The 41,764-nt window shown below is 33.9% G+C and carries 40 protein-coding genes and 2 tRNA genes (1 of these 42 only partly in view); 26 read left to right on the forward strand and 16 right to left on the reverse strand.

What is annotated here, in order from left to right; translation table 11 throughout:
- Positions 1-491 carry the end of a class 1 fructose-bisphosphatase gene (gene fbp / locus AAGV28_RS12100; RefSeq protein WP_373407105.1) on the forward strand. Its footprint begins 520 nt before the window's first position, so only the last 491 of its 1,011 coding nucleotides appear in the window; its start codon lies beyond the left edge, outside the window; its stop codon occupies positions 489-491.
- 78 nt (positions 492-569) lie between these two features.
- On the opposite strand, the gene AAGV28_RS12105 is transcribed toward fbp, so the two are convergent.
- Positions 570-1,001 (reverse strand): TerB family tellurite resistance protein, encoded by a 432-nt coding sequence (locus tag AAGV28_RS12105; RefSeq protein ID WP_373407070.1) that lies wholly within the window; start codon positions 999-1,001, stop codon positions 570-572.
- A gap of 225 nt (positions 1,002-1,226) precedes the next feature.
- On the opposite strand from AAGV28_RS12105, the gene AAGV28_RS12110 reads away from it, so the two are divergent.
- Genes AAGV28_RS12110 through AAGV28_RS12120 form a run of 3 tightly spaced genes read left to right on the forward strand, consistent with a single transcriptional unit; the run spans position 1,227 to position 3,831 of the window.
- Complete coding sequence (locus AAGV28_RS12110; RefSeq protein ID WP_373407106.1) at positions 1,227-1,820, forward strand: HupE/UreJ family protein; 594 nt, start codon at positions 1,227-1,229, stop codon at positions 1,818-1,820.
- Positions 1,821-1,823: 3 nt separating this feature from the next.
- Positions 1,824-2,273 (forward strand): deoxycytidylate deaminase, encoded by a 450-nt coding sequence (locus AAGV28_RS12115; RefSeq protein WP_373390659.1) that lies wholly within the window; start codon positions 1,824-1,826, stop codon positions 2,271-2,273.
- Positions 2,257-3,831 carry a S41 family peptidase gene (locus AAGV28_RS12120; protein WP_373407071.1) on the forward strand — a complete coding sequence of 525 codons (1,575 nt, stop codon included), beginning with the start codon at positions 2,257-2,259 and terminating at the stop codon, positions 3,829-3,831. Before AAGV28_RS12115 ends, AAGV28_RS12120 begins: the two co-directional genes overlap by 17 nt.
- Positions 3,832-3,896: 65 nt before the next feature.
- Here AAGV28_RS12120 and AAGV28_RS12125 read toward each other — a convergent pair whose 3' ends face one another.
- Both AAGV28_RS12125 and AAGV28_RS12130 read right to left on the reverse strand, forming a co-directional pair.
- Positions 3,897-4,502, reverse strand: a complete 606-nt coding sequence (locus AAGV28_RS12125; RefSeq protein WP_373407072.1) for an FAD-dependent oxidoreductase — start codon at positions 4,500-4,502, stop codon at positions 3,897-3,899.
- A gap of 3 nt (positions 4,503-4,505) precedes the next feature.
- Entirely contained in the window at positions 4,506-4,709 is a 204-nt protein-coding gene (locus tag AAGV28_RS12130; RefSeq protein WP_373407073.1) for a hypothetical protein, read from the reverse strand.
- A gap of 363 nt (positions 4,710-5,072) precedes the next feature.
- On the opposite strand from AAGV28_RS12130, the gene AAGV28_RS12135 reads away from it, so the two are divergent.
- The 8 genes from AAGV28_RS12135 to AAGV28_RS12170 all read left to right on the forward strand — a co-directional run bounded on the left by AAGV28_RS12135 (position 5,073) and on the right by AAGV28_RS12170 (position 11,414).
- Positions 5,073-5,651: a DUF3109 family protein gene (locus AAGV28_RS12135; protein WP_373407074.1), complete on the forward strand. Its 579-nt coding sequence runs from the start codon at positions 5,073-5,075 to the stop codon at positions 5,649-5,651.
- Positions 5,652-5,903: 252 nt separating this feature from the next.
- Complete coding sequence (locus AAGV28_RS12140; RefSeq protein ID WP_373407075.1) at positions 5,904-6,881, forward strand: ribonucleotide-diphosphate reductase subunit beta; 978 nt, start codon at positions 5,904-5,906, stop codon at positions 6,879-6,881.
- Positions 6,882-7,124: 243 nt separating this feature from the next.
- Entirely contained in the window at positions 7,125-9,512 is a 2,388-nt protein-coding gene (locus AAGV28_RS12145) for a ribonucleoside-diphosphate reductase subunit alpha (RefSeq protein ID WP_373407107.1), read from the forward strand.
- Between the two features lie 156 nt (positions 9,513-9,668).
- Entirely contained in the window at positions 9,669-9,875 is a 207-nt protein-coding gene (locus AAGV28_RS12150; RefSeq protein WP_373407076.1) for an addiction module protein, read from the forward strand.
- Complete coding sequence (locus tag AAGV28_RS12155) at positions 9,875-10,174, forward strand: type II toxin-antitoxin system RelE/ParE family toxin (protein WP_373407077.1); 300 nt, start codon at positions 9,875-9,877, stop codon at positions 10,172-10,174. The genes AAGV28_RS12150 and AAGV28_RS12155 overlap by 1 nt, the downstream gene beginning before the upstream one ends.
- Before the next feature lie 182 nt (positions 10,175-10,356).
- The gene (locus AAGV28_RS12160) at positions 10,357-10,854 is read left to right on the forward strand and encodes an RDD family protein (protein WP_373407078.1); all 498 of its coding nucleotides are present in this window, start codon (positions 10,357-10,359) and stop codon (positions 10,852-10,854) included.
- Positions 10,855-10,914: 60 nt separating this feature from the next.
- Entirely contained in the window at positions 10,915-11,133 is a 219-nt protein-coding gene (locus tag AAGV28_RS12165) for a hypothetical protein (RefSeq protein ID WP_373407079.1), read from the forward strand.
- Complete coding sequence (locus tag AAGV28_RS12170) at positions 11,130-11,414, forward strand: type II toxin-antitoxin system RelE/ParE family toxin (protein WP_373407080.1); 285 nt, start codon at positions 11,130-11,132, stop codon at positions 11,412-11,414. The genes AAGV28_RS12165 and AAGV28_RS12170 overlap by 4 nt, the downstream gene beginning before the upstream one ends.
- Positions 11,415-11,478: 64 nt before the next feature.
- Here AAGV28_RS12170 and metE read toward each other — a convergent pair whose 3' ends face one another.
- Complete coding sequence (metE, locus tag AAGV28_RS12175; RefSeq protein WP_373407081.1) at positions 11,479-13,803, reverse strand: 5-methyltetrahydropteroyltriglutamate--homocysteine S-methyltransferase; 2,325 nt, start codon at positions 13,801-13,803, stop codon at positions 11,479-11,481.
- A 154-nt stretch (positions 13,804-13,957) separates the two neighbouring features.
- Here metE and AAGV28_RS12180 point away from each other — a divergent pair, with 154 nt between their 5' ends.
- Together AAGV28_RS12180 and AAGV28_RS12185 are read left to right on the forward strand one after the other, a co-directional pair.
- Positions 13,958-14,419 carry an Lrp/AsnC family transcriptional regulator gene (locus tag AAGV28_RS12180; RefSeq protein WP_373407082.1) on the forward strand — a complete coding sequence of 154 codons (462 nt, stop codon included), beginning with the start codon at positions 13,958-13,960 and terminating at the stop codon, positions 14,417-14,419.
- Between the two features lie 120 nt (positions 14,420-14,539).
- Positions 14,540-15,886 (forward strand): deoxyguanosinetriphosphate triphosphohydrolase, encoded by a 1,347-nt coding sequence (locus AAGV28_RS12185; RefSeq protein ID WP_373407083.1) that lies wholly within the window; start codon positions 14,540-14,542, stop codon positions 15,884-15,886.
- A 4-nt stretch (positions 15,887-15,890) separates the two neighbouring features.
- Here the strand turns inward: AAGV28_RS12185 and AAGV28_RS12190 are convergent, their stop codons facing one another.
- Positions 15,891-17,060 (reverse strand): DUF3078 domain-containing protein, encoded by a 1,170-nt coding sequence (locus AAGV28_RS12190; protein WP_373407084.1) that lies wholly within the window; start codon positions 17,058-17,060, stop codon positions 15,891-15,893.
- A 31-nt stretch (positions 17,061-17,091) separates the two neighbouring features.
- Positions 17,092-18,879 (reverse strand): 1-deoxy-D-xylulose-5-phosphate synthase, encoded by a 1,788-nt coding sequence (locus tag AAGV28_RS12195; protein WP_373407085.1) that lies wholly within the window; start codon positions 18,877-18,879, stop codon positions 17,092-17,094.
- A gap of 38 nt (positions 18,880-18,917) precedes the next feature.
- Between AAGV28_RS12195 and AAGV28_RS12200 the strand changes: the two genes are divergently transcribed.
- The 7 genes from AAGV28_RS12200 to AAGV28_RS12230 all read left to right on the forward strand — a co-directional run bounded on the left by AAGV28_RS12200 (position 18,918) and on the right by AAGV28_RS12230 (position 24,901).
- Positions 18,918-19,361 carry a nucleoside deaminase gene (locus AAGV28_RS12200; RefSeq protein WP_373407086.1) on the forward strand — a complete coding sequence of 148 codons (444 nt, stop codon included), beginning with the start codon at positions 18,918-18,920 and terminating at the stop codon, positions 19,359-19,361.
- 85 nt (positions 19,362-19,446) lie between these two features.
- Positions 19,447-20,346, forward strand: coding sequence for a helix-turn-helix transcriptional regulator (locus AAGV28_RS12205; RefSeq protein WP_373407087.1), 900 nt, complete (start codon positions 19,447-19,449; stop codon positions 20,344-20,346).
- A 2-nt stretch (positions 20,347-20,348) separates the two neighbouring features.
- Entirely contained in the window at positions 20,349-20,564 is a 216-nt protein-coding gene (locus tag AAGV28_RS12210) for a hypothetical protein (protein WP_373407088.1), read from the forward strand.
- A complete protein-coding gene (locus AAGV28_RS12215) occupies positions 20,561-21,034 on the forward strand; it encodes a 3'-5' exonuclease (RefSeq protein WP_373407089.1) in 474 nt (157 codons plus the stop codon). The genes AAGV28_RS12210 and AAGV28_RS12215 overlap by 4 nt, the downstream gene beginning before the upstream one ends.
- 5 nt (positions 21,035-21,039) lie before the next feature.
- Positions 21,040-23,106, forward strand: coding sequence for a DUF262 domain-containing protein (locus AAGV28_RS12220; protein WP_373407090.1), 2,067 nt, complete (start codon positions 21,040-21,042; stop codon positions 23,104-23,106).
- 228 nt (positions 23,107-23,334) lie between these two features.
- Positions 23,335-23,565 carry a hypothetical protein gene (locus tag AAGV28_RS12225; RefSeq protein WP_373407091.1) on the forward strand — a complete coding sequence of 77 codons (231 nt, stop codon included), beginning with the start codon at positions 23,335-23,337 and terminating at the stop codon, positions 23,563-23,565.
- A gap of 169 nt (positions 23,566-23,734) precedes the next feature.
- Positions 23,735-24,901 carry an MFS transporter gene (locus AAGV28_RS12230; protein ID WP_373407092.1) on the forward strand — a complete coding sequence of 389 codons (1,167 nt, stop codon included), beginning with the start codon at positions 23,735-23,737 and terminating at the stop codon, positions 24,899-24,901.
- Positions 24,902-25,087: 186 nt separating this feature from the next.
- On the opposite strand, the gene AAGV28_RS12235 is transcribed toward AAGV28_RS12230, so the two are convergent.
- Together AAGV28_RS12235 and AAGV28_RS12240 are read right to left on the reverse strand one after the other, a co-directional pair.
- The gene (locus tag AAGV28_RS12235; RefSeq protein ID WP_373407093.1) at positions 25,088-25,564 is read right to left on the reverse strand and encodes a hypothetical protein; all 477 of its coding nucleotides are present in this window, start codon (positions 25,562-25,564) and stop codon (positions 25,088-25,090) included.
- Between the two features lie 42 nt (positions 25,565-25,606).
- On the reverse strand, positions 25,607-26,014 hold the full coding sequence (locus tag AAGV28_RS12240; protein WP_373407094.1) for a hypothetical protein: 408 nt from the start codon (positions 26,012-26,014) through the stop codon (positions 25,607-25,609).
- A gap of 19 nt (positions 26,015-26,033) precedes the next feature.
- Between AAGV28_RS12240 and AAGV28_RS12245 the strand changes: the two genes are divergently transcribed.
- Positions 26,034-26,534 (forward strand): DUF456 domain-containing protein, encoded by a 501-nt coding sequence (locus AAGV28_RS12245; protein WP_373407095.1) that lies wholly within the window; start codon positions 26,034-26,036, stop codon positions 26,532-26,534.
- A 455-nt stretch (positions 26,535-26,989) separates the two neighbouring features.
- Here the strand turns inward: AAGV28_RS12245 and AAGV28_RS12250 are convergent.
- From AAGV28_RS12250 to AAGV28_RS12275, 6 genes are all read right to left on the reverse strand, one after another.
- A tRNA-Asp gene (locus AAGV28_RS12250) sits at positions 26,990-27,063 on the reverse strand.
- 250 nt (positions 27,064-27,313) lie between these two features.
- Positions 27,314-27,387 (reverse strand) — tRNA-Asp (locus AAGV28_RS12255).
- 86 nt (positions 27,388-27,473) lie between these two features.
- Positions 27,474-28,400 (reverse strand): DUF58 domain-containing protein, encoded by a 927-nt coding sequence (locus tag AAGV28_RS12260; RefSeq protein WP_373407096.1) that lies wholly within the window; start codon positions 28,398-28,400, stop codon positions 27,474-27,476.
- A 154-nt stretch (positions 28,401-28,554) separates the two neighbouring features.
- Positions 28,555-28,872: a thioredoxin gene (trxA, locus tag AAGV28_RS12265; RefSeq protein ID WP_373390186.1), complete on the reverse strand. Its 318-nt coding sequence runs from the start codon at positions 28,870-28,872 to the stop codon at positions 28,555-28,557.
- 244 nt (positions 28,873-29,116) lie between these two features.
- Positions 29,117-33,655: a DNA polymerase III subunit alpha gene (dnaE, locus tag AAGV28_RS12270; RefSeq protein WP_373407097.1), complete on the reverse strand. Its 4,539-nt coding sequence runs from the start codon at positions 33,653-33,655 to the stop codon at positions 29,117-29,119.
- Between the two features lie 173 nt (positions 33,656-33,828).
- Complete coding sequence (locus tag AAGV28_RS12275; protein ID WP_373407098.1) at positions 33,829-34,935, reverse strand: hypothetical protein; 1,107 nt, start codon at positions 34,933-34,935, stop codon at positions 33,829-33,831.
- A 754-nt stretch (positions 34,936-35,689) separates the two neighbouring features.
- On the opposite strand from AAGV28_RS12275, the gene leuC reads away from it, so the two are divergent.
- From leuC to leuB, 4 genes are all read left to right on the forward strand, one after another.
- Positions 35,690-37,084: a 3-isopropylmalate dehydratase large subunit gene (leuC, locus tag AAGV28_RS12280; RefSeq protein WP_373407099.1), complete on the forward strand. Its 1,395-nt coding sequence runs from the start codon at positions 35,690-35,692 to the stop codon at positions 37,082-37,084.
- Positions 37,085-37,291: 207 nt separating this feature from the next.
- Entirely contained in the window at positions 37,292-37,888 is a 597-nt protein-coding gene (gene leuD, locus AAGV28_RS12285) for a 3-isopropylmalate dehydratase small subunit (RefSeq protein ID WP_373407100.1), read from the forward strand.
- A 142-nt stretch (positions 37,889-38,030) separates the two neighbouring features.
- Positions 38,031-39,554 (forward strand): alpha-isopropylmalate synthase regulatory domain-containing protein, encoded by a 1,524-nt coding sequence (locus AAGV28_RS12290; RefSeq protein ID WP_373407101.1) that lies wholly within the window; start codon positions 38,031-38,033, stop codon positions 39,552-39,554.
- Positions 39,555-39,589: 35 nt separating this feature from the next.
- A complete protein-coding gene (gene leuB / locus AAGV28_RS12295) occupies positions 39,590-40,645 on the forward strand; it encodes a 3-isopropylmalate dehydrogenase (RefSeq protein WP_373407102.1) in 1,056 nt (351 codons plus the stop codon).
- Positions 40,646-40,752: 107 nt separating this feature from the next.
- Here the strand turns inward: leuB and AAGV28_RS12300 are convergent, their stop codons facing one another.
- Positions 40,753-41,112, reverse strand: a complete 360-nt coding sequence (locus AAGV28_RS12300) for an RNA recognition motif domain-containing protein (protein ID WP_161645032.1) — start codon at positions 41,110-41,112, stop codon at positions 40,753-40,755.
- 148 nt (positions 41,113-41,260) lie between these two features.
- Positions 41,261-41,740 (reverse strand): DUF6252 domain-containing protein, encoded by a 480-nt coding sequence (locus tag AAGV28_RS12305; RefSeq protein ID WP_373407103.1) that lies wholly within the window; start codon positions 41,738-41,740, stop codon positions 41,261-41,263.
- Between the last annotated feature and the right edge of the window lie 24 nt (positions 41,741-41,764).

Below are 41,764 nucleotides of genomic sequence, written 5' to 3' on the forward strand. Positions count from 1 at the left end.
TAGTTTATACAACAGGTCATGGTGTAAATGGTTTTACTTTAAACCCAGCCATAGGTACTTTTTACCTTTCGCATCCTGATATGAAATTTTCTAAAGATGGACATATTTATTCCATCAACGAAGGAAATTACATTCAGTTTCCTCAAGGAGTTAAAGATTACATTAAATATTGCCAATCTGAAGAAGAAGACAGACCCTATACATCAAGATATATTGGTAGTTTAGTTTCGGATATTCATAGAAACATGATAAAAGGTGGAATTTATATTTATCCAACAAGTTCTAAGGCGCCTAAAGGAAAATTGCGATTATTGTACGAATGCAACCCATTGGCATTTATTGCTGAACAAGCAGGAGGAAAAGCATCAGATGGATTTAAAAGAATAATGGAAATTAAACCTACTGAATTGCATGAACGTGTGCCGTTTTTCTGTGGAAGTTACAATATGGTAACTAAAGCAGAAGAATTCATGCTAAAGGCAAGTAAATAGTCTTAAAAATGCTAAAAGTAAAAAGCTCTTGAATTAATATTAATATCAAGAGCTTTTTGTGTTATAATAATAAGTAAATTACTTGTGCATGTTTTGCATTTCGTATGCAAAAGTATCAAAATCTACTTTTTTGTCTACTAGTGATAAGGCTTTTGCAACAATATAATTAACGTTACCTGGTGTAAATCCTAAACCAACTGCAATTTTCTTTAAAAGCACTTCTTGTTTGTCACCTAATTGGTGATCCACGTGAACCATTCTAGCTAAATCATACAAACGCTCGATTCTTTGAGTGTACAAATAAGGAGGATTGATGGGGTGAATCGCTGGATTTTCTAAAATTTCTTCATATTCTGAAGGAGCAATTTCAAGTTTTGTGGCTAATTTGTCCAAGAAACCTTTTTCTTCAGCAGATACAATACCATCAGCTAGAGCAATACGAACAATTGCAGAGAAATGACCTTTATTTCTTTGTTTAAATTCGCTATCAAATAAATCTGAAAATGACATAATTATTGTGTTTTTTTATTCGACAAATATAATTCAATTTTTAAATTATTAATTTTCTTTTGAATTTTATTTAACGAGATATGCTAAATAATACGAATGCTTTTTCGTTTAAGTTCAATAGCTCTGCTATAATTAAAAATTGTTCTAAGGATTTACCAAATTGGATAGAGAGGTTTCAAAATTAATCGTAAGTTTACATTCCTTTATCAATAAAATAGCATAATGATGTCCCAATTTTTAATCTACTTTCAATTAGGATTAAAACATATTTTAAATATCTATTCCTACGACCATATTTTGTTTTTAATTGCACTCGCAATTCCGCTTTCGTTTAAAGACTGGAAACGAATTTTAGTACTGGTCACCACATTTACTCTTGGTCATACTGTGGCTTTGTTATTGTCAATTTACGGTATTATTGCAGTTAAAGTGGCTGTAGTTGAATTGTTAATTCCGTTTACAATTTTAATAGTCGCCTTGTTTCATCTTTTTACAGCAGGGAAATCAGGCAAGAAAGAAAGTGTCAATTTAGTTTTCTTTATTACGCTTTTCTTTGGAATTATTCATGGTTTAGGGTTTTTGAATACTTTTAATTCCATTCACCGCGGAACGTCAATTTCTAAGTTGCTAGCTGTATTAGAATTTGCGTTAGGTATAGAAGTGGGGCAGTTAGTGGTGGTTTTTATTGTTTTAATTATAGCTTATATTGTTCAAACCGTTTTTAGATTTTCTAAAAGAGATTGGACATTGGTTATGTCAGCATTTATTATTGGAGTAGTTTTGCCAATTATTATAGGAAATAAAATTTGGTTACGATAAATTATGGAACAAAGAAAATTAAATAAATACGATAAAGCCTATCTCCGTATCGCTAAGGAATGGGGGCTTTTGTCTTACTGCAAACGCAAACAAGTAGGAGCTATTATTGTAAAAGACAGAATGATTATTTCCGATGGATATAATGGAACGCCTTCTGGCTTTGATAATTGCTGCGAAGACGAGGAAGGTTTAACCAGATGGGATGTTTTGCATGCCGAAGCCAATGCGATTCTTAAAGTAGCAAGATCCACTCAATCCTGTGAAGGAGCAACACTTTATATTACGCTTTCTCCTTGTAAAGAATGTAGCAAATTAATTCATCAATCTGGGATTAAAAGAGTGGTGTATCAAAACGGTTATCGAGACGATTCCGGAATTCAATTTTTAAAAAAAGCAGGTGTAATTGTGGATCATATTCCAGAATTAGAAGAAAAAAGTGAAAATAAATTATAAGTACATACCCATTTATATTAGTGTTATTCTGGTTATAGGAATTTTTATTGGTGGATCGTTGCAGTTTTTTAATCAAAACGATTTTTTGGTAACCAATAGTTCTAAAGCAAAACTCAATCAGCTAATCGATTTTATAGACAATGAATATGTTGATGATTTAGATACAGATTCTATTGTCGATAATACAGTCGATACTATTTTAGCGCAATTAGATCCGCATTCGGTTTATATTCCGCCAAGTGAACAACTAGAAGTTGCTGAAAACATGAAAGGCGATTTTGTGGGCATTGGTGTGCGTTTTTATGTTTTTAAAGATACGGTTGCCATTATTCAATCTATAGAAAATGGCCCTTCGGCAAAAGCGGGAATCAAACCCGGAGACCGAATTTTATATGCCGATGGGACAAAATTATTCGGACGAAAACTACCAACAGATTCGTTATTTACAAAACTGAAAGGAAAAGAAGGTTCTAAAGTAGTTTTGACTGTTTATAGAAAATCTGAAAAGAGAAATATTACATTTACCATAAAACGTGGCGTTGTTCCGCTTAAAAGTGTTGATGTTGGTTTGATGTTAAATTCGACTACAGCTTACATTAAAATCAATCGTTTTGCAGAGACAACCTATAAGGAATTCAAATCTAATTTAACCCAACTTAAAAATCAAGGTGCGAAATCATTAGTGATCGATCTTCGTGATAATGGAGGCGGTTACATGGAAGAAGCCATTGCTATTGCAGACGAATTGTTGTCTGATAAAAATTTGATTGTTTTTACAAAAAATAAAAAAGGAAGAGTCGATAAAACATTTGCTACTAAAAAAGGCGATTTTGAAAGTGGTAGATTATTCATTTTAATCAATGAAAATTCGGCTTCAGCCAGCGAAATTCTTGCAGGTGCTGTTCAGGATAATGACAGAGGAACTATTGTGGGGCGACGTTCGTTTGGAAAAGGATTGGTACAACGCGAAATGGATTTTAACGATGGATCTGCTGTTCGTTTGACTGTAGCTCGCTATTATACGCCAACAGGAAGGTCTATTCAAAAGCCTTATGTTAAAGGAGCCGAGCACTATTTTAAAGAATCCGAATTGCGTTTTAGAAATGGAGAATTGTATGATAAAGACAGTATAAAAATAGCAGATACTTTGAAGTTTAAAACGCCAAAAGGGAGAATTGTCTACGGCGGTGGCGGAATTGTTCCAGATGTTTTTGTGCCAATCGAATTTGAAAATGCCGATGAAGCAACGGCTTATTTAATGGAATCGGGTATTTTAGGAAATTTTGTTTTCGAACAATTGGATAAAAATAGAAATATTTTTAAAGATCTTTCCTTTGAACAATTTTTAAATAAGATGAATGCAACAGATTTGTATTTTAATCTTTTCGAAAAATTTATTTCGAAACATGTTAATGGAATTCGATTAGAACAAAGCAAATCAGTGGTAAAACGATATATCAATGCAGAATTTGCAAAACAATTGTACGATGAAAAAGCGTATTATGATATTGTTTTGAAAGAGGATGTTATGCTTAAAAAGGTGTTGCATAAAAAATAACAAACTTGTTCTTTTTGTCGAATTGTAACAATGTTGTGCTTTGTTTTTTAGAGAAGCTGTTTTGTTTATCGAATGCTATCGTGAGCGTGAGTTTGCGTTCCGTCATTCCATAAAGTAAGTATATCAGTGGCAACAGCAGCACCGCTTCCAGCGGCAATGGCAAGCTGACTTCTCCATCCGGCTAATGTTCCAATAACGTAAATGCCTTCGGCGACCAAGTGGTCGTTGTTTTTTAATTGTATTCTTTGTTTTTCAGGAAGTGCTTTTTGATGCGGAATTACATATTGCATTAATCCTTCGATTGCAAATGTATTTGCTGATCCAATGCCTATTACAATCGCTTTAGTTTTGTAACTATTTTTATTAGTAACTATTGTAAAGTTATCAGCTTCCCCTTCAATACCTAGTACTTTTTCGTTTTGAATTTGTGTAATGTGAGGATACGTTTGATTTAGGTGTTCGATACTTTCGCTAAGTAATTCAGAGCCTAATTTCCCCGCAGGAATTCCGTAAGCATTATTGAATAAGGCGTCTTGTAGAGAGGAAGCTTTTTGATGTGAAAATATCCCGATTTTTTTATCAGACACAAAACTTTTGTTTTTGGCTGAGCCAAGAACTAATGCGCATGACATTCCCGAAACTCCACCACCAATGATTAGAACGTCAAACATAGTTTATTGTTTGTCGTTCATTTTACCTTCTATTTTTTTAGACATTCTAAAAATCACTAGAATTAATATGGCACAACAAGAAGCAGCAATTCCAATAAAAGCTACTGCATTGTCTCCGCCAAATAGATTCTTAAAATCCAATTGAGTGATGTTGAAAATAACAAGAGCTGCTGCTAGAAACACTAAGATGTTAGTAAAGATTTTCATGATATTTATTTTGACTTGTAGTTTTTAAAAAAGGAATCTGTTTCTTGATTCAGGGTGTTGTATAAAAATTCAGATTGTTGCTACAGGCTAAATTATGGGGTAAAATTATGAAAAAATAGTTTAGAGCAATAACCCTTTAACATTAGAGACTTATAATTTAACAGCAAAAGATTAAATCCTTGGCTTAAGATGTTGATTTTTAATTTTTTATAATTTTTTTTGAAGTTTTAATTACCAAGTATAGTTTGGTTTTGTGTTTCTGTTCTCTTACTTTAGTTAAAGTATGATAAAAGCAACTTTGCTTGATAATGGAAGTTTTGGTTTGATTATCTTTGCATTTTATAAATTAGACTAACACAACCCATGTTTCAATTAGGAAAAACTATAGTTTCAGAAGACATTTTAGAAAAAGAATTTGTTTGTAATTTATCGGCTTGTCATGGTGCTTGTTGTGTTGATGGAGATGCTGGAGCGCCTTTGAGTGAAGAAGAAACTAAAATTTTGGAAGAAATATATCCTAAAGTGAAACCTTTTTTACGAAAAGAAGGAATTGCTGCAATTGAAGCTCAGGGTACTTGGGTAAAAGGAACGGATGGTGATCTGGAAACTCCATTAATTGACAATAAGGATTGTGCTTATGTGATTTTTGATGGAAAAACCGCTCTTTGTGGTGTGGAGCAAGCCTACAATCAAGGGATTGTTGAGTGGAAAAAACCAGTTTCTTGTCATTTGTACCCTATTCGAGTAAAAGACTTTACTGAGTTTGCAGCGGTTAATTATGACAAATGGGATATTTGTGATGATGCCTGTTCTTTAGGTAAAGAATTAGAAGTTCCAGTGTATAAATTTGTCAAAGAAGCTTTAGTGAGAAGGTTTGGTGAAGATTGGTATTTAGAGTTGGAACTTGTTGCTCAAGAATGGGGAAAAATAAAGAGAAAATAAAACATTTTTTTTCTTGTTTTCTAGTATTAAAAGTCTATATTTTACGGAGTTTTACAACGTTTTCGAATTTTTAATTAATTGATATTAAGTGAGTTAATTAGTATTCTAAAATGAAGTCTGTTTTTAAAATTTGTTAAAAACTAGAAGCTATTGTGAATAAGTTTGGCTTTTAATTCCCGCAATATTTCACAATCTTTGTAAAGCTTCAAAAAGCAAAAAATATCCTTAAATCTCATTAAAATAAAAATAGCAATGTCGCAAATTGAACCCATTTTACAGGAGAATAAAAACCGTTTCGTAATTTTTCCAATTAAACACCATGATATCTGGGAGTTTTATAAAAGTATGGAGGCTAGTTTTTGGACGGCTGAAGAAATTGATTTATCACAAGATTTAAATGACTGGAATAACAAGTTGAGTGATGACGAAAGATATTTCATCAAACATATTTTGGCTTTTTTCGCAGCTTCAGATGGAATTGTAAATGAAAATTTAGCAGAGAATTTTGTGAATGAAGTTCAGTATGCTGAAGCTAAATTTTTCTATGGTTTCCAAATCATGATGGAAAACATTCATAGCGAAACCTACTCGTTATTGATTGATACCTATGTTAAAGATGAAGTTGAAAAAGATGAATTATTCAATGCATTAGAAGTTTTTCCAGCGATTAAGAAAAAAGCGGATTGGGCTTTAAAATGGATTGATTCTGATTCGTTTGCAGAACGTTTAATTGCTTTTGCAGCAGTAGAAGGGATTTTCTTCTCAGGAGCATTTTGTTCTATTTATTGGTTAAAAAAACGTGGTTTGATGCCAGGATTGACTTTTTCTAACGAATTAATCTCTCGTGACGAAGGAGTACACTGTGATTTTGCAGTGCATTTGCACAACAATCACTTGGTTAATAAAGTGTCTAAAGAAAGAATCAGAACGATTATTGTAGACGCATTGAATATTGAAAGAGAATTTATCACAGAGTCGCTTCCTGTGAGTTTGATAGGAATGAATGCTGTCTTGATGACGCAATATTTAGAGTTTGTTGCCGATAGACTTTTAGTGGAATTAGGTTGCGAAAGAGAATACAATACAGCAAATCCATTTGATTTTATGGATATGATTTCGTTGCAAGGAAAAACGAATTTCTTTGAAAAGAAAGTAGCTGAATACCAAAAATCAGGTGTGATGAATACGGATAATGATGCTCAAAAAATTTCTTTTGACGCTGATTTTTAATTAGAACACTGATTTCCTAGCCCCGATAGCAGTGAAATTGAAAATCATCGAATACAGATGAAAATAAATACCAATGAGATAAATCCTTTTGTTTTTTTTCTTTAAAAAAATAAAAGATTGAAACGGATAGCGGGATTAGCTTCAAATAAAAATTGGAATGCCGGGATTAGTTTCCCAAAACAAATTAACAAATACCCAAAAAATAGAAAAGGGATTTTTTATTTTTTAAAAACAATCGAGCTTATGTATGTAATTAAAAGAGATGGTCACAAAGAACCAGTAATGTTTGACAAAATCACAGATAGAATTAAAAAACTATGCTATGGTTTGAATGATTTGGTAGATGCGGTTAAAGTGGCAATGCGTGTTATTGAAGGACTTTACGACGGAGTTTCGACATCAGAATTAGATAATTTAGCGGCAGAAACAGCTGCGTCAATGACTATTGCGCATCCTGATTATGCTCAATTAGCAGCTCGAATTGCTATTTCTAATTTACATTCGAATACTAAAAAATCGTTTTCTGAAACGATGGACGAAATGTATCATTATGTAAATCCAAGAAATGGACAAAAAGCACCTTTGTTATCCGAAGAAGTACACAGAGTAATACAAGAAAATGCGGCTTTTTTAAATTCGCACATTATATATAACAGAGATTTTAACTACGATTATTTTGGTTTTAAAACATTAGAACGATCGTATTTATTAAAAATAAACGGAAAAATTGTAGAGCGTCCACAACACATGTTGATGCGTGTTGCTGTTGGGATTCACTTAGACGATTTAGATTCCGTGTTAGAAACCTATGACTTGATGTCTAAAAAGTTCTTTACGCATGCAACGCCTACGTTGTTTAACTCAGGAACACCAAAACCTCAGATGTCTTCTTGTTTCCTTTTGGCAATGAAAGATGATAGTATAGATGGAATTTATGATACTTTAAAGAATACAGCCAAAATCTCTCAATCAGCAGGTGGAGTAGGACTTTCTATCCATAACGTTCGTGCTACAGGTTCTTACATTCGTGGCACAAACGGAACTTCAAACGGAATTGTTCCAATGTTAAGAGTGTTTAACGATACGGCACGATATGTAGATCAAGGTGGTGGAAAGCGTAAAGGTAGTTTTGCTATTTATATCGAAACTTGGCATGCTGATATCTTTGAATTCTTAGATTTGAAAAAGAATACCGGAAAAGAAGAAATGCGTGCCAGAGACTTATTCTTTGCCATGTGGACATCGGATTTATTCATGAAGCGTGTACAAGAAAATGGATACTGGACGTTAATGTGTCCTAACGAATGTCCTGGCTTGTATGATGTATATGGTGAAGAATTTGAAGCCTTATATACAAGTTACGAGAAAGCGGGTAAAGGAAGAAAAACCATCAAAGCTCACGAATTATGGGAGAAAATCCTGGAATCACAAATTGAGACTGGAACACCATATATGTTGTACAAAGATGCAGCCAACCGTAAATCGAACCAAAAGAATTTAGGAACGATTCGTTCGTCTAACTTGTGTACCGAGATTATGGAGTACACTTCGGCCGATGAGGTAGCGGTATGTAACTTGGCTTCGCTTTCGTTACCAATGTTTGTGGAAAACGGTGTTTTTGACCATGAAGCTTTATTTAATGTGACTAAACGAGTAACTAGAAACTTAAATAAAGTAATTGATAGAAATTACTATCCTGTAATAGAAGCAGAAAATTCTAACTTACGCCACCGTCCTATTGGTCTTGGTGTTCAAGGTTTAGCAGATGCTTTTATCATGTTGCGTTTGCCTTTTACATCAGATGAGGCTAAGAAATTAAATCAAGAAATTTTTGAAACCTTATACTTTGCTGCCGTAACTGCTTCGATGGAAATGGCAAAAGAAGAAGGTCCTTATTCTACATTTGAAGGTTCGCCAATGTCTCAAGGAGAATTCCAACATAATTTATGGGGAATTCAAGATGAAGAATTATCGGGTCGTTGGGATTGGGCTTCATTGAGAAAAGAAGTAGTGAAAAATGGTGTTCGTAACTCATTGTTAGTAGCGCCAATGCCTACTGCTTCTACTTCGCAAATTTTAGGAAACAACGAAGCATTCGAACCATATACTTCTAATATTTACACAAGACGAGTACTTTCGGGTGAATTTATTGTTGTAAATAAACATTTATTGCACGATTTAGTGGAGCGTGGATTGTGGAACGAAAGTTTGAAACAAGAACTAATGCGAAATAACGGTTCGGTTCAAGACTTAAACATCCCGCAAGATTTGAAAGAATTGTACAAAACGGTTTGGGAAATGTCAATGAAAGACATTATCGACATGTCACGTCAGCGTGGTTATTTTGTAGATCAATCGCAATCGTTGAACTTGTTCATGCAAAATGCCAATTATTCTAAATTGACATCAATGCATTTCTATGCTTGGCAATCAGGATTGAAAACTGGAATGTATTATTTGAGAACAAAAGCAGCCGTTGATGCCATCAAATTTACATTGAACAATGATAAAAAAGAACAACCTGTTGCCGAAGCGGTAAAAACAGATTCTATTGATGTTAACGAATACAAAGCCATGATTCTACAAGCTCAGGCAGGTGGTCCAGAGGATTGCGAAATGTGTGGAGCGTAATCTAAAATAAAGTAAATAAAATAAAGAGAAACAGCTGTCAATTTTGATAGCTGTTTCTTTTTAGAGTTATTCCTACTTCAACTGGCGCTAAAAACGATTCGTTTTTAAACTTAAATTTGCTTAAATTTGTGGTAGATAAAACTAATTCAGGTGATTATGGAAATTAAAAATTTATCCAAGTACAGTAATGCAGAAAAAATTGTTCTGGCAGAACAATTATGGGACAGTGTTTCTAAAAATGATTTGGAAATTTCTGATGAGGTGAAAAAAGAATTAGACATTCGAATACAAAATTTAGAAGAGGGTAAAACGGAATTATACACTTGGGATGAGGTGAAAAATCATTTGAAAACCATTAGATAGTGTGTAAAATTCATTTCACTAAAGAAGCACTGTTTGATATTGAAGATATTGTTCTTTGGTACGAAGAACAAAGAGCGGGGCTTTCTTATGATTTTGAACTTTGTCTAGAAGCAGGAATTGATGCTGTTTTGAGAAATCCAGATGCATTTCAGAAAAGACATAAAGACATAAAAATTAGATTCATTTCTCGGTTTCCTTATGGGATTCACTATAGGTTTAAAAAAAATGAAATTATTGTTATTGGAATTTTTCATACTTCCCGTTCTCCAAAAAATTGGTTAAAAAGATTAGGATTGTAAATTTAAATTGAATCGGTTTTTATATATCTAAAAAGTATAGAGTTTGTTTTAAAAATAGTTTTGAACGGATTTTTTTTTATTTGTAATAACCATTATAAAGCTTGTTTTTCTCTCGGTTTTTAGCGTATAATTTACTATATTTGAGATAGTTCATTATTTATTAATGCAAAAAAATGGAAGCTATGAAAAACGAAGGATTTACAATAACAGATGATTTACAGGCAAGCCAACTCCAGCGTTTTCTTAATCTAATCATTGATTTATTATTTATTTATATTCTAGTGTTAAGTTTAGGAACTACTATTATTTTGGTTGCTTTGTCAGTTGGAAATTTTGAGCTTTCAAATTGGGTAGAAAATTTAAGTATTGTTGAAATTGGTTTTTATACCGCGATAGTTTCCTTTTTGTATTATTATAGTACCGAGGTGTATTTTTCTCGCACTATTGCTAAATTGTTAACCCATACCATTGTTGTCAATGCTGATGGAACGAAACCTTCAAAAAGAAGTGTTTTTATTCGAAGCTGTTGTCGTTTTATTCCTTTTGAAGCTTTTACTTTTTTAAGAAAAAATGGATTGGGTTTGCACGATGTATATTCTAAAACATTTGTGGTTAGAAAGGCTAAATTAGAAAACAATAAAAAAGAATTTTTAAAGATTCAAGAAATTAGTAATTCTTAAGTTAGGCAACTATTTGAAAATCAAAATATTTTGTAATTTTGCAATTTAATTTTTATCATTATGGATATCGCAGTCGAAAAGAAAAATATAGTTCAATGGATTCAAGCAATTGATGATGAAAAGATTATTGAAAAAATTCTAAGTTTTAAAGAAAAAAACGAGGTTCTGTTTTTCGAAAATCAGTTAATTCAAAAAGGATTGAACGATGTTTCATCAGGAAATGTTAGTTCTCATGAAGAGGTTAAAAAACGTTTTGAAGCAAAATTTGCTAAAAAATGAAAATAGTCTGGACTAAAACTTCTGAGTTAACTTTAGATGAAATTATAGAATACATTAAAAATAAATTTGGAAATTTAGTCGCTGGAAAATATTATTTTGATGTTTTAAAAACGGTAGAAGATATTGGAACAAATCCTGAATTATTTCCAATTTACCAACATAAATCGGAAATGAGGAAAGCAGTAATTAACAAAAAGACTATTTTGTATTATCAAATTCAAGAAGAAAATATTAATCTCTTAGCATTTTATGATGTTCGAAGAGGAATACATAAGTTATGATTTTAAATGAGAAACCCTAGTAAATATTAGATTTGCTAGGGTTTTTTAATTATAAATGTTTATATTAAACTGTTGCAGGATTTTCTACGGCAACGCGCATTTCTTTAGCAGCAGCAACCATTTCGATTAACGCTTTTTTGGTTTCGTCCCAATGTCTTGTTTTTAAACCACAATCAGGATTCACCCAAAGTTGGTCAACAGGAACAACAGCCGAGGCTTTTTCCAACAAATGCACCATTTCATTTCGTGACGGAACTCGTGGCGAGTGGATGTCATAAACTCCTGGGCCAATTTCGTTCGGGTATTTGAAATCGGCAAAGACATCCAACAATTCCATTTGAGAACGCGAACATTCAATCGTGATTACGTCGGCATCCATATCGGCAATATTTTGAATAATGTCGTTGAATTCGCTGTAACACATGTGCGTGTGAATTTGTGTGTCGTCTTTTACACCCGAAGCCGAAATTCTAAAGGCTTTTATTGCCCAATCCAAATAGTTTGCCCATTCTTCTTTGCGTAATGGCAATCCTTCACGAATAGCCGGCTCGTCAATTTGAATGATTTTGATTCCTGCTTTTTCTAAATCGACAACTTCATCACGAATCGCCAAAGCAATTTGAGTGCAGGTTTCAGAACGCGGCTGATCGTTACGCACAAATGACCATTGCAAGATAGTAACTGGTCCGGTCAACATTCCTTTTACCCATTTTGGCGTAAGCGATTGTGCAAATTGAGCCCATTTTACAGTCATAGGTTTTGGACGCGAAACATCACCATAAATAACGGGAGGTTTTACACAACGGCTACCATAACTTTGAACCCAACCGTTTTTGGTAAACGTAAATCCATCCAATTGTTCTCCGAAATATTCCACCATATCATTGCGTTCAAATTCTCCGTGAACCAAAACATCGATTCCGGTTTCTTCTTGAAAACGGATGGTTTCTTCGGTTTCTTTTTGCAATAAATTATCGTATTGTTGCTGGTTTAATTCTCCTTTTTTAAACTTCGCTCTCCAACTTCTTACTTCAGTCGTTTGCGGAAAAGAACCTATTGTTGTCGTTGGAAACAAAGGAAGATTTAAGGCGTCAACTTGTTTTTTTCTTCGAATGGCAAACGGATTTTCTCTTTCATCATCGCCAGTTGTGATGCTCGCTACACGATTTTTAACTTCGTCATTGTGAATTAATTTTGAAGTTTTACGGTTTTCATTGGCAATCGTATTTTGTTGAAATGAAACCGAGTCATCCAAGCTTACTTCCTCTAAAGCAAAATTCTGTAGCAATACGATTTCTTCTATTTTTTGTTTGGCAAAAGCCAACCATTGTTTGATTTCAGGTGTCAATGTAGCATCATTGGTTTCTAAATCCAAATCGCAAGGACTGTGAATCAGTGAACAGGAGGGAGCAATTAGGATTCGGTTTTTACCCAACGCATCGGTCGCTTTTTGAATTAATGCCAGAGATTTTTTGAAATCATTTTTCCAGATGTTTCTTCCGTCAACAACGCCAAGAGAAAGATTTACGTTTTCAGCTAATTTTCCAGATTCTAAAATATCATCCAATTGAGAGGAACAACGCACTAAATCCAAGTGTAAAGTATGAACTGGCAAAGCCAAAACGGTTTCCAAATTCTCTCCAAAACAATCAAAATAATTAGCCAAGATTATTTTTAAAGAAGGGAAATTTTTATTGATTTCATTGTAAACATAAGTAATCGCACTGCGTTCTTTGTCTGTCAAATTCAAGGCTAAAAATGGCTCGTCTAACTGAATATATTCGGCTCCTTCGTTTTGCAAAGCGTTTAGAATTTCAAAATAAACGGGTAAAACTTTTTCAATCAAATCAATTCTATGAAAGCCATCGCCTTTCTCTTTTCCAAGTAATAAATAAGAAACAGGCCCAATTAGAACAGGTTTTGTTGTGATTCTCAATTTTTTTGATTCCACAAATTCGTTGACTATTTTGGTTGAAAACAATTCAAATTTTTGGTTTTTTGTGAATTCAGGAACAATGTAATGGTAATTGGTGTCAAACCATTTGGTCATTTCCATCGCTACCACGTCTTGTCCTTCTTTTTGTGAACCTCTTGCCATTGCAAAATACAAATCTAAAGCAGAATTAGTTTTGGCAATTTCGCTGTAACGATTTGGAATGGCTCCCAAAGTAAGTGTTAAATCCAATACCTGATCGTAGAAAGAAAAATCATTAGAAGGGATTAAATCGATTCCTGTTTTGGCTTGTAATTGCCAGTTTGTTGCACGTATGTTTTTTCCAACTTCCAGTAATTCATCGGCAGTGATTTTTCCAGCCCAATACAATTCGCTGGCTTTTTTTAGTTCTCTATTACTGCCAATTCTTGGGTAACCTAAATTATTTGTTTTCATATTTAAAGTATTTTTTACTGCACAAATGTATTGTAATGGATTTTTAAACTTAAATAAGTGTGTTTTTTAAGTAAAATGATTTGTAAATGGCAATTTTTACAGTAATTTGTGTGGAATTAAATATCGCAATTGAATTCGGACAGTAAAAAAAACTATGGAAAATTTAGACAACATCGATTTACAGATATTAAAACACTTGCAAGAGAACTCCAATATCAACACAAAAGAGCTAGCCAGCAAATTATTCTTAACGGTTACGCCAGTTTATGAACGCATCAAAAGACTGGAGCGAGAGGGTTATATTATGAAATATGTGGCCTTGTTGGATAAAAAAAAACTCAATCTTGGGATGACGGTTTTTTGCAATGTCCGGCTCAAAGAGCACACTAAAAACGTGGGAAGTAATTTTGTAAAAGACATCGTGGCACTTCCGGAAATCATCGAATGCTACAACATTGCGGGCGATTATGATTTTATGCTGAAAATTTTGGTCGAAGATATGTCCAGTTATCAGGATTTTGTAATGAATAAATTATCCACTATCGAAAACATTGGCAATACCCAAAGTATTTTTGTGATGGGTGAGATTAAGTATAGTACGGAACTGAGTTTTTAAAAAAGTTGTTTGTTACAAACAATCAAGCCGTTTTCGTGTGGAAAAAGTCATAAAATAAAACGTATTTTTGGTTTTTTAAATCTAAAATCATCATTCGTTAATCTTCAATCAAAAATCAATATGAACTGGGAACAACTATTGTCTTTAAAACGCCTGGGCGACAAAGGGAAACGATTGCGAATTGAACAAGATGACACCCGATTGGGTTTCGAAGTGGATTATGATCGAATTATATTCTCGTCGGCTTTCAGGAGTTTACAAGACAAAACACAAGTTATCCCGTTATCGAAAACCGATTTTGTGCACACCCGTTTGACGCACAGTTTGGAGGTTTCGGTGGTTGGGCGTTCGCTTGGTCGCTTGGTAGGAAAGAAAATCATCGAAAAATATCCGCATTTAAAAGAAGTACATGGTTTTCAACCGAATGATTTTGGGGCAATTGTTGCTGCTGCATCATTAGCGCATGATATTGGAAATCCACCATTTGGTCATTCGGGAGAGAAAGCCATAGGAGAGTATTTTTCGAATGGGAAAGGACAAATATTTAAAGAGCATTTAACGGCTAAACAATGGCAGGATTTAATTGATTTTGAAGGCAATGCCAATGGTTTTGCTGTTTTGTCAAGTTCTCGCCCAGGTGTTATGGGAGGAGTTCGACTAACCTATGCAACTCTTGGTGCTTTTATGAAATATCCCAAAGAGAGCTTGCCTAAAAAACCAACTAGAAATATCTCAGATAAAAAATACGGTTTCTTTCAATCCGATAAAGATTTTTTTACAGAAGTCGCCTTGGAATTAGGGTTAATCCCAAATAAATCAGGTGATGATATTGGTTTCGAAAGACATCCGCTGGCTTATCTTGTTGAAGCAGCAGATGATATTTGTTATACCATTATTGATTTTGAAGACGGAATCAATTTAGGTTTGGTTTCCGAAGATTTTGCCTTGGAATATTTAATCAAATTGGTTAAAGACAGCATTGATTCCATAAAATACAACAGCTTAACCACTAAAGAAGACCGAATCAGTTATTTGAGAGCTTTGGCAATTGGTAGTCTAATCAATGATGCTGTGAAGGTTTTTATTGCCAATGAAGAATTAATTTTAGAAGGAAAATTTCCTTTTGCATTAATGGATAAAAGCAAGTACAAGGCACAAATGGATGATATCATCAAAATTAGTATTGATAATATTTACCAAAGCAGAGAAGTTATTGAAAAAGAATTGGTGGGTTATCAAATTATACAAACCTTACTCGATAGATTTATTACGGCATACGACAATAAATTCAACGCAACCGCTTCTAATTATGACCAATTAATCCTGAAATTAATGCCAGAGAAACATCATTTAGAAAAAGATAATCTTTATGATCGATTGTTGCATATATGCCATTATGTTTCGTTACTTACTGATGGAAATGCGCTGGAATTGTATGAAACCATAAATGGAACAAAAAAACGATAATGGATTAAAATGCATAAGTTAATCCCACGCCTAAAACTTGTTTTATTTGGGTTTTTGGGCCTTCAGTAACTTGTACTCCGGCTACTTCAGTCTTATTTTTGATATCGTCATCATAAATAATTCTGGCACCTATATTCGCTCTCACATATTGATTTACCACTAAATTAAGTGCTAAGTCACAGTCTACATCGACATTTCCAAATTTGTTGATGTAATCAGAATAAAGACTCACATTGCTTACAAAGGTTATGTTTTTGTAAATTTCACTCTTATAATGATTTGTGACTAAAATACCAACTTCATTTTTAGATCTTTTTCCTTTTTGAAGCACATTTCCGTCTTCATCATAAATGGCTTTTTCGACACCAAAAGATCCTTTATCCGCCAGAGTTTCATCCCATACCAAAGTTGCTTTGTACGTTAGCGGAGATGCGTAAAAAACTAAATCTTTCTTTTTCTTGCTATACTCAGCTCCAGTTCCTAAAAACATGTAAGCAGGGGCAAATAGTCTGGATATAGGATTGCTTTTGTCTGGATATTTGTAACCATTTGTTAACTGAGTATTAAAGTTTAGTTTTCCAGAATGATACCAGTTACTTTTTGGGTCTCTTCGATATCCAAAAGTGGAGTCGAATCTAAAAGCATCGTCTGTTTTACGGACTTCTATTCCGTCTTGTTTGTTCATTCCGTATCTAATACTGAGTTCATTAACCCATTTGGTGTACTTTCTCTCGTAGGTTCTGTTAAAATCGCCTTTGAGTAATCCAGAAATAGAACTGGTTCCCCCCGCGCTCCAGTTGACAAATGCAATTTCTGAAATATCAAATCCTAGCATGTTTTTTCCTTTCCAATGAGAATAATGTGCCTCTATTTTTTCTATTTCAGGAATAGCAACTATTCTAGCAAGAGTATATTTTAGTTTTTGTGGGGCTGGTTTTCGATAAAAATTATCATTTAATACAGACACAAGAATTTTTTTTACAGAATCTTTTACAACGGTATCGTTCACCACGAGAACAGCAACTTTTTTTGGGTTTGTATTTTTCAATTTAGGAATAGTAGCCGTCCTTACAGAATCTTTTAAAATGGTATCATTTAATATCTGCGAAAAAATAGAGGTGCTTGATAAGAATATAAATACAATTATAATTTTGTTTAAGTCTTGTAGTTTCATTATTAAATTGAAATTTGGGTTGTGAAAATTACTAATTTATATAACTTAAAAAAAGTAACTTTAGTGTTTTAACGTCAATTCCACAACATTGTTGTAATTGATCTACAGTTCCTTGCTCAATAAATTTATCTGAAATCCCTATTGTTTTAATACTATTTTGATAATTGTTGTGAGCTGCAAATTCGAGAATTCCACTTCCAAAACCACCAATAACTGTGCCATCTTCTATTGTGATGATGTTTTTGAATTTTTTAAATATTTCATGTAATGTTTTTTCGTCCAATGGTTTAACAAAAGCAAAATCGTAATGTGCAATCTGACCTGAGTTTTCAATCTCTTCTAATGCTAAACTCACATTCTTCCCGATGGTTCCATTCGATAAAACAGCTAATTCTGAACCTTCTTTGAGGCAATTTGCTTCCCCGATAATAATTTTTTGATAGTTGCCAAAATGTACTTTTTTCCAATCAGCAATAATGCCTCGACCTCTTGGATACCGGATAGCAATAGGTAATTCTAAATCTAATTGGGCGGTGTATAATATGTTTTGCAACGCAATTTCATTGGCAGGAGCATATATAATTAGATTAGGAATGCAACGCAAATAAGCAATATCAAAAACACCATGATGAGTTGCTCCGTCTTCGCCAACTAATCCAGCTCTATCCAAACAAAAAATGACAGGTAGTTTTTGCAAAGCCACATCATGAATGACCTGATCATAGGCTCTTTGTAAAAAAGTAGAGTAAATATTGCAATAAACAATTAAGCCTTGAGTTGCCATTCCAGCGGCTAAGGTTACAGCATGTTGTTCAGCAATGCCTACATCAAAGGCACGATCTGGTAAGGCGTCCATCATAAATTTTAGCGAACTCCCTGTAGGCATGGCGGGAGTGATTCCAACTATTTTTTTGTTTTTTTGTGCCAAATCTAAAATGGTTAAACCAAAAACATCCTGGTATTTCGGAGGCAAATTTTCTTCTAATTTGGGAATAATTTCGCCAGTTGTTGCATCAAATTTTCCAGGAGCATGATATTGAACTTGATTTTCTTCGGCTTGTTGTAATCCTTTTCCTTTCTTGGTAATTACGTGAAGAAATTTAGGTCCTTTTATTTTGTGTAAACGCTTTAGTTCCTTGATGACGGCAAAAATATCGTTTCCGTCAATAGGTCCTGAATAATTAAAATTCAAGGATTTTATCATATTATTTTGCCTCGGATTTTTGCCTTCTTTTACAGCAGTAAGATAGTTTTTGAGAGCACCAACGCTCGGGTCAATCCCGATGGCATTATCGTTAAGAATAACTAATAAATTAGCATTAGTAACTCCGGCATGATTCAAACCCTCAAAAGCCATTCCTGAAGCTATCGATGCATCACCAATTACTGCAATATGTTGTTTTTCGAAATTACCATTAATATTAGACGCAATTGCCATTCCCAAAGCTGCCGAAATAGAAGTAGAGGAGTGGCCTACGCCAAAGGCATCATAAATACTTTCGCTTCTTTTTGGAAAGCCAGAAATACCGTCCAGTTGGCGATTAGTATGAAAGTTTTCTCTTCGGCCAGTGAGTATTTTATGTCCGTAAGCTTGATGACCTACGTCCCAAATTAATGCGTCCTCGGGTGTGTTAAACACATAATGCAAAGCAATGGTTAATTCGATAACTCCTAAACTAGCGCCCAAATGTCCTTCTTTTACCGAAACAATATCAATAATAAAGTTGCGTAATTCCTGCGCTACTTGAGGAAGTTGGGCTTCGTCAAGTTGGCGTAAATCGGCTGGGTAATTTATGTTGGAAAGCAAATTTTCTGGCATAAGGCAAATGTACGAATTGAATGCTGTATTTTTGCTGAATGGAAAACATTTTCACCGACGAATATTTTATGAAAAAGGCTTTGCAAGAAGCGGAAATGGCTTTTGAAAAGGGCGAAATTCCCGTAGGAGCTGTAATTGTGGTGAATAACATCATCATTGCACGAAGTCATAATTTAACCGAAATGTTGAATGATGTTACGGCTCATGCAGAAATGCAATCCATAACGGCTGCGGCTAATTATTTGGGCGGAAAATACCTTAAAGATTGTACCTTATATGTCACTTTAGAACCTTGCCAAATGTGTGCTGGTGCTTTATACTGGAGCCAAATTTCTAAAATTGTTTTTGGAGCCCGAGATGAGCAACGCGGATTTCTTAGTATGGGAGCAAAATTGCATCCAAAAACTACTGTTGTTTCCGGAGTTATGGCAAATGAAGCGGCCGATTTGATGAAACGTTTTTTTGTTTCTAGGAGGAAGTAGTTTGTCTTTTTTTATTACTCAAATTCTACTACGTCATATATTGGCAGACAAATAGAATATCTTTGACAAATAAATCAAAATCATTATGTCAAAACTAATCTATTTTAAGAGGTATTTATACATCATAGACCGTTTAAGAAGTCGTCCCAGTAATTTTACAGAGTTACAGGAATATGTAATCAGAAAACTCGAAAACGAAGATATTAACACTGATTTTGAATATGCCATTCGCACTTTTGAACGGGATAAAAAAGATATTCAGGCTCTTTTTGGTATAAAAATCGAATATCAACGTAAGGATAAAATTTATTTTATAGATGAAGAAGATATTGAAGATCAATCGGTAACCCGAATGATTGATGCTTTCTCCGTTCATCAGGCTTTACAGGACGGTAATAAATTATCACCAAGTGTTTTTCTGGAAAAAAGAAAATCACTCGGAACAGAGCATATTCACGGCATTATTTACGCTATTCAAAACTTATACTTTTTAAAATTCACTCATAAAAAACATTGGGAAGAAGATTTTACCCAACGCGAAGTAAAACCCATTGCCGTAAAAGAATCTCAAGGCAGATGGTATCTGGTAGCTTGGGACAAAAAAGACGAACGCATAAAAACCTTTGGATTGGATCGAATTTCCGACTTGAAAATTACAGATACCAAGTTCAAACCGATTTCCTATAACGTTGAAAAAGAGTATCAACACGCTTTTGGTGTGGAAACGTATTCGCCTGTACAGAGAATTGTTTTAGAATTTTCGTGGCAGCAAGGTAATTATATTAAGAGTTTTCCATTGCACGAATCTCAGCAAGTTTTAAAAGAAAATGGTAAAGTTGTTTTAATAGAAATTCATATTCATACGACCAATGATATCGTTATGGAACTCTTAAAATACGGTTCGAATGTAAAAGTGATAGCACCTGTAAACCTTCAAAATGTAATAAAAACTAGGATTTTAGAAATGACAAAAATGTACCAATAACTATGGAAAAAGAAGAATTTGTGCGTTTGTTTTCAAAACGATTAGATAAATTAGAAAGTACTTTTAAGGAGAAATTGCCTGATGGGATAGATGATAGGACAACAGTATCTATTCCGTTAGGTTTTATGAATCGATTAGTAATTGATGGCAGATTATATAAGATAGAAATTTCAGGAATGAATATTACAAATTATAAAGAAGAGCAATTTAATTTATGAATTCATTCACCGCTATAGATTTTGAAACCGCAACGGCTTACAGGAACAGTATTTGCCAAGTTGGATTAGTTCAAGTAGCAAACGGAATCATAACCAAAGAAATCAATCTTTTGGTTCAACCACCAGATAATTACTATTGGAATAAGTTTACTGATATTCACGGTATCTCAGCCAAAGACACCAAAAACGCACCTACCTTCGACCAAATTTGGCATCAAATCGTTCCGTATATCGAAAACCAAAACGTGGTAGCTCATAATGGTTTTAGCTTTGATTTTCCTGTTCTGGGTAAAACGCTAGAATATTACGGATTGCAATTTCCTGAATATAGTAAGTTTTGTACCTATAAGATTTATAAGTCTAATTTGGCTAACTTGTGCGAAAAATTTGAAATAGAATTAAATCATCACGATGCTTTGAGTGATGCTCAGGCTTGTGGGGAGTTATTTAAAAAGCATTTAAAACAGTAAGAAATATGGAAGTATTAGAAATTAATCAAAAAACATTGAAGAGTTACTCGTTAGAAGAAATATCAAAGTGGCAACAAGAAGTAACAGGCGAAAGGTCAAAAATATTTTTGCCATCATTACAAAGAGGTTTTGTTTGGAAACCAAGTCAGATTGAAGCTTTATGGGATTCAATTTTTAGGGGATATCCAATAGGAGCAATATTAATGTCAATTGATTATGAAGATAATCGAAATTTATTAGATGGACAACAACGTTGTACTTCTATAGCTTTAGGGCATTTTGATCCTTTTAAAGATAATTTGAAAGAATATTTATCTGTCAAATCATATAAGCCCAGTGTCTGGATTGATTTAGCTCCAGAGCAACAGGTAATCGGTCAGAAATTTATTTTTAGATGTCTGACTCAGTCTCATCCGTGGGGGTATCAATTAAATGATAGTAATAATACTTTGTCGATGTCAGAAAGGCGAAAATCAATGGATTATTTTAAATCAAAGTCAGAAAAAAATGTAGAGCGATATACTGATTTAACGTCTGATTTAATAAATCCATGGGATGCTTATTACCCAATTCCGTTGTCTTTTATACTTAGTATTGAAGTTCAAAATGAAGTTGAATTTAGAAATGTATTGTTTCAAAAAACAGGGAAACTTAAAATTAAAACAAAACATTCTAATAATGAATTTGTAAATTTTAGTAAAATATCAGACTCTCAATTTAGCTTGATTTATGAGGGATTTTTAAATTATAAAAAATTATTAATTCCTGAAATTACTGTTGAATCAAAAGTACTTAAAGAAGATGATGAAACACTCAAATCCGAAAGTGAAGATCCAACACTATTTGTTCGATTAAATTCAGCAGGAACAAGAATATCAGGAGAAGAATTAAATTATTCGATTTATAAGGCTTGTTTTCCAAAGGTAAAAGATTTAGTTGAGAAAATTGGAGCATCTTATTTAGCTCCAAGTAAAGTAATTTCTTTATTTTCAAGGCTATCTGCTTGCGAACAAAATAATTTTTCGCAATATCAAAAAGAGTTTTCCATTCAAAATTTCAAGAAGAAAATAAGTGATGATAATTTCAAAGATATTCTTCAGAATAATATCGAAACTGAGGCAACTACTTTAATAGAAAATGCAATCATTATTTTAAAAAAACAGGACGATGATTTTCCTGTAATTTTGCTCAAACAAATAATTGTTTCTAATACTGACTTATTTTTTATTCTATTAACTTATATAAAAAAGCTAGGTTTTCAAAATTTGAGTGATTCAGAAAAGAAAGATATTGCTTCAAGTTATGTTTATATTTTATGGTTTTGTAAGGACAATAAGAAAATTGCTAGTGCTTTATTTGTAATTCTTTTCAATAATGCAAATGTGATTTCTTGGAAAAAAGCTCTCGAAATTTTAGTTGAAGAAAACAAAATATTGCCAATTGTAAATCCTTCATTTATTAGATCTAATCTTGAAAATATTGTAATTAAAAACAAGATTAATTATAATGATTTTGATAGAATAATTAGCGATAAATTATTTTGTGACGATATTGAAACTTTCCTCAATCAATGTGATGAAGAAAATATTGTGAATAAAAACTGGAATATGTTAATTCATAAAATTTATCATAATAAATCCCTTTTGTTATATGCACAAAAAGGATATATGAATTCAAAATTTAAAGAATTCAGCCAATTTGAAAGTATTGATGACACTAATCGACCATGGGATTGGGATCATATTTATCCTCACAGTTGGGTTTATAATAAAGAAGGAATAAATCAAAGGGTAAAAAAATGGGTAAATTGTATTGGTAATTTTAGAGCATTGTCATATGATGATAATCGTAGTGAAAATAATCACTTATCACCAAAAGATCGTTTTGAAAATGATAATAAAAAAGAAGAAAGTTTTGTTAATTCAGATATTCAATATTGGAATGAAATAGACCACACCTTTAGAAGAATAAAACAAGAAGAAGATGAAAAAGTAACTGTTCTTTTGAATGCAGTTATAAGTAGAATGGTAAATATTTATGAAAACTTATTTGAAAATTATTTTGAGTTTTAATAATTATACAACAAACCTAAAACGACGCACTCCTCTAGTGTGTCGTTTTAGGTTTGTAACATTCTGAAAATCAATGTTTATTAAACTATGCAATGTATTAATTCATTATTTTTGAAATTCTGAAAAATGGGAGAAAAATATAATTTCGGCTAAAATCGGATTTTAACTGTCGTATTTTGGCAGAGGTTCTGTCTAAATTTGATGTATAATAATTATAAATCAAATAAAATGTCACAAATGATTACCAAAGACGGAGAATTGATTAGAATATCTCCTAAAAAGAGCACTACTATCGAATATTCGACCACATCGGGCAGATCTTGGCACACTAGAAGTTCCAGTACTTCTTATGGCGAATTTTATGACTTAACAGATGCTGGAAAAGAACTTTTAGCCAATACATCAAAAGGTCTTTATTATTCTACCTCTAATGGTAGAAGCTGGCATAAACGAGGGTAAAAATTAGGAGGTTTTCGAACCTCCTTTTTTAATGAATTTAATATAAACAATCAAAACAACTTAAATTCTCAAATTACAATCAATTTGCAATTCTTATCGATACCTTTGGAAGCAAAAAAAAGTTGCTATTTGATTACTTGAATGGTTACTATAAATTTTATTAATTAGCATGAAAAAAAGTTTGCTTTCACTCGCATTGGGTGGTTTGACAATAGGGATTACCGAGTTTGTGATGATGGGAATATTACCTGATATTGCTAAAAATTTAGAGATTAGTATCCCCGTTGCGGGTCATTTAATTTCTGCTTATGCACTTGGAGTGGTCATTGGTGCGCCATTGTTGGTAATTATCACTAGAAATTATCCTCCTAAAAAAACGCTTTTGATTCTCGCCATGATGATTACTGCTTTTAATTCACTTTCAATTATTGCGCCTAATTATGAGTTTTTGTTTGCGGTTCGATTGCTTTCGGGATTGCCTCATGGTGCTTTTTTTGGAGTGGGAGCAGTAGTTGCTAGCCGCCTTGCGGATAAAGGAAAAGAAGCGCAAGCCATATCAGTTATGTTTGCGGGTTTGACTATTGCTAATCTGGTAGGAGTGCCCATTGGAACTTACATTGGACATCATTTTTCATGGCGTTATACTTTTATAATCATTGCTATTGTCGGGAGTTTAACAGTGGCTTCGCTTTATTTTTGGATGCCAAATGTGGAATCGAAAGCCAAAGAAGCTATGAAGACACAATTGCTCTTTTTTAAGAAAGTAGAAGCTTGGTTGGTTATTTTGATTACCGCTATTGGTGCAGGAGGTTTGTTCTGCTGGATAAGTTATATTGCTCCATTACTTACCGATATTTCTGGTTTTGATGGTGGGGATGTTCCATATATTATGATGCTGGCTGGTTTAGGAATGGTATTGGGGAATTTTATTGGAGGAAAATTAGCTGATCGTTATTCTGCCGAAAAGACTATTATTGTTTTACTCTCGGTTATGGCTCTCGATTTGTTATTGGTGTTTTTCTTTTCCTCTAATCCTTATGTGAGTTTAGCATTAGTGTTCTCTACTGGTTGTATTTCTTTTGCTGTTGCGGCTCCTATTCAAACCTTGATGATACAAACTGCGGTAGGTGCTGAGATGCTTGCTTCGGCGGCTATACAAGCTGCTTTTAATACAGGAAATGCTTTGGGAGCTTTCCTTGGCGGCTTGCCTTTAATTGCTGGATTTAGTTATGCTTCTCCTAATTTGGTTGGAGTAACAATGTCAATTTTTGGAGTTCTTTTTACAATAGTTTTTTTACTAAGAAAGCGACGTGTATTAAAGTTGCAAAGAATTTAAAATTTTAATTCAAAATATTTGAGAAAATGCGTTTCGAAAGATTAGCGGTTTTTTTTTTGATTCTAATAGCATGGAGAACTTCTTGAAATTTCATAAAAACAAAATCCCAGATGAAAGCAGTATTCTTTTTCTGGATTTTTGCCAGAAAAAGATATAGCGACCCGCTGGGAAAAGGGCCAAAATCAATTACTCCACTTTAATAATCACAGGAAGAATAAATTGGGTTTTTACAGGAATCCCTTGTTTGAGAGCTGGATTTACTTTTGGGAAATCAACTAATCGGGCGTGTAAAATACTATCTATTTTAATAGTGTCGTATGCAACAGAATCCTTAGGAAACTGTGGCTCAAATTTCATCTTCGAATTTGGGAAAACAGTTACTTTTACCTCGATTGTATCAAGTTCTGGATACAAAATAGAAAGAGTGTCTACTTGTAGTTTCTCCTGTATAAGCTGTGTTAAAAGATTGAAAAAACATTGTTGACGCTCTGTTTTGTCAGCTAACTTATCACAATCTATAAAGGAAGGATATTCGTCGACCTCTTTCCAGTTAATGGCTTTCAATTCCTTTTGCAATAATTCTTTCTCTGACGGCACTTGTTTTTCGAAGTATTGACAGGAAGTGAATAGGGTGAGGAATAATAAAAAGTAATAGTGCTTCAAGGCTGTGTTTTTGAATTCGACCAATATTTTATAAAAATACAATTATTTTTTTTGTGATGCTTTAGAAAGCAAATAATCTTCATAATTTTCAGAAAACCATACTTCCTTGTTTTTTTCGGCTGTTTCTTTTTCTTCGGGGTATAGAGCAGCTAATCGATCGGAAAAAGCTGCAATTTTTATAGTGTAATTATAAAACTCTTCTCTTGATAAAATAAAATCTGCTTTTGTTTTTTTCTGGGCAAACTCAAAAAAAAGATCTTTAAAATCCTTCATAGAAAAATTCATTACTTTTTTCTTGTTTGCTTGATAAATTTGCTCTTTCATAGCGGTATCCTCATTTTTTTTCGTTTCACTTTGAGCAAAAGAGAAATTTGAAAAAAGGAGGATAAAAAAGGAAAGGATTATTTTTTTCATTTTGAGCGGGAATAAATGTTTATCTTTAATTTTCAAAATTAGTAAAAATTAATTTATGGATATTTTACTTCTGATAGTCGGGTTAATGTTTATGTTTATTGGGGTTTTAGGTAGTTTTTTGCCTGTGTTGCCTGGTATTAGTTTGTGTTGGTTGGGGTTAGTTATGCTTTATTTTACAAATGCAATTCCAGTTAATTATTGGGTTTTAGGAATAACATTGTTAGTGGTTATTGTTTTTTCTATTGCCAATTATATTTTACCGGCCAAAGGGACTCAGCGATTTGGTGGTAGTAAGGCTGGGATTTGGGGAACAAATATTGGGCTTGTTGTTGGGTTATTGGCTCCAATTCCATTCGGTTTTATAATTGGTCCTTTTGTAGGCGCCTTAGTTGGTGAATTGTTTTTCGATACTAAAAATGCACAACAAGCGTTAAAAGCCGCTACTGGTTCCGTTTTAGGGATTTTAGCCTCTAGTTTTATTCAATTTATGCTTTGTGTAATTTATTTTGGAATATTTATTTCAATTATTTGGGAGTATAAAACGCTTCTTTTTTGATTAGAATTCTGAATCGCTTTTAAAATTTTGTCTCGTTCTAGAAATAATTTATATAAAAAAATCCTTTCCGTTAGAAAGGCTTCTTGTAAATTTGTCTCGTTCTTGAAACGAGAGGACTCGAAGCTATCTTGTTCCAAAGATGAGAATTGTGGATCAACGCTAAATGTTGTTGAGAAACATAAATACCATACGCTCTAATTATTTTTTACCGCAGAGAGCACAAAGAATTTAAGTTAAGAATGCTTCTAAAAGCACAAAGTTCGCAAAGCTAAGTCAATTGAAAGCTTTGCGAACTTTGTCTTTTTATAAAAACTAAGGGTAAAAAACTTAGCGCTCTCTGCGGTAATTTTTTTCTAACTCTACAACTTTTCGAATTGATCCACAATTCTCAAACAAATACCAGTAGAACCAAAATAAAAAAGCCTTTCTGTTACGAAAGGCTTCTTGCAAATTTGCGGTCTGGACGGGACTCGAACCCGCGACCCCATGCGTGACAGGCATGTATTCTAACCAACTGAACTACCAAACCTCTGCTTTATTGCGAGTGCAAATATACGATATAATTTACTTTAAAAACAAGAAGAATTTTAAAAAGTATTTTTATAATAAAAACGTCTTTAAATCAAAAAAGCCATTCACATTTAAGTGAAAAGCTTTTCATTGGTCTAACTACTAAACCGAGATCAGCTAACTAGGCTGATCTAACAACACAACTAGCTTTAGATACCGTATAGTGGAAAAAAAAGCCTTTCTGTTACGAAAGGCTTTCCCAATATTAGCGGTCTGGACGGGACTCGAACCCGCGACCCCATGCGTGACAGGCATGTATTCTAACCAACTGAACTACCAAACCTCTGCTTTATTGCGGTGGCAAAGATACAATAGATTTCTGTTTACACAAGTATTTTTGCTAAAAATAATAATATTTTTTTTGATGTATTATCCAAAGTTTTGTTTTTCAGTTAAATAGGTAAGGATGATTTTTCCAAAATCTTCTCTTACGTTTACAGGAACATACTTGATTTTATTTTGAGCACAACTCAAAGCCAATTTTTTAAAGTATATTGCTACTTGTTTTTCATATGCTGACTTTACATTCTCGGCAAAAACTGAGATTTCTTCAGCGGTTTCTATGTCAATAAATTTTCGGGGTGCATTGTCAAAATCAAAATTGAATTCGGTTTTTCCATCAAAAACATGGAACAAAACCACCTTATGTTTGTTGTGTTTTAGATGTTGTAAGGCATTCAATAATTGTTCTTCATCACCCGTTTGGAACATATCGCTAAACAAAACAATCATCGACCGACGGTGAATTTTCTCGGCTATTTGATACAAATAAGTAATAGTATCGGTGCTTTTCTTAACTACGGGTTCTTTTAATAAGTTCTCTAGAGCATTTAATACCATTCTGTGATGTCTGTCGCTGCCTTTTTCGGGGGCGTAGTACTCATAAGTATCCGAAAACACACTTAGTCCCACGGCATCTCTTTGCTTCTTTAAAAGATTCATTAAAACAGCCGAAGCCAAAACCGAGAATCCGATCTTGTTTTCGTAGAAATTTTGATTTCCTTTCAGTTTAGGAAAGTGCATTGACGAAGAGTTATCAATAATAATATGACAACGAAGGTTGGTTTCTTCTTCAAATTGTTTGGTATACAACCGATCCGTTTTTGCAAAGAGCTTCCAGTCGATGTGCTTGGTGCTTTCGCCCACATTATACACTTTATGTTCGGCAAATTCAGCCGAAAACCCATGAAACGGACTTTTATGCATACCCGAAATAAAGCCTTCCACAACTTGGTTAGCCAACAATTCCAGATGTTGAAAACTCGATATCTTGTCTATTTGCGATTCTATCTTCATCTCTCAAATGTATTTAAAAAATTTAAAAATGAAATGATTGAAATATTAAAATATTACATATCGGAATCGAATGTCAAAATAAATTCGGTTTAAACCAAAAAAAAAGGCTTGACTTTCGCCAAACCTTTTTCTCATATAAATCATAATCTTACGATTACAACAAAGCGTCTAAACTATCTGCGTAGGTTTGTTTCGGAGCAACTCCTACTTGTTTTCCTACGACTTCTCCGTTATGAAAAACCAATACTGTAGGTATGTTTCTCACTCCGTATTTTGCAGCAAATTCCTGGTTTGCATCCACGTCAACTTTCCCTACCACAACTTTTCCGTCGTATTCCGTACTCAATTCGTCAATGATTGGTCCAACCATTCTACAAGGTCCACACCATGCTGCCCAAAAATCTACCATTACTGGTTTATCTGATTTCAATACTATTTCTTCAAAAGTAGCGTCTGTTATTGCTAATGCCATATCTCTTTTATTTAAAGTTTATAAATTTAAAGTCTTTAATTCCTTAAACACTATGCAAATTTAGAAATTAAAAACCAACAAAACACCATACCAAAATTAGTTTTGGCTATTAATGTATTGTTAATTATTATTAGTAGCTATTCCTGCTGTCCGCTATATCTTTTATCCTGAACTTGTTTCAGGATCCTGAAACAAGTTCAGGATAAAAGGATGCCGCTTCCATCAGGGCTAGGGGTGTAGCGGTTTAATTCAACTTAAAATTCACCTGCATTTTCTCTAATTCCTGCAACAATTCAGTCGAAATTTTAATTTTCAACCTTCTGCTTGCCATACTCAGTTTAGTTACTACTTTTACTTCTTCTACCTCAGTAACCTGAACGGTTTTGTTTTCGGATATTTCCGAAGCTTCCAGATCTTCATTTTCGTCTTCAAAAACTACTTCTTCATTTTCTTCAAGTACAGCGGTTGTTTCTATTAGTTTCTTGATTTTTTCTATTTCCATCACTTCAAAAGTCACCTGATTGTCTCCTTTATTTGCATTAAAAAGATGGCTTAGCTTATGAATAAATTCTGGTTGTAAATCTTTTATGTTCAACAATACAATCAGTCTTTTTGCCATGGCTTCTAAAACATCCTGCAATTGTTTTAATTCTATAAATTGCATTCTTGGATCTCCTTTTTTTCCAGTATCCTGATTCATCCAGCCTTCTTTTACGGTTATTTTCATAAAAGTAAAATTGTTCTGTATCAAGAAATGACGGAATTTAAGGTATTCTTCTCCAAAAATTCGGAACTCAAAACTTTCATCATAACCTTCAAGCGAAAACATTGCCCAACCCTTACCATTCTTAGCCACACGATGCTGAACGTTATTGATAATTCCGCCAAAAGTGAGTGTTTTGCCCACATAAGCTTCTAAGGTTTTTAGCGCTTCCAGCTTCGCATTACAGAAATATTTCATTTCAAACCTAAAATCATCCAGCGGATGCCCCGAGATGTAAATTCCAACTACTTCTTTCTCTTTGGCTAATTTTTCCATCGTGCTCCAGTCTTCACAAGGCGGAACAACAGGTTCTGCAATTTGTACTTCGCTGGCTTCGCCAAACAAACTCACCTGAGATGAATTTTCGTTTTCCTGGAATTTAGAACCATAACGAATGGCTTTTTCATAAAAAGTAATTCCGTCGCCTTCATCATGAAAATATTGCGCTCTGCTTGTTCCTTCAAAAGCATCAAAACCACCAGCCAAAGCTAGGTTTTCAATTGCTTTTTTGTTGGCTGCACGCAAATCAATTCGCTTAGCCAAATCAAAAATCGATTTGTATTTTCCGTTTTTTCTATTTTCAACAATGGTTGCCACGGCTCCAGAACCTACACCTTTGATGGCGCCCATTCCAAAACGTACCGCATACTCATCGTTTACCGTAAATTTGTAAAAAGATTCATTTACACAAGGTCCTAAAACCTGTAATCCCATTCGTTTGCATTCTTCCATAAAGAACGAAACTTGCTTGATATCGTTCATGTTATTCGAAAGTACCGCTGCCATATATTCAGCCGGATAATGCGCTTTCAAATAAGCAGTTTGGTAGGCAATCCAGGCGTAGCATGTAGAGTGCGATTTGTTGAAGGCATAACTTGCAAAGGCTTCCCAGTCTTTCCAGATTTTCTCCAGAATTTTTGCATCATGTCCTTTTGCCGAAGCTTGTTCGACAAATTTAGGTTTCATTTTATCCAGTACGTCCTTTTGTTTCTTACCCATCGCCTTACGTAAAACGTCGGCTTCACCTTTAGTAAATCCGGCTAACGATTGGGACAAAAGCATTACCTGCTCTTGGTAAACTGTAATTCCGTAAGTTTCTCCTAAATATTCTTCACAAGCGTCTAAGTCGTATTTGATTTCCTCTTCGCCGTTTTTTCTTCGAACGAAAGAAGGAATGTATTCCAAAGGTCCCGGACGGTACAAGGCATTCATGGCAATTAAATCTCCAAAAACCGTTGGCTTCAGATCCTTCATGTATTTTTGCATTCCGGGCGACTCATATTGGAATATCCCTACTGTTTCTCCACGTTGGAACAGTTCATACGTTTTAACATCGTCAATAGGAAAAGTGTCTGGATCTAATTCGATTCCAGTACGGTATTTTACCAGTTTTACGGTGTCTTTTATTAAAGTTAGGGTCTTTAAACCCAAGAAATCCATTTTTAGTAATCCTGCACTCTCCGCAACCGAGTTATCAAACTGAGTTACATATAAATCAGAATCTTTGGCAGTAGTTACCGGAACATAATTGGTAATATCCGAAGGCGTAATAATTACTCCACAGGCATGAATTCCCGTGTTTCGCATCGAACCTTCCAGGATTTTTGCCTGCTGAATGGTTTCTCCGGCCAAATCACTTTCATTGGCAATGGCGATTAATTGTTTTACAAGTTCAAATTCATCTGCTCCTTTTAATGCTTTTTTAACTTCATCTTCCGATTCAGAAAGGAAACGAGCAAGATTCCATTTACCAGGCATCATTGCTGGAATCAACTTCGCAATTCTGTCGGCTTCAAATAACGGTAAATCCAGTACACGTGCTGTATCACGAATCGCCGATTTGGTTGCCATTTTACCATAAGTGATAATTTGAGCCACCTGATTGGAACCGTATTTTTTGATTACGTAATCCATCACGCGACCACGACCTTCATCGTCAAAATCGATATCAATATCGGGCATGGACACACGATCAGGATTCAGGAAACGCTCAAAAAGCAAATCGTATTTAATAGGGTCAATATTGGTAATTCCTAAACAGTAGGCAACTGCAGAACCCGCAGCCGAACCACGACCAGGTCCAACCGAAACATCCATTTCCCGGGCTTTCGCAATGAAATCCTGCACAATGAGGAAATAACCTGGATAACCGGAATTCGAAATTGTCAATAATTCAAAATCCAAACGCTCCTGAATGGATGCTGTAATTTCGCCGTATCTTTTAGTTGCACCTACCATAGTTAAGTGCCTCAAATAAGCATTTTCACCTCGAACGCCTCCATCAGCGGCATCTTCGGCAACAACAAATTCTTCTGGAATATCATATTTTGGAAGTAAAACGTCTCGGTAAAGTGAGTATATTTCGACCTTATCTACAATTTCCTGGATATTGATAATGGCTTCGGGCAAATCAGAAAAGAGTTTTTTCATTTCCTCTTCCGACTTGTAATAATATTCCTGATTTGGTAATCCGTAGCGATAGCCACGACCGCGTCCAATAGGCGTTGCCTGTTTTTCACCGTCTTTTACACACAATAAAATGTCGTGAGCATTGGCGTCTTCCTTATTTACATAATACGTATTGTTGGTTGCAATTAATTTTACTTGGTGTTTTTGTGCAAACTCAATCAATGTTTTGTTTACCCTGTTTTCGTCTTCCTGATTGTGGCGCATGATTTCGAGATAAAAATCATCTTGAAATTGCTCTTTCCACCAAATCAAGGCTTCTTCGGCCTGGTTCTCACCAATATTTAGAATTTTACTCGGAATTTCTCCGTATAAATTTCCAGACAAAACCATAATGTCTTCTTTGTACTTTTCGACAATATTTTTGTCAATTCTGGGTACATAATAAAACCCATTTATGTAGGCTATAGAGGCCATTTTGGCCAAGTTATGGTAGCCTTTTTTGTTTTTTGCCAATAAAACGACTTGGTAGCCATTGTCTTTTTTGGTTTTATCCAAATGGTTTTCACAAATATTAAATTCGCAGCCTACAATGGGTTTGATTTCGGTTTCTGTTGGTTCCTCGCCACTTTCCAATAAGGCTTTATTTTTAGCAGAAGCACCTTTGTTGTGATTCATTACTGCGCTCACAAAATGAAACGCTCCCATCATATTTCCAGTGTCAGTCATTGCAACTGCTGGAAATTTGTTTTTTGCGGTAGTGGCTACAAGTGGGCCAATACCAATGGTAGATTGTAAAACCGAAAACTGTGTATGATTGTGTAAATGGGAAAACTTTGCTGCTGAAAACCCTTCTTTATCGGCTGCTGAAATCGTAGTTTGCGAAACATTTGGTTCCGTTTTTTGAAGTTGGTGACGAATTTTATCCGAAGCCGCTTTTAAATTGATATGTTTTAATCCGATGAGCTGAATTTCTCTCGGATTTTTATTTTGAAAATCTTGAAAATAAGAAGCAGGAACATCCAGTTCTTCTTTGGTAAAAACTTCTTTTCTGATTAATTCTAGAAAACAACGTGTGGTTGCCTCCACATCGGCAGTGGCATTATGCGCTTCCGAAAAAGGAACAGCGAATAAATATTCGTGTAATTCTGTTAAGGTTGGTAACTTGAATTTTCCACCACGACCTCCGGGTAATTTTAATAAACTTGCGGTAACTTCGGTACAAGTATCTAAAACTGGCATCGAAGCCATTGGCGATTCGACTCCCATTCGATGCAACTCAGCTCCCATGATGTTAATATCAAAACCTAAATTCTGACCTACAATAAATTTGGCTTTGCCTAATGCCATGTTGAATTTTTCTAAAACTTCATTTAGAGGAATTCCTTCGGCTTGTGCTAATTCGGTCGAAATTCCGTGAATACGTTCGGCATCATACGGAATATTAAATCCATCGGGTTGCACTAAATAATCCTGATGTTCGATGAGATTTCCCATGTCATCGTGCAACTGCCAGGCGATTTGAATACATCGTGGCCAGTTAGCCGTGTCTGTAATAGGCGCGTCCCAACGCTTAGGTAATCCAGTAGTTTCGGTATCAAATATTAAGTACATAGCTGTAAATGAAGGAATTGAATTTTTGTAAAATCAAAAAATGTGAATACCAAATTTAGCTATTTTTTAGAGGAAAAAGAAGGGAAGTTATGAACAAATAATAATTAAAAAACACAAAATAAACAAAAAAGGATCTAAATTAAGCTTCAAAAAAAGACTTAAAAACCAATACATCACTCAACCAACCTATTAAACTTCTCAATCATAGCATTACCTTTTTCTGTTTCTCCTATTTTTATTAATGCTATACCAAATCGATAATAACACACCGGTTCTACATCACTTGTCATAGTTAATAATTCTTTATACCACTTTGCAGCTTTTTCCATCTCATTTTTAAAATAATAGCCGTTAGCCATTTCTTTAAACATGTAAACTGACTTGTATCCTTTTTGAGCTACTCTTTCATAAACATCAGTAACATTTATAGAAACATAATTTTCTTTTTTAGATTCTGTTTGAACAGTAGCAATGGACTGATTCTCCTCTTTAGTTGAGCTTTCTATTGGGGACAACTTCTTTTCAAGTTTTAAACTATCAAGAAGCACTGGTTTTTTAGTATCTTTTCTAACTTCAACAAAATCCGTTACAGGCTCCTTTTTAACTATTTTTTCAACCTCAAACGAGTTTTTCATTCCTTCAACCTGCTCTCCTTTTTGTCTATTAGTTAAATTATTTATAACTAATGAAAATTGATTTGTTTTTGGGCTATTATGAATTTTATCCTTTTTAGTATTATTTTTAACTTGGGCAAAATCTACAAGTTTTTCCTTTTTTCTTATATCCAGTTTTAAACCATCAGTTTCTAAAGGATACTTTTTTATTTTAATATTGCTTCTTGAATCTTGTTTTGTCAAATTATCTATAGCTAATGCCAGTGAAATTTCATCCATTTGGGGATTTTCAGGAATTTCTATATTTTTATTATCAATTTTAATTTCAACAAGATTGGTTGATTCTTGATTTTTTTGCACACTCTCATTCAAGTTCTTAGTTTCTACATAATAACTCTTTTTACTATAATTTTCATCTTTATAAATAGGTGTAATAATTCGAATATTGTCAGGGCCCAAATTAACTTTGCTAATAAGACTTAAATTTGACAAGGTATATCGGGTAGTAGTTCCTCCAAAGGTCATCTTTACAATCTCTTCAACTTTATAATAGAGAACATTTTTAGTTTCTACATTGCTATAGCTTTTGTTGGCTTGACTATAGCTGTGAAAAGAATATAGCATACTCAAAGTTGTTAATAGTACTAGTGTAATGTTTTTTTTCATGATTATACTGTCAAAGTATTTTTATGCTTTTAACTTTTGTAGGTACTATTATTTGAGGGTTTTTGAGGCTGTATCGAACGAGTGAAAAATTAGATTGATTTTAGGGAAAAACAACTAATAATCAGTATTGTAAAAATTAAATACAATTTAAAGTACAAAGATAGTTCTCTTCTAAAAGAAATGAAAATAAATTACAGTTTAATCTGTCTATAATTATTTTTTAAATTAAATGTTAAGTACTATTAGTGAGCTGTTTTTTTGGTGTAAACGATAAATAAAGACTTATTGAAGTCAACTTTCTTATTTTTTGGTTGTCGTAATATTTTATCAAAATAAACCCCTAAAGAAAAACGAATACTTATTGGTTTTTTTGAAATAAAACTACATTTTTTAAAATTTCTTCAACTACAAAATTCTGTTGATTTTTTTGTTTTTAACCACACATTTAACGATTTGTTAAACAAAACAATGCAATTAGCTAAAAACCTCTAAAAATTCATAAAATAGAAAACAATTTGTGTATTGTTGCAAAAACAACTTTATGATTGAAAATGGAAATAAAAAAACTAACTCTCTAGAACACAAGCAAGCAAATTAAAAGCACATAGTACTATTAATATAGTTTGGGTATCGTATATAATCGATAATATTAATTGAATACATGATTTCATTTTTATACTTTTGCGTTCTTGTTACCATCTTATTAAAAACAGGGTAGTACAAAACACAGAAATACACTAAAAAAAATTAAAAAATGAGCAAGACATTATTTGACAAAGTATGGGATTCGCATGTTGTGCGTAAAATTGAAGACGGACCAGATGTGTTTTTTATTGATCGTCATTTCATTCACGAAGTTACAAGTCCAGTAGCTTTCTTGGGTTTAAAATCAAGAGGCGTGTCAGTATTATATCCTGAACGTACATTCGCAACTGCCGATCACAATACACCTACTATTAACCAACACTTGCCTGTTGAAGACGCCTTATCTGCTAATCAATTAAAAGCATTAGAGACAAACGCGAACGAATACGGTATTTCTCACTGGGGATTAGGTCACATAAAAAATGGAATTGTACACGTGGTAGGGCCTGAAAACGGAATTACTTTGCCTGGTGCTACAATCGTATGTGGAGATTCACATACTTCTACTCATGGTGCTTTTGGTGCTATTGCTTTCGGAATTGGTACATCTGAAGTAGAAATGGTTCTTTCTACTCAATGTATCATGCAACCGAAACCTAAAAAAATGCGTATCAACGTAAACGGAAAATTGAGTAAAGGTGTAGGTCCAAAAGACGTTGCACTTTATATCATCGCTCAATTAACTACTTCTGGAGGTACAGGTTATTTTGCTGAGTACGCAGGGAATGTTTTCGAAGAAATGACAATGGAAGGTCGTATGACTGTTTGTAATTTAAGTATCGAAATGGGTGCTCGTGGAGGTATGATTGCTCCGGATCAAAAAACATTTGATTATTTAGAAGGTAGATTACATGCTCCAAAAGGAGAAGCTTGGACTAAAGCAGTAGCATACTGGAAAACTTTAAAAACAGACGAAGGTGCTCAATTTGATGCTGAATTAAACATCAATGCCGAAGATATTGAACCAATGATTACTTACGGAACAAATCCGGGTATGGGAATTGGTATTTCTAAACACATTCCTTCTGCTAACCAAGTTGAAGGTGGTGAAGAAACTTACAAAAAATCATTAGCTTATATGGGCTTTGAGGAAGACGATGTAATGATTGGTAAACCAATTGACTATGTTTTCTTAGGAAGTTGTACTAATGGTCGTATTGAAGATTTTAGAGCTTTTACAGAAATCGTAAAAGGAAGAAAAAAAGCAGATAACGTTACTGCTTGGTTAGTTCCGGGTTCTCACGTTGTAGAAGCACAAATCAAAGAAGAAGGTTTATTAGATATTCTTACTGAAGCTGGTTTTGTATTGCGTCAACCAGGTTGTTCAGCATGTTTGGCTATGAACGATGACAAAGTGCCTGCTGGAAAATATGCAGTAAGTACTTCTAATAGAAACTTCGAAGGTCGTCAAGGTCCAGGCTCAAGAACATTGTTAGCTTCTCCAATTATGGCAGCAGCAGCAGCAGTTACTGGAAAATTAACTGACCCAAGAGAATTGATGTAAAAGATTTTAGATTGAAGATTAACGATTTCTGACCCGAGCGTCAGCGAACTGGCGTAGCAATTCAGATTTCGTTAATCTAAAAAATCTTTTTACAACATTCAGTTTAAAATACAATTAGATTACACAAAATAACATTAGCGTTTACGATTATATTTTACTTACGGTAAATCTAAAATCTAAAATCGTTAATCAAAAATCAAAAATCAAATGGCATACGATAAATTTAATATCCTTACTAGTAGTGCAGTGCCGCTACCGATAGAAAACGTAGATACTGATCAAATTATCCCAGCTCGTTTCTTGAAAGCTACAAAACGTGAAGGTTTTGGAGACAACCTTTTCAGGGACTGGAGATACAATGGAGATGATACTCCAAAAGCGGATTTCGTATTAAACAACCCAACTTACAGCGGAAAAATCCTTGTAGGTGGAAAAAACTTTGGTTCTGGTTCTTCTCGTGAGCACGCTGCTTGGGCTGTTTACGATTATGGATTCCGTGCAGTAGTTTCTTCTTTCTTTGCAGATATTTTCAAAGGAAACTGTTTGAATATTGGAGTTTTGCCAGTACAGGTTTCTCCTGAATTTTCAGATAAGATATTTGCTGCTATCGAAGCAGACCCAAATACTGAATTAGAAATCAATTTACCAGAGCAAACAATCACATTGAAAGCTACAGGTGAAAAAGAATCTTTTGATATCAACGGATACAAAAAGAACAATATGGTTAACGGTTTTGATGATATCGATTATCTACAAAACATCAAAGAAGAAATTGTAAGTTTTGCTGAGAAGCTTCCTTACTAAATAATAGTATCATATATAAATGCAGCTGCTAAACATAATTCTTACGGAATTCTTTAGCAGCTGCTTTTAGTGTTTTATGAATTACACAATATAATGATTTCAAAATCAGTAAATCAGAACCTTTTTTAGCATCAAATTTATAATGGGAAAAAGAAAAATTGAAATAATGGATACGACACTTCGTGATGGTGAACAAACCTCAGGAGTATCATTTTCTGCTGCAGAAAAACTAACCATTGCCCAATTATTATTAGAAGAGTTGCATGTAGATCGTATCGAAATAGCCTCGGCACGTGTAAGTGAAGGGGAATTTGAAGGCGTTAAAGGCATTATGACTTGGGCTGAAACAAAAGGATACGCTGATAAAATTGAAGTATTGACTTTTGTTGATAAAGGATTATCAATCGAATGGATGAAAAAATCGGGTGCAAAAGTTCAAAATCTTTTGACTAAAGGTTCTTTAAACCATTTGACTCATCAATTAAAAAAAACACCAGAACAACATTTTGCTGAAATTGCCGAAACGATTGCATTAGCTCACGAAAATGGAATTACTACCAATGTATATTTAGAAGACTGGAGTAATGGGATGCGTAATTCTCCTGAATATGTGTATCAATATTTGGATTTTATTAGCACGCAACCCGTTAAAAGAATTTTGCTTCCAGATACTTTAGGCGTGCTTATTCCTTCGGAAACTTTTCAGTTTATCTCAGAAATTACTAAAAAATACCCTAATATTCACTTTGATTTTCATGCGCACAACGATTATGATTTAAGTGTTGCCAATGTTATGGAAGCATTAAAAGCAGGTATTCACGGATTGCACGTTACTGTAAACGGAATGGGAGAACGTGCTGGAAACGCACCTTTGGCCAGTACCATTGCGGTAATTAATGATTTTATGCAAGAAATTGAAATTGGCGTAAAAGAAACTTCTTTATACTCAGTGAGTAAATTAGTAGAAACTTTTACTGGATATAGAATTCCAGCTAATAAACCAATTGTTGGTGATAATGTTTTTACTCAAACAGCTGGAATTCACGCTGATGGAGACAATAAAAACAATTTATATTTTAATGATTTACTTCCAGAACGCTTTGGAAGAAAAAGAAAATACGCTTTAGGAAAAACTTCTGGAAAAGCAAATATTGAAAAAAATCTTCAAGAATTAGGTTTACAATTAAATCAGGAAGATTTAAAATTGGTTACCCAAAGAATTATCGAATTAGGTGATAAAAAAGAAACCGTTACTAAGGAAGATTTGCCTTATATCATTTCTGATGTTTTAGATAGTCATACTTATGAGGAAAAAATTACCGTAGAATCGTATTTGTTATCTCATGCCAAAGGTATGCGTCCATCAACCACTATTTGTTTAAAAATTGACGGACAAATCATCGAGGAACACGCTCAGGGCGACGGTCAATTTGATGCTTTTATGAATGCTTTGACAAAAATTTATAAGACTAAAAAAATGACTTTGCCTAAGCTTACCGACTACGCAGTAAGAATCCCTCCAGGAAGTAGTTCGGATGCTTTATGTGAAACCATTATTACTTGGGTGAATGATGGAAAGGAATTCAAAACCAGAGGTTTAGATTCTGACCAAACAGTAGCGGCTATTATCGCTACTCAAAAAATGCTCAACGTAGTAGCTGTTTAAATTAGAAAACAATAAATTAATATAAATACAAAATAATGAAATTAAATATCGCACTTTTAGCAGGGGACGGAATCGGACCAGAAGTTATTGATCAAGCAGTAAAAGTATCAGATGCAATTGCACAGAAATTTGGACATGAAATTACCTGGAAACCAGCTTTAACTGGAGCTGCTGCGATTGATGCAGTAGGGGAGCCTTATCCAGATGCGACACATGAAATTTGTAAAAATGCTGATGCAGTTTTGTTTGGAGCGATTGGACACCCGAAGTACGATAACGATCCTTCTGCACCTGTAAGACCAGAACAAGGTTTGTTAAAAATGCGTAAAGCATTAGGTTTGTTTGCAAACGTAAGACCAACGTTTACATTCCCATCTTTATTGGATAAATCCCCATTAAAAAGAGAAAGAATTGAAGGAACTGACTTAGTTTTCTTAAGAGAATTAACTGGTGGAATTTACTTTGGTGAAAAAGGAAGAAGAGACGGTGGAGAAACAGCTTTTGATAACTGTGTATATACAAGACATGAGGTACAACGTTTAGCAAAAAAAGGTTTCGAATTAGCAATGACACGTTCAAAAAGATTGTGTTGCGTTGATAAAGCGAACGTTTTAGAAACCTCTCGTTTATGGAGAGAAACAGTTCAAGCAATGGAGAAAGATTATCCAGAAGTTACTGTTAGTTATGAATTTGTTGATGCTGTTGCTATGCGTTTGGTACAATGGCCAAATTCTTATGATGTATTGATTACTGAAAACTTGTTTGGAGATATTTTAACAGATGAAGCTTCTGTGATTTCTGGATCAATGGGATTAATGCCTTCTGCATCTATGGGAGCTGAAGTGTCTTTGTTTGAGCCTATTCACGGTTCATATCCACAAGCAACAGGTTTAAACATTGCAAACCCAATGGCTACTGTTTTATCGGCTGCTATGATGTTTGAAAGCTTTGGATTGATGGAAGAAGGAAGCGCCATGAGAGATGCAGTAAATAAAGCGTTAGAAGCGGGAATAGTTACTGAAGATTTAGCCGATGGCGGAAAAGCTTATGGGACTAAAGAAGTTGGAGATTGGTTAGCTGCTAATATATAAAAATAAATTCGCTTTCAGATTCCCTCTCATTTGAGAGGGCGGAAGATAAGGAAAATAAAAAAGGGGACAATTTACATTGTCCCCTTTTTCTATATAAAGAAAAAATATTAATATCCTCCTCTGTTTCCACCACGGTCATTTCCACCACGGCTGTTTCCTCCACCATAACCACCACGTGAATCTCCACCACGGCTGTTATTGTTAAAGCTTCTTCTTTCGCCTTCTGGTTTTGGCTCAGATTTATTAACAACAATTGCACGTCCTTGAACAGTAGCTCCGTTCAATTCATCAATTGCTTTTTGAGCTTCAGCATCAACTGGCATCTCAACAAAACCAAATCCTTTACTTCTTCCAGTAAATTTATCAGTAATAATTTTAACAGAATCAACTGCTCCGTAAGCCTCAAAAGACTCTCTTAAATCTGCTTCCTCAATACTAAATGGAAGACTTCCAACAAAAATATTCATATGTACTTATTTATAATAATTGTGACAAATGTACTCTTATTTTTTTATAACACACTATAAATAAGCTTATTTATATTTTATTTAAATGTTAGAACAAAATAGTTATGCGAAAAAAAATCAAAAAACAATAAAACAAGCTGATTTAGTACTAATTAACAGTAATAGGGATTTTGTAAAAAAAACCATGTTGGAAGTTCAATGTAGCTTCTGCTAGAGGATCATTAAAAATGTTTTCTATATTAAATTTAAAAGTTCCCGAAATGGTTTTTTCTATTTGATTGTACTCTGTAATTACAATTTCGCCATTGCCTACTCCAAAACCAGAAGAAAATGTAAGACTCTCTTTAGTTAAAGGATCTGTAAAAACATAGGTTGCAGTATTCATTGGTGTTGTGCCAATAAAATAAGTACCCGAAGTGACCGAACTTGTTTTTAAAGTAACAATTTCTGTTGCGGTATAGGCTTCAATTATCAATGTTCCTCCTGGATTAACCGTAGCAGTAGACTGAATAGCTCTCCAAAAAACGTTGTCTTTGTTTGCTTGAAAAGAAGGATTGTTAAACCTTACGTCTTCTTCACAGGAAAATAAAGAAAAAAGAGCAATCAAAAACAAAAAAAGTTTTTTCATAGATTAAGAAATTTACAAACAAAA

It is taken from the genome of Flavobacterium zubiriense, assembly GCF_041729725.1.
Lineage (GTDB): Bacteria > Bacteroidota > Bacteroidia > Flavobacteriales > Flavobacteriaceae > Flavobacterium > Flavobacterium zubiriense.

Bases quoted from the DNA above. Each gene is read 5' to 3' on its own strand.
- AAGV28_RS12180 (WP_373407082.1), top strand. From the start codon at position 13,958: ATGGAAAATTTAGACAACATCGATTTACAGATATTAAAACACTTGCAA.
- AAGV28_RS12110 (WP_373407106.1), top strand. From the start codon at position 1,227: ATGTCCCAATTTTTAATCTACTTTCAATTAGGATTAAAACATATTTTA.
- AAGV28_RS12165 (WP_373407079.1), top strand. From the start codon at position 10,915: ATGGATATCGCAGTCGAAAAGAAAAATATAGTTCAATGGATTCAAGCA.
- AAGV28_RS12220 (WP_373407090.1), top strand. From the start codon at position 21,040: ATGGAAGTATTAGAAATTAATCAAAAAACATTGAAGAGTTACTCGTTA.
- AAGV28_RS12135 (WP_373407074.1), top strand. From the start codon at position 5,073: ATGTTTCAATTAGGAAAAACTATAGTTTCAGAAGACATTTTAGAAAAA.
- AAGV28_RS12170 (WP_373407080.1), top strand. From the start codon at position 11,130: ATGAAAATAGTCTGGACTAAAACTTCTGAGTTAACTTTAGATGAAATT.
- metE (WP_373407081.1), bottom strand. From the start codon at position 13,803: ATGAAAACAAATAATTTAGGTTACCCAAGAATTGGCAGTAATAGAGAA.
- AAGV28_RS12195 (WP_373407085.1), bottom strand. From the start codon at position 18,879: ATGCCAGAAAATTTGCTTTCCAACATAAATTACCCAGCCGATTTACGC.
- AAGV28_RS12190 (WP_373407084.1), bottom strand. From the start codon at position 17,060: ATGAAACTACAAGACTTAAACAAAATTATAATTGTATTTATATTCTTA.
- AAGV28_RS12275 (WP_373407098.1), bottom strand. From the start codon at position 34,935: ATGAAAAAAAACATTACACTAGTACTATTAACAACTTTGAGTATGCTA.
- AAGV28_RS12140 (WP_373407075.1), top strand. From the start codon at position 5,904: ATGTCGCAAATTGAACCCATTTTACAGGAGAATAAAAACCGTTTCGTA.
- AAGV28_RS12115 (WP_373390659.1), top strand. From the start codon at position 1,824: ATGGAACAAAGAAAATTAAATAAATACGATAAAGCCTATCTCCGTATC.
- AAGV28_RS12205 (WP_373407087.1), top strand. From the start codon at position 19,447: ATGTCAAAACTAATCTATTTTAAGAGGTATTTATACATCATAGACCGT.
- dnaE (WP_373407097.1), bottom strand. From the start codon at position 33,655: ATGTACTTAATATTTGATACCGAAACTACTGGATTACCTAAGCGTTGG.
- AAGV28_RS12125 (WP_373407072.1), bottom strand. From the start codon at position 4,502: ATGTTTGACGTTCTAATCATTGGTGGTGGAGTTTCGGGAATGTCATGC.
- leuD (WP_373407100.1), top strand. From the start codon at position 37,292: ATGGCATACGATAAATTTAATATCCTTACTAGTAGTGCAGTGCCGCTA.
- AAGV28_RS12130 (WP_373407073.1), bottom strand. From the start codon at position 4,709: ATGAAAATCTTTACTAACATCTTAGTGTTTCTAGCAGCAGCTCTTGTT.
- AAGV28_RS12105 (WP_373407070.1), bottom strand. From the start codon at position 1,001: ATGTCATTTTCAGATTTATTTGATAGCGAATTTAAACAAAGAAATAAA.
- AAGV28_RS12225 (WP_373407091.1), top strand. From the start codon at position 23,335: ATGTCACAAATGATTACCAAAGACGGAGAATTGATTAGAATATCTCCT.
- AAGV28_RS12290 (WP_373407101.1), top strand. From the start codon at position 38,031: ATGGGAAAAAGAAAAATTGAAATAATGGATACGACACTTCGTGATGGT.
- AAGV28_RS12200 (WP_373407086.1), top strand. From the start codon at position 18,918: ATGGAAAACATTTTCACCGACGAATATTTTATGAAAAAGGCTTTGCAA.
- AAGV28_RS12215 (WP_373407089.1), top strand. From the start codon at position 20,561: ATGAATTCATTCACCGCTATAGATTTTGAAACCGCAACGGCTTACAGG.
- AAGV28_RS12150 (WP_373407076.1), top strand. From the start codon at position 9,669: ATGGAAATTAAAAATTTATCCAAGTACAGTAATGCAGAAAAAATTGTT.
- AAGV28_RS12160 (WP_373407078.1), top strand. From the start codon at position 10,357: ATGAAAAACGAAGGATTTACAATAACAGATGATTTACAGGCAAGCCAA.
- AAGV28_RS12245 (WP_373407095.1), top strand. From the start codon at position 26,034: ATGGATATTTTACTTCTGATAGTCGGGTTAATGTTTATGTTTATTGGG.
- AAGV28_RS12230 (WP_373407092.1), top strand. From the start codon at position 23,735: ATGAAAAAAAGTTTGCTTTCACTCGCATTGGGTGGTTTGACAATAGGG.
- AAGV28_RS12210 (WP_373407088.1), top strand. From the start codon at position 20,349: ATGGAAAAAGAAGAATTTGTGCGTTTGTTTTCAAAACGATTAGATAAA.
- AAGV28_RS12145 (WP_373407107.1), top strand. From the start codon at position 7,125: ATGTATGTAATTAAAAGAGATGGTCACAAAGAACCAGTAATGTTTGAC.
- AAGV28_RS12300 (WP_161645032.1), bottom strand. From the start codon at position 41,112: ATGAATATTTTTGTTGGAAGTCTTCCATTTAGTATTGAGGAAGCAGAT.
- leuC (WP_373407099.1), top strand. From the start codon at position 35,690: ATGAGCAAGACATTATTTGACAAAGTATGGGATTCGCATGTTGTGCGT.
- AAGV28_RS12185 (WP_373407083.1), top strand. From the start codon at position 14,540: ATGAACTGGGAACAACTATTGTCTTTAAAACGCCTGGGCGACAAAGGG.
- AAGV28_RS12305 (WP_373407103.1), bottom strand. From the start codon at position 41,740: ATGAAAAAACTTTTTTTGTTTTTGATTGCTCTTTTTTCTTTATTTTCC.
- AAGV28_RS12260 (WP_373407096.1), bottom strand. From the start codon at position 28,400: ATGAAGATAGAATCGCAAATAGACAAGATATCGAGTTTTCAACATCTG.
- leuB (WP_373407102.1), top strand. From the start codon at position 39,590: ATGAAATTAAATATCGCACTTTTAGCAGGGGACGGAATCGGACCAGAA.
- trxA (WP_373390186.1), bottom strand. From the start codon at position 28,872: ATGGCATTAGCAATAACAGACGCTACTTTTGAAGAAATAGTATTGAAA.